The following is a 55,316-nucleotide window of genomic DNA, read 5'->3' on the forward strand; positions in this document are numbered from 1 at the left end:
TATAAGAGACAGGATGGGCGACGAGGAAGCCAACGGGAGAAAGTCAAACAAGAACTCTCGAAACAAATACCGCACCTTGAAGGCTTGAGGAGCCTGTTGAAACTGTTGGCGCTCCTTCTTGGTCATCCGGCGAAGGTTGGCCTGGTAAAACGGGCAATCGTTGTTCTTGCACTTATAGATGTGGTATTCTTTGCGTTCCTTGATCTTTTCCAGCGTCTTTTTGCAGTGCGGGCAGCGAAAGACCGCTTGCTTGGTGAACCGATTTCGGTGGTTGAACCGGCACTGGCACACTTTGCATTGGTATTGCCCTTTTCCGCCGTTATTGGCGTACAGGTAAGAAGAGGGAGCCTGGCAGCGAGGGCAGGTCAACGAATCCGGAACACGGTGTTTCGCATTCGCGCGGCGCTGGATGGGCCGTAAAGGACGTCCGTGCTGGGCTTCATAGTCTGCCAACAGCTTCCGGTAATCAAGGGTTTCCGGCACATCGATGATCGGAAGGTCATCGACCTGAAGTTTCCGGTACGGCTTTTGGATGGGTTCGTCCAAGTCCTCGAGATTCAAGGATTTTCCCACGATCACACCCATCAAATACACAATGATTTGATATTGGGTCTTGATTATTTCGAGCAAATAGGCTAATAATTGAGGTAACAAAGCTTGTCACTCCTTTGTTTTGGCTGTTGGGTGTCGTTACCTCAATGATGGCCGAAAACAACGGGGGTGGCAAGCTTTTTTTCTTCCAACCGTTGAAACTCAAGGGAAAACCGTGAGTGTGGAGGATAAACTTTTGACAATACCTTAAAATAAAGGGGAGAGGAATTATGAAATTGTATACGCGGACTGGAGACAAAGGAAAAACAAGCTTAATCGGCGGGCGCGTCGATAAAGATCATTTGCGCGTCGAGGCGTATGGGACGATCGATGAGGCGAACTCGTTCATCGGCTGGGCGCTGGCTCTGCTCGCTGACGATGAACGGTTTCACGATCTTTGCGCCGAATTGCAAAAAATTCAGCATGAACTGTTTGACTGCGGCGGCGACTTGGCCATCGTCAACGGCAAGCTGCCGTATAAAGCGACCGAGGAGATGGTCGCCTTTTTGGAGCAGCGCATTGACGCCTATGTCCAAGAGGCGCCGCCGCTTGAAAAGTTTATTTTGCCGGGAGGGTCGAAGGCGGCTGCCGCGCTTCATCTGGCGCGCACGGTGATAAGAAGGGCGGAGCGCTGCATCGTTTCGTTGCAAAAAGCGGAGCCGATCAACGACGTTGTTCTGAAATATATGAACCGCCTGTCCGACTATTTGTTCGCTGCCGCCCGGGTTGTGAACGCCCGCTTAGGGGTGAAGGATATCGAATATGAGCGGAGCGCCATTGTGTTCCGCGACAAGGAGGAGAAGCAATGAGCCGCCGCCTCGCTTGGATGGCTATTTGTTTGGCGCTTTCGGTCGCCGGGTCGTTCATCAAGCTGCCGACGTTTGTCGGCAGCATCGCGTTAGACAGCGCTCCGGCGCTCGTTGCCGCCGCCATCCTTGGTCCGCGCGCCGGAGCGGCGGTTGCAGGGCTGGGGCACCTTATTTCGGCGGTGGTCGGCGGGTGGCCGCTCGGCCCGTTCCATTGGCTTGTCGCATTGGAAATGGCCGGGCTCGGCGCGCTGTTCGCTGTACTGCATCAGCGGGGATGGAAAATAGGCAGCGCCGCCGCCTTTTTCATCGGCAATGCGTTGTTAGCCCCGCTGCCGCTAGTGGGTTCGTTCGGCTGGCCGTTTGTGCTTGCCGTCATTCCGCCGCTTTCCGCCGCCGCTTTGGTCAACGTGTTGATCGCGCTGGCCGTTGCCCCGGCGGCTGCCCGTTTGATGGCGAAGGCGGGGGCGCCGCATGCGTGATGTGCTCTTCCTTCCATTGACCGAAGGCAGAGAGCTCGCCATTGCCGTCGACGGCTCGGCGGCGGTCGGGGACAAGCCGGGTGATACGGTGCATGCTCCGGCGGAGACGGTCGCATATTTTGCCGCCCGCGTCGCCTTGATGGAATTGCTGAGTGTCGGGGCGGAAGCAAACGCCGTCGTCTTGCAAAACTTTATGGGGGATGACCGATGGGAAGCGCTTTGCCGCGGCATTGAACGAGTCTGCCATGAACTTTCTCTTCGCCTTCCGGTCACCGGCAGCACGGAATCGAATTTTTCCACCGTCCAGTCGGCGCTTGGCGTGATGGCGGTCGGAACGGTGGCGGCCGAACGGAAGCGGATCGGCGTCACGCCGGAGGGAGCGAAGTTTGCCGTCATCGGCCGCCCGCTCGTCGGCCCGGCCGTGCTGGCGCATCCTCAATGGGTCGCGCCGCTTTCGCTGTTTGTTGAGCTTCTCGCCTCTCCGTCTGTTTATGAGCTCGTCCCGATCGGTTCCAAAGGCATTTACTACGAATGGATGCAACTGTCGGCCGCCAACGGCCGCCAAGGGCGGGCTTGCGCCTGCCCGCTGCCGCTCTTTGCCTCTGGTGGTCCGGCGACGTCGTTTTTGATCAGCTATGACCGGGCGGCAGAGGGCGAATTGCGGAAGCGAGCCGGCCGCCTCTTTTTTCCGCTCTTTGCCGAGCGATAGCCGGTTCGCTCGGCCGTCTTCCTTTTTCGTCCAAAAAAATGGTTCCCTTTTTGCATGAGACCCGTTATCATGAAGATAATGGAATGGTTCGGCTTTGGTCCATGGAAACGAATAGGGGGAGAGACACGATGGACCCCGTTTTTGAACAGTTGTACGAACAATATCACGATGATTTTTTTATATTACATGGTGCGAAATCGAGAGCATGCCGAAGATTTAGTGCAAGAAGTGTATGTGAAAGTGCTGCGTTCGTACAAACGGTTTAAAGGGCAATGTAGTGAAAAGACGTGGCTGCTGTCCATTGCGCGCCATGTGGCGATCGATTTTTTTCGCAAGCAAAAACGACGCCAGTGGGTGAAGGCATCGGAGTGGAGCGAGGAGCAGCTCGGCGCTGACGAGCCGATGCCGGAGGAAATCGCGATTCAAAACGAGGAAATTCAACTCATGTACCGCTGCTTGGCGCGCTGCACGGTCGACCAACAGCTTGTGCTCGTCCTCCGATTCATCCAGTCGCTGTCGATTGCTGAAACGGCAGCCGCGCTCGGCTGGACGGAAAGCAAAGTGAAAACAACGCAGCACCGCGCGCTGAAGGCGCTGAAACAACATATGGAGGAAGAGGCCGAACGGGAGGAGTGGCGGCATGAAAAAATTTCCCTGGAATGAGCGATGCATCGAACATAGCCTTGAGCAGCTGCCCATGGTGAAAGACCGGCGCACAAAAGAAGATGTTTACGAACGGCTTCAGCGCACCCAGCGCAAGATGCGCTGGAGACGGCGTTGGCTTTCGGCGGCATCGATGGCCCTCTTTCTTGCGGTTGTTGCTGTCGGAATGAATGCGGCCGCTCCGGAGCGCGCGGAACAGCAGCAGCGATCCTCTACCGTCAAAACGCTAGGAGCCGAGAGCGCTCCCCCCCAAGTTGAGACGATAATGGCCGCTGATGCGACGCCGGCGCAGGAAGATGCCGGCGTCATGGTGGTCGGCTTGCCTGATGCGGCAAACGGCCGGGTGGTGCCAGTGGCGGTTCCGCTCAGCGGCCGATTGGCCCCCGAAGAGCGGTTCACGGCAGCGCTGCGCGTGCTTGGGCGCTCTCCGCTGCGGGCGGCGTCCGCTTGGTTTGATGGAGTGGTCATTCAGCCGGCCGCCGGGGGGACGGGGGAATGGATGGTGCACGTCCCGGCTCAGCACCGCGTGTTTTCGGCCAGCCGCAAAGAGCAGAAGCTGTTTGTCGACGCCCTCGTCGAAACAGCGCGGCAAATGGGGGAGCGGCGCCTCCGCTTTTTCACCGGAGAGAAGGAAGGGCTTGAGTTGCCGGCGCTCGGAATGGTAAAAGCGACAAAAATCAAGGAGCGGCAGCGAATGTATGATAAAAACAGCGCTTCGTTCGGCTATACAGTGCTCGTTCCGGCGCCGGGCAGCGCTCGCACGTTTTCGAAGGCGCTGAAGCAGATGAAAACATCGACGATCCGCGGGCTCGAGCCGGCCATTCCGCCGGGAGTAAACGTGGAGCTGGCTGATATGGATGCGCGGCATGCGATGGTCCGGATTCAGCTGACCGCTCAGCCACATGAAGAGGACGCGGCGCGCATGGCGGAGGCTGTGCTGCTGACAGCGAAAGAGTTTGGCTTCCGTGAGGTGACGTTTGCGGCTGACGGGTTGTCGAACTTGGGCCCGTATCCGGTTGGAATGCGAATCCGCGTGCCGGCCGGGCCGAACGCTCTGTTGATGGCGGCCGGCTGGTAGCCGCCGCCGTTTGCGTCGTTTTGTTACGATCTTCACTTTGTTGTTCTATCGGAGATGATATTGGCATAAGACATATATGGCGCAAAGAAGGCAAGGAGGGGTGGCAGATGGATGATCTCATGACACGGCTCTTGGCGGTCGCCGGCGTCGCGGTATGCGTCGGGCTGTTGTTTCTCGTCGGCGCGAACGGATGATTGGGTGATGATTCGCCAAACGGTTGTCCTTTCTTGCGGTGATGCGTTATAATGAAAAAAACAGCAGGAGGGGAGAAACACTGTGCTGACTGATTATCACAACCATTTGGAGCGGGGGACGCTGACGCTCGATTATTTGCGCCAGTTCACCGATGAAGCCGCGAAAAAAGGCATTCAGCATTTTGGCATTTCCGAGCATGCGTATCATTTTTACCAAACGAAAAACATTTTGTCCAACCCGTGGGTGGAGGCGCGCCGGTGCTACGATATGGCCGACTATGTCCGCTTGTTCCACGAAGCGTGGGATGCCGGAATCGACGTGAAAATGTCGATTGAAATGGATTACACTCCCGGCAAACATGAGGAAATGGCTGCGTTTATCCGCTCGTACGAGTTTGACTATGTCATCGGTTCGATCCATTGGGTCGGCGATTTCGGCATCGACTTAGTCGAGTTCCGCCGTGAATGGGAACGGCGCGATTTGTATGATACATATCGCAAATACTTTGACCAAGTCGTAACGCTCGCCGAGTCGAACTTATTTGATATTATCGGCCATTTGGATTTGGTGAAAATTTTTAAATACGTTCCGGAAGATGAAGAGTTTTTGCTTGAGCAATACGACCGGGCGACGACAGCGCTCGCCAATTCGAAGACGTGCGTCGAGATCAGCACGGCCGGGCTGCGCAAGCCGGTCGGCGAGCTGTATCCCGATCCGCGGCTGCTGCAAATGTGCTATGACAAAGGCATTCCGATCGTGTTGTCCTCGGACGCGCACGTGCCGGGCGATGTCGGCGCCGACTTTGACAAGGCGGTTGAACTCGCCCGCAGCGTCGGCTATACCGAACTCATGACGTTCTCGAAAGGCGAGCGGAAAGCGGTGCCGCTCGGTTAAGCAGCTCACATTTCGCACCTTGAATAAAAATTCGAAATAAGCCCGATTTGACCGAATAAAAATTAGTTATTTTACAATTTTTGTATAAAAATTATTTTGATACGAATATCCGGGGTGTTTTTTTGTATATTATGCAAAGGTTGCGAAATATGAGAAGCAGAATGGACGGCGGAAACAGGCCGCCATGCACAGAAGGCAGCCATGGGCGCCTGTTGCAAGGCGCTGCGCCGCCAACGATGAAAAAAAGCAGGCTTCCCGTTTGGGAACCCTGCTTTTTTTGTTTTCGTTACGCTTCGAGCCGTTTGACGGTTTCAATATCGTCAATTTGCGCCAGCGCTTTTAATACCGCGTCATCGACTGGTTTGTCGAGCGATAGGATCATCATGGCTTTTCCGCCCGCTTCTTGGCGGCCGACTTGCATTGTGGCGATGTTGACGTTATGCGCCCCGAGCACGTTCCCGACTTTCCCGATCATCCCCGGGCGGTCGTGGTGCTGAATGTAAAGGAGATGGCCTTCCGGCGCGAAATCGATCGTGACGCCGTCAAAATGGACGATGCGGTCGCCGTAGTTCGGCACATGCGTTCCTTTGATCGTAAACGTTTTGTTCTCGCCATGGACAGTGAGCGAAATGCAGTTTGCATAGCCGTGCGTCTCATCAGAGAATTTTTCGCCGTATGTGATGCCGCGCTCTTTGGCGACCATGGCGGCGTTTACCTCATTGACGGTGGAAGCGACGCGCGGCCGCAGGAAGCCGGCAAGCAAGCTGCGAGTGATGTACGTCGTTTCCAAATCGGCGACCGTGCCGGCGTAGGTGACCGACAGCTCTTGAACCGGAATGTTCATAAACTGCGAAGCAATTAAACCGAGCTTTCGGCCTAAATGATAGAATGCTTGAATTTTCTCATAGACGTCTTTCGACAGCGCCGGCAGGTTGATCGATGATGTGACCGGTTGCCCTTCAAAAAAGTGGAGCAGCTCTTCAGCGACTTGGGTGGCGACGTTCAGTTGCGCTTCAACCGTCGACGCCCCTAAATGCGGCGTAACGATGACATTATCAAACGCCAGCAGCGGGTGGTCGCCCGGGGGCTCCTGTTCAAAGACGTCGAGAGCGACACCGGCGACATGGCCGCTTTCCAAAAACGGAATGAGCGCCTGCTCATCAATAATGCCGCCGCGAGCACAGTTGATTAAGTATACCCCTTTTTTCGTCTTTGCCAAATTTTCCGTGCCAAGCAAGCCTCTTGTTTCTTTCGTCAGCGGTGTATGAACGGTGATGATGTCGGCGACTGCCAGCACCTCATCAAGTGAATGGATGGAGACGCCGAGCTTCTCCGCCCGCTCTTTCGTCAAAAACGGGTCGTAGACGTGCACGGTCATGCCGAACGCCCGTGCCCGCTTTGCTACTTCTGATCCGATGCGGCCGAAGCCGATGATGCCCAATTTCTTGCCGAACAGCTCGTTGCCGACAAACGCCGAGCGGTTCCATTCCCGCGATTTGACAGAAATGTGCGCTTGCGGGATGCGGCGGACGAGCGCAGCCATCATGGCAAACGTATGCTCTGCGGCGGAAATCGTATTGCCGTTCGGCGCGTTAATGACGACAATGCCGCGTTTCGTCGCGGCGTCGACGTCAATGTTGTCGACGCCGACCCCGGCGCGGCCGACAATTTTCAGCTTCGGCATTTTCGCCAACAATTCTTCCGTCACTTTCGTTGCGCTGCGCACAAGCAAGGCGTCAAACGTGTGCAATTCGTCCTCCGCTTCGCTCACGTTTTTTTGAACGATGTCGATGTGCGCCGATGTGCGGAGCGGCGCCAAGCCTTCTTCGCTAATGGCATCGGAAACGAGTACGCGAACCACAGCAGGTGCCCCTTTCTGTTTCGAAGATGTTAAATTTCTAATAATTTAACATAGCAAAGCGCTTTCTGTCAATGGAAAGCGAAGAAGTCATACCAATGACAACGCTTTCTGTTTTGGGGAATGTTCGTGTTTCCAAAAGAAAACCGCCCATATCCAAAGATATAGGCGGGATTGTTCGGAAATAGCTGAGGTTCGCATTGGATGTACAACGTTTTAGGCGATTATTTTTTGTTTTGTTCGTTGTAGCGGGCGATGCACTCATCGATCAGTTTTGCCGCAGCTTCCGGCCCTTCCCATGTGCCGATTTCCGTCCGCTTGCCTTGCAAGTCTTTGTACCGTTCAAAGAAGTGGGCGATTTCTTTCAGCTTGTGCTGCGGCAGGTCTTCAATCGAGCGGACTTCATCAAAGCGCGGGTCTTCGACTGGCACGCCGATGAGCTTCGCGTCCTCCTCACCGCTGTCGACCATGTTCAAAAAGCCGATGACGCGCGTATCGATGACGCAGCCCGGGAATGTCGGATTCGTTGTGATGACCAAAATGTCGAGCGGGTCGCCATCGAGCGCCAGCGTATTTTGCAAGTAGCCGTACTCAGCCGGGTAAAACATCGGGGAGTACAAGACGCGGTCGAGTTTGAAAACGCCCCGCTCTTTGTCGAACTCGTATTTGTTTTGGCTGCCGGTTGGAATTTCGATAAACGCTTCGACAATTTTATTTTCGAATGCCACAACCCGTTCCTCCTTTTTTGGTTGTTATGTACGCATGAAAACTCGCCCGCCGGCGCCCAGGGCGGGCAAGACAATCTTATTGTAGCATGTTCCCTTGCGGCGCGCCACTTGTCAAATGGCATTTTTTCACGCTTTCGTCAAAAAACCCTCTTGCCGATTCGGCAAGAGGGGAGATTTCAGTCGAATTTATTTGGATCGCCGTTAAACGGCTCGTCAGCGACTTTGATCGACTCGGTCGGGCAGCCTTCAAACGCATCCATCATATCGTCGATTAAAATGTCCGGCACTTCGACAATCCCTTGGTTGTCGTCAAGCGTGACGTAGGCAATGCCGTCCTCGTCATAATCGTAAATATCCGGAGCTGCCGCGCCGCATGCTCCGCAGGCAATACATGTTTCTTTATCGACAATCGTATACTTTGGCATAAAAATCGAACCTCCCCAATTTTTTGGAAACGGACGGGTCATCTCCGTGTTGCCTGCTCGGAAATGAACTTTTCACTTTTATAATAAGACCGTTCGTCCCGCTTTTCAACTAAAAAATTGCTCTCCTGTATTTTTACACATATGTCCCTTGTTTATTTTTGTTCCAAAATCGTTTTTTCATTGCAAACGGCTTGTGCGATTTTTGTTACAATAGAGGTGGGGAGGAATCAAAGATGCGGCACGGTTACGCCTCGTTTTTGCTTGCCCACTGCTTGCGCCGCCTAAACGGTGAACGGACGCTGGCAGCGGTGTACCATTTGTTGTCTGGAAAAAAATCAGCCCAGACGCTGCAAGACTGCAAATGGTTTCAACTTGCGCCGTTTTTCGGCACATGGAAAGACGTGACGATGGACCGATTGGAGGAGGCGGCCCTCGTGCTCGTTCGGAAGCAGCGGGCCGCGCCCGTCCATGACCGGACATATATATTGACGGAAAAAGGGCGGCATTGGCTCGATGAACAGGCGGCATCGTTCCCCCGCTATGTGAACGGCTGGCGCTACCATGAGGTCGAGCCGCTTTTTTGGCAGCGGCTGTCGCTCATTGGGCAGACGCTGTCCAACCTCTCCCATGGACAGCGTTTTATCCCCATTTGCCGCGACGAGCGGACGCTGTTATGGGTGAAGCAGTATTTGCTGGGCAAGGGATCGCGCCAAACGTTGGCGCGGGCGCTTTATGACGAGCTCATCCGGCTGCTTGCGGCTGTTTCTGAAGAAGCGGCGACGGTGTTTGCGCTCCGGCTGACAAGCGCCCGCCGCATCGGCTGGACGGCGGAGCAAATTGCCGCTTGGCTGCAAAAGGATGTGCTGTATGTGCAGTTTCAGTTTCGCAACGCGCTTCATTATATGATGGCTGAAGCCGAAGCCGGGCGCGCCCCGGTGATGGCCGAGCTGATGGCCGGGCTGGCGCCGGTGCAGCTGACACAATCGGCGCAAAAAACGTACGAATGGCTGCAAAAAGGAAAGACGATCGACGAAATCGCCGCCCTTCGGCGCTTGAAAAAAAGTACAATCGAGGATCATGTCGTCGAGTTGGCCGCCAATGTGCCCGATTTTTCGATCGACCCGTTTGTCGCCGCTGAAAGGGCAGCGGCGATCCAGGCCGCGGCGCGGGCGCTCGGGACGCACAAGCTGAAGCGTATTCGCGAGGCGCTTGGCGGAATAGCGAGTTATTTTGAAATTCGGCTCGTGTTGGCAAAGGAAGTGGGACGTTGGATGAATTAACGAAAACATTGCTTGAGCGGTTCGGGCACGCGTCGTTTCGGCCCGGACAGCGCGATGTGATCGAAGACGTGCTCAGCGGGCGCGATGTGCTGGCGATGCTGCCGACTGGAAGCGGCAAATCGCTTTGCTATCAGCTGCCGGCGTATTTCCTCCCGGGGAGCGTGCTCATTGTCTCGCCGCTCGTCTCCTTAATGGAAGATCAAGTCGAGCAGTTGCGCCGGCGCGGTGAAAAGCGCGTTGTCGCGTTCCATAGTTTGCTCGATGCGGAAGAAAAATGGCAAGCCCTCGCCTCGCTTCCAGATTTTCGCTTTATTTATGCCTCACCGGAAATGCTGCAATCTGAAACGTTTTTGGCGGCGCTCCGGCGCGCTCGTGTTTCGTTGTTTGTCGTCGATGAGGCGCATTGCATTTCACAGTGGGGTTATGATTTTCGCCCGGACTTTTTGAAGCTCGGAGCGGTCCGCCATGCGCTCGGTTCGCCGCCGTGTCTGGCGCTGACGGCGACGGCTACGCCGGAAGTGCAGGAGGACATCATCCGCACGCTCGGGATGGAGCGGACGCGCCGCCATATTTATTCCGTCGACCGCCCGAACATCGCCTTGGCGGTGGAACATTGCTTATCGGTTGAGGACAAAGCTGCGCGCTTGGCCGAATGCGCGAAACGGCTCCGAGGACCGGGGATCGTGTACTTTTCAAGCCGGCAGTGGGCTGAAGAAATGGCGCGCCGGCTGGCGCAAAACGGGGCGGGTCGGGTCGCCTATTACCACGCCGGCATGGATGGGGAACAACGGCTGCTTGTGCAGCAGCAGTTTTTATATGACGAGCTCGACATCGTTTGTTGCACAAGCGCGTTCGGCATGGGGGTGGACAAAGGAAACGTCCGTTTTGTGCTTCACTTTCATATGCCGGCCCAGCTTGAGGCGTATGTGCAGGAAATCGGGCGCGCCGGGCGTGATGGGGCGCCAAGCCTTGCGGTATTGTTTTACGCGGACGGCGACCGGGCGATCGCCCAGGCGGTCGCCGAAGCGGAGCTTCCCGACTCGACTGCGCTCCGCGAGTGGTGCCGGCGGCTGCCGGAAGACGCCATCGGCGGTGGATGGCGCGCTATGGTTGATGCCGGCGGATTTACGGACATACAAAAACGGCTGTTGGCGTACTTTTTAGAATGGGGACAAACAGCGGCGCCCGAACAGCTGACGGCCGCGGCGAAGGAGCGGCTGTATGAACGGATGGCCGCTGCCATCGAGGCGCGGCGGCGTTGGAAGCGCAAAAAATTGCGCGAAATGGAGGAATGGGTGCACGCCTCTTCATGCCGGCGCGCGGCGATTGTCCGCGCGTTCGGGGAGGAGCTATCGGACAAACCGGATGCTTGCTGCGACAACTGCGGCCTGGAGACGGACCGTTTCATGGCGGACGGGCGCCGTCCCGAGCCGGCGCCCGTCCGGCCTTGGCGCGAGGAGCTATGGCATATGTTTTTTGGCGGGAGGCGGCGCGATGAGGCGGCAAAGTGAACAAATCAAACAGATGACAGACCGCGAAGTGCTCATCCATCTTTATATCACGCAAGGGTTGCTGCTGCTTTTGGCCGGCGGCAGCTCGCTGTTTTTATTTGCTCGGGAGGAGTGGCGTCGGCTTTGGCAGTTTGAGCTGCGCGATGTGCTCGTGTACGGAGCCGGCGGGGCGGCGTTCGTGCTCGCTGCCGAGTTTTTGGCGATGCGCTATTTGCCGGACGATTGGCATGATGACGGCGGCGTCAATGAAAAAATATTCCGCGGCCGCTCGATTCCGCATCTCTTTTTTTTATGTGCGCTCATTGCGGTGACGGAAGAATGGCTGTTTCGCGGCATTGTGCAGACGCATTGGGGGCTATGGGCGGCAAGCGCCATTTTTGCCGTGCTGCACGTCCGGTATTTGGAAAAATGGTTTTTGTTTATGGTCGTCGTGCTGCTCAGTCTCTTTCTCGGCGTCCTTTACGAGCAGACTGACAGCTTATGGGCCGCCATCACCGCTCACTTTTTGATCGATTTTGTGCTTGCCTTACATGTTCGGTTCAAACGGGGGGCAGAGGAAGAAAGGGAGTGAAGCGATGGAAGAGGCATCGGGTCGCCTGGCGCGGAAAAAACGCCCGGCGTCAAGCGCGGGGGCGCCGCCATCGCGCCTAAAACGGCGGCGGCAAAAAGAGGAGCAAAAACGAAAATACATTCCCATCCGTTTGCTCGCGTTTTTGTTTTTAACGCTGCCGGCTGCGGTGACGGCTGTTTACTATGCCCAGTCAAAGCCTGGAACGATCACAGTCGTCCGCCATGAAGAAAGCGGCAGCCGGGAGACGGTGCGCATTATTCAAGAAGATGGCGCGAAGGCGGAACAAACATCAGAGCCGAAGCGCGCCGCGGGTGACGGGGCAAAAAGCGAATCCGACGCGCAGACCATCACCCATGTGGTGGCGGCGAACGAAACGCTCTATAGCATTGCGATGAAATATTACGGAACGCCTGCCGCCATGGAGATCATCAAAAAAGAAAACGGCTTGTCAACGAGCCGGCTCGAGCCGGGGCAAACGCTGCGCATTCCGTTCCCCGCTCAGACGGAATAAGCGGTTGCGCCCGCCGGCCGAAAAAATGGCCGCGCGCGTTCCCCTTTGTTCTAATCTGTCTGTTGCCCGCATATGATGGACAATAGAATACGGACAAGGGGAGAGCGCCATGACCCGGTTTCCGGATGAATTTTCCCTCGATGAAGTGACAAAAGAAATGTTGCTTGCCGTCATTGAAAAAAAGAAAAAATGGGAGCGGCTTGAAAAGCGGTCGACGCTTTTGCAGGCGGCCGCGTTGGCCGGCTTGGCCGCGTTCCTTCTTTATATCATTGCCAACGCTGCAGCGATCACGGCGTGGAGTGAACGATTCGCCTGGTTTTTTGCCGCCCCGGCCCACCTTTTCATCTTGCTCCTGTTATGTACGGTGTATTGGCTGGCTGTTTATTATTATAAAGGAAAAAGTGAAAAGGCGGAAAACGACTTTCATGCCCTCCGTTGCGAAATTATCCAGAAAAGCATCGATTTATGGAAAAATGAAGAACAATGGAATGGGCGTCACCGGCTGTTTGAATGGCTGAAGCGGGAGTACGACATCAACCTATATTATGAAAACGGCTGAATGGGAGCCCATCCAGCTGTGCTTTGTTTAGAATATTTTTTTCTGGTTGCGCTCTTCTTTCAAAATTTCCACTGCTTCGCGGAATCGCTGCGCATGAATGATTTCCCGCTCGCGCAAAAAGCGGAGCCCATCGTTTAAATCCGGATCGTCGCTCATGTTGATGATCCATTGGTAGGTGGCGCGCGCTTTCTCTTCAGCGGCGATGTCTTCGTACAAGTCGGTGATGGGGTCGCCTTTTGCTTGAATATACGTCGCCGTAAACGGGTTGCCGGCGGCGTTATGGTAAAAGAGGGCGCGCTCATGATCGACGTAATGAGGCTCAAGGCCGGCTTCTTTCAGCTGCTCCGGCGTCGCGTCTTTCGTCAGTTTGTACACCATTGTCGCGATCATTTCCAAATGAGCGAGTTCTTCGGTGCCGATGTCGTTAAGCAGCCCGATCACTTTCGGGGGCAGCGTATAACGCTGGTTTAGGTAACGGAGCGCCGCCGCCAGCTCTCCGTCCGCCCCGCCGTACTGTTCGATTAAATACTTCGCCAATCGCGGGTTGCACGTGCTGACGCGAACCGGGTATTGCAGTTTTTTTTCATAAATCCACATGATCCGTTCCTCCTTGCGTTCGTGATGAATCAGCTACACTTGCCAAGGCCAAGGCGCGTCGTCCCAGTTCCACGGGTAGTTCGAATAGCTATGGCCGAACTGCTCAAGCGGGCCATAGGCGGCTTCAAACTGTTTTTTCAGCTGCTTCCGCTTTTGCGCGAGCTGGTTAAACTGTTGAATGGCTTGATAATCGTTCGGGTGGGTGTCCAAATAAAGCGTCAGCTCGACGAGGGCAAAATCGACGGCTTGCAGCTCCTCAAGCTGCTCGTAATACTCCTTGGGCATTTGTTTCATGAACCATCACCTTTTCCCTTCGTAAGGGCTGTAGTAAGGATCGTAAAACACTTGCCAGAGCGTTCCTTTCATCAACGCCTCGCGCAGCGGAAACTGCGGCAAATTCGGCGGTTGGAAGCCGACATACAAGTTGGGCGCGGTGACGTACGTTTTGACGCGGATCGGCGGGCACGGGTCAAACGGGCTGATGTACGGCTCATATTGTTTGCGCGTCGTAAACATAAAACCCCCCCCTTTTTTGGCAAAGTTCAGTCTATATGTATGATGGAGCCATGTCGTTCATGCCTGTTTGCCATGACGAATAATGAGGATCGGGCTAAGGAGGAAACCATGGGCCGTCTATCGATGACCGCCATGGCCGCTGTTTTGTGCACGTATTTGTTTTTTCGCTGGCTGCCGCCGCTCGAGCCGTTCTCGCTGGAGCGGTTTTTGACCGATTTGCTGTTTGCCCCGCTGCGGACATGGCTTGCGCTCGTTTGCTTTTGGTTCGGGACGGCTGCCAACGGGGCGCTCATCCGCGCGGCAGTCGGCGGGACGGTGCGCCTGTTGTCCGGCCGGCGGTTTCGTGTCGGGGAATGGGTGGCTAGTTTGGCGGCGCTCGGCCATTTTTATTGGGCGTTTCGGTTTCATTGGCCGCTGGCGGCGCTTTTTTTCGTTTTTTCCTTTTTTTATGGTATGATGACGATGAGAGACCGCCGATTGACCAAAGATGATCGGCTTTAGCAGGAGGGAGGGCTCAAATGGCAGGGCAGCACGGCGGTGTTAACGAGTAACGGCTACGGGACGACCGGGGTGCCGCTTCGCCTCGGAGCGCCGGCAGAGACTCATCTCATCACGATTGTGCCCGGAAAACCGACACCCGAGAAAAAATGCTTGTCTAAAACCGGGAAAACGATGTAAACTCATTAATAACAATAAACACAATAAACGAACCAATTGCCGATTGCGTCATACAATAACGGTAAGAGATGGCTCTGTAGGTAAGGAGGGGTGTCGATGCGTCTTGAGCGCTTGACCCACAACAAAATTAAAATTTTCTTGACGTTTGACGATTTGCTGGACCGCGGGTTGACGAAAGACGATTTGTGGAAGGACACGTTTAAAGTCCATCAGCTGTTCCGCGATATGATCGAGGAAGCGAGCGAAGAGCTCGGCTTTGAGGTGAACGGATCGATCGCGGTCGAAGTCTACTCTTTACCGGCACAGGGCATGGTCGTTATCGTCACGAATGAAGGCGACTACGACGACATGGAAGAAGAATTCGCCGACGATTACATTGAGATGCAGGTAACGCTCGATGAGAGCGATGACATATTTTACGAATTCCAAGCGTTCGAAGATGTCATCCAGCTCGCTCATCGCCTGCATGCGGTCGGCTGCCTCGACGGCACGCTTTATTCGTACCAAGGCCGCTTTTACTTGCACGTTGCCGAGGAACCGCCGATTCCGCTCGACAACTTTGTCGCCTTGCTGGCCGAGTTTGGCAACCCGGCCACGATAACGATACACCGTGTGCAAGAATATGGAAAACAGTTGATCGAACGGCGCGCCATTGCGCAGCTCGTTCACTATTTTCGGGCCAACTAGGGCGCAGCCAAGACTCCTTTATATGGACAAGGAGTCTATTTTTTCGCGCGAAAGGCTTCCATAAAGCGGTTCGCGCGTTTCATCATTTTTCCTTTGCAGATGCCGACAGAAGGTGTATACTATGACATGGAAGGCGACAAACTATTATAGCGAGCTTATAGGAGGTTTACGTATGGCAGCCGATAAGCATACGGAAGATAAGGGGCAACAATACGACGTGCTGGCGTCGACACAAATTGTTATACATAGAGCGTTGGAAAAGCTTGGCTATCCGGAAGAGGTGTATGAGCTCTTGAAAGAGCCGATCCGCGTGCTGACCGTTCGCATTCCGGTGCGCATGGATGACGGATCGGTGAAAATTTTTACCGGCTACCGGGCGCAGCATAACGATGCCGTCGGCCCGACGAAAGGCGGGGTGCGCTTCCATCCAGACGTCACCGAGCGCGAAGTGAAAGCGCTGTCGATTTGGATGAGCTTAAAGTGCGGCATCGTCGACTTGCCGTATGGCGGCGGCAAAGGCGGGATCGTCTGCGACCCACGCACGATGTCGTTCCGCGAACTGGAGCGTTTAAGCCGCGGCTACGTGCGCGCTATCAGCCAAATCGTAGGGCCGACAAAAGACATTCCGGCGCCGGATGTGTTTACAAACTCGCAAATTATGGCGTGGATGATGGATGAGTACAGCCGCATCCGCGAGTTCGATTCGCCGGGCTTCATCACCGGGAAACCGCTTGTCCTCGGCGGTTCGCATGGCCGGGAAACGGCGACGGCCAAAGGAGTGACGATTTGCATTCGTGAAGCGGCGAAAAAACGCGGCCTGTCGCTCGAAGGCGCGCGCGTCGTCGTCCAAGGGTTCGGCAACGCCGGCAGCTATTTGGCCAAATTTTTGCACGACGCCGGAGCGAAAGTCGTCGGCATTTCTGATGTGTACGGCGCGCTGTACGATCCGAACGGCCTTGACATCGACTATCTGCTCGAACGGCGCGACAGCTTTGGCACGGTGACGAAGCTGTTTAAAAATACGACTTCGAACAAAGAGCTTCTTGAGCTCGATTGCGATATTTTAGTGCCGGCGGCCATCGAAAACCAAATTACGGCTGAAAACGCCCCGCGCATTAAGGCGAGCATCGTCGTCGAGGCGGCGAACGGGCCGACGACGCTCGAGGCGACGGAAATTTTGACGCAACGTGGCATTTTGCTCGTCCCGGACGTGCTGGCGAGCGCCGGCGGCGTGACGGTGTCGTACTTCGAATGGGTGCAAAACAACCAAGGGTACTATTGGACGGAAGAAGAAGTGGAACAGCGGCTTGAAAAAGTGATGGTCAAAGCGTTCAATAACGTGTATGAAATGGCGCAGACGCGCCGCGTCGACATGCGACTTGCCGCTTACATGGTCGGCGTTCGCAAAATGGCGGAAGCGTGCCGATTCCGCGGCTGGGTGTGAGGCGAGCAAGCAAGTGATGTTTGCAAGCTTTCGCGAAATCCCCTATCATAAGATAGGGGATTTTTTGCTTCGTGCGAGGTGACAAAAACATGAGGAAAGAAACAATCATCATCGTCGGCGGCGGACCGTGCGGGCTGGCGGCGGCGATTGCCTTGCAAGACGCCGGGTTTTCGCCGCTTGTAATCGAAAAAGGGAACATCGTCCATTCGATTTACCGTTTTCCGACGCATCAGACGTTTTTCAGTACGAGCGACCGGCTCGAGATCGGCGGGGTGCCGTTTATTACAGAAAACCGGAAGCCGACGCGAAATCAAGCGCTCGCTTATTACCGGGAAGTCGTGGTTCGCAAGCAAGTGCGCGTCAATGCTTTTGAAGAAGTGAAAACCGTCAAGCCGCAGGCAGATGGAGCATTTCTGATTGAAACGACAAAAGGGACGTACCGCGCGCAGTACGTCGTCATCGCCACCGGCTATTACGGCCATCCGAACTATATGAACGTGCCGGGGGAAGAGTTGCCGAAAGTGATGCATTACTTTAAAGAAGCGCATCCGTACTTCAACACGGACTGTGTTGTCATCGGCGGCAAAAACTCGAGCGTCGATGCGGCGATGGAGCTCGTCAAAGCCGGGGCGCGCGTGACGGTTCTCTACCGGGGCGGGGAATATTCCAAAAGCATTAAGCCGTGGATTTTGCCGGAATTTGACGCCCTTGTGAAAAAAGGCGTCATTCGCATGGAATTTCATGCCCATGTGAAAGAGATCACGGAAGATGCGGTCATTTACGAAGTGAACGGGGAGACGAAAACGATCAAAAATGATTTCGTGTTCGCTATGACCGGCTACCATCCGGACCATCGCTTTTTAATGAACATCGGCGTCGGCGTCGATCCGGACAGCGGCCGGCCGCACTACGACCCGGAAACGATGGAAACGAACGTCCCAGGGGTGTTTATCGCCGGGGTGATTGCGGCCGGCAATAATGCGAACGAAATTTTTATTGAAAACGGCCGTTTCCATGGGGACGCTATCGCCGCCTGCATCGCCCGGCGCGAGCGGGAAGCGGCGGCCCGAAAGCCGCTATACTTGCATCCGCACGGCGGAAACGGGCGCTGTGATGGAAAACGGGAAAGTGAGGGTGACGAATGTGGCTGAACGGAAAGTTGTGCTGCTGACGACTGGCGGCACGATTGCCAGCAAACGAAATGAGCGCTCCGGCCGCCTAAAGGCCGGGGCATTGAGCGGCGAAGAGCTCGCTTCGCTCTGCCATTTGCCAAAGGAAATTGAAGTGGTGGTTGAGAGCGTGTTTCAGCTCCCGAGCATGCATTTGACGTTTTCGCATTGGCTTGAATTGAAAAGGCGGATTGAGGCGCATTTCGCCGATTCGTCTGTGGATGGCATCGTCGTCACCCACGGGACGGACGCGCTCGAGGAAACAGCGTATTTTCTTGATTTGACCATTGACGATCCGCGGACGATCGTCGTCACCGGCTCGCAGCGGGCTCCGTTTGATTTAGGGAGCGATGTGTATATCAACATCCGCCATGCCATTTATGCCGCGTGCGCTGAAACGCTGCGCGGGGCGGGGACGGTTGTCGTATTCAACGAGCGCATTTTTGCTGCGAAATATGTGAAAAAGGAGCATGCTTCCAACATTCAAGGGTTCAACGCATTCGGGTTCGGCTATTTGGGCATTATCGACAACGATGAAGTGCACGTGTACCAAAAGCCGATCCGGCGCGAGCATTTCCGGCTCGTGCATCCGCTTCCGCCTGTCGACATTGTGAAATGTTACGTGGAGGCGGACGGCAAGTTTATTAAAGCGGCCCGGGAAAGCGGCGTCGCCGGAATCGTGCTTGAAGGAGTCGGCCGCGGGCAAGTGGCGCCGAACATGGTGGATGAAATCGTCAAGGCCGTCAACGACGGGATTAAGGTCGTGGTGACGACGAGCGCTGAGGAGGGGGCGGTGTATACAACGTACGATTACGTGGGAAGCGCCTATGATTTGCATAAAAAAGGGGTCATTCTCGGCAGCGACTATGACGCGAAAAAAGCGCGCATCAAGCTCGCCGTCGCTCTCGCCGCCGGTGCCGCCGTTGACGGCTTGTTCGCCTATTAGGTCGGCGGGCCGCTTGGCAATTTCGTCTTTTTCATCGCTCTGTTTCGTGGTACGATAGAGATAAACCGACAAAGAAACGGGGATCGGCATGTTTTCGTTGATTTCTGCCGGCGTCGCCCCCGGGGTGGCGCTGCTTAGCTATTTTTATTTAAAGGACGAGTATGAGGCCGAGCCGCTCTCCTTTGTGCTGCGCATGTTTTTTTTCGGCGCCTTGCTCGTTTTTCCGATTATGTTTATTGAGTATGTGCTCGCTGCCGAAGGGATCGTCTCCTCGCCGGCTGCCGAGGCGTTTTTCTCGGCGGCGCTGCTTGAGGAGTTCGTCAAATGGTTTGTCGTCTATTTTTTTGTCTACGACCATGACGAATTTGATGAGCCGTATGACGGCATTGTGTACAGCGCCAGCGTTTCGCTCGGATTTGCGACGCTCGAAAACATTTTGTATTTGCTCGCCAACGGAGTGGACACGGCAATCGCCCGGGCGCTCTTGCCGGTCTCAAGCCATGCCCTGTTTGCCGTCATTATGGGGTTTTATTTTGGCAAAGCCAAATTTGCCGGCCGAAAGCGCCGCTATTATTTATGGGCGTCGTTTTTGCTGCCGTTTTTCCTTCACGGCGTTTACGACTGGATTCTGCTCGCCCAAAAGCAGTGGGGGTATTACATGGGGCCGTTCATGCTCATCTTATGGTGGGTGGCGTTGCGCAAAGTGAAACAAGCGAAAGAATCCGTCCGCGTTGAGAAGATGCCATCCGTGAAAAGCCAGGCGTAACATGCTTGGCTTTTTTTGTTTTTTCTGCATAAAAAGGAGAAGTTGAAGAAAAATAGGGGTAAAAACGGCGATGGTTGACGGGAGGTTTGCATATGACAAGGAAATTGGTCATGCTCATGTTGATCGGCCTGATGACATGGATGCATCCGGCCGGCCATGCGGCTGCTTTTTCCCCGCAGGTGATTCAGCGTGGCGCGGTTGGCGACGATGTCATTGAATTGCAGGCGCGGCTGCAGTATCTCGGCTTTTACAACGGAAAGATTGACGGCGTGTTCGGCTGGCGCACGTATTGGGCGCTGCGCAACTTTCAATACGAATACGGGCTGCCGGTCGATGGTCTGGCCGGCGCCGAGACGAAACGAAAGCTCGTGAACGCATCGAAATATTACGAGTCGTTTGTGAAAGAGCAAATCCGTCAAGGAAACGAGTTCACCCATTACGGCGGCATTCCGCTCAGCCAGCAGGTGAAAAAGCGCGGCGGAGGCGGCAGGCGAACGGTGAAAACGACAGCATCCAATGTGCCGAAAGGGTTTTCGCAAAATGACATTCGACTCATGGCGAATGCTGTCTACGGCGAGGCGCGCGGTGAGCCGTACATCGGGCAAGTAGCCGTCGCGGCCGTCATTTTGAATCGGATCGAACACCCGTCGTTTCCGGACACGGTTGCCGGGGTGATCTTTCAGCCTGGGGCGTTCACCGCAGTGGCCGACGGACAAATTTGGCTGACGCCGAACGAAACGGCGAAAAAAGCGGTGCTCGATGCCATCAACGGCTGGGACCCGACCGACGGGGCCATTTACTACTTTAATCCGGCGACGGCGACAAGCGCTTGGATTTGGAGCCGGCCGCAAATCAAGCGAATTGGAAACCATATTTTTTGCAAATAAAAGGAGGGAGACGAGATGGTGCGAAACTTACTGATTGCAGCGCTTGTCGTCGCTGTCGTCGGCACTGGTTACTGGGGCTACCGCGAGCATCAAGAGAAAAATGCGATCTTGATTCATACGGAGAACAACTATCAGCGCGCCTTTCACGATCTGGCCTATCAAATTGACTTGCTTCACGATAAACTGGGCGCCACGCTGGCGATGAACTCGCATGCGTCATTGTCGCCGGCGCTCGCTGAAATATGGAAAATTGCCTCGGAAGCCCATTCCGATGTCGGCCAGCTGCCGCTGTCGCTTTTGCCGTTTAACAAAACGCAAGAATTTTTGTCGCAAATCGGTGAATTCACCTACCGGACCGCAGTGCGTGATTTGCAAGAGGAGCCGTTGACAAAAGAAGAGTATAAGACGCTGCAAGGGCTGTATAAAAGTGCCGGGGCGATCCGCCAAGAGCTGCGCAATGTGCAGCATTTAGTCTTGGAAAACAATTTGCGCTGGATGGACGTCGAACTGGCGCTGGCAACGAACGATCAAAAAGAAGACAACATCATCATTGACGGCTTCAAAGCGGTTGAAAAAAATGTTGATACGTTCTCAAGTTCGTCCGAGTTTGGTCCGTCATTCATCGGCCTGGCCAACGAGGAAAAAGGATTCGTCCGCGCGAAGGGCCGCCCGGTTTCCAAAGATGAAGCAAAGCGGATCGCACGCGATTTTCTCGGCTTGAAAGGAACGGAGAAGATCAAGGTGACGAAAAGCGGCAAAGGGGCCGACGAACGCTTTTACAGTTTGACGATTCACGATCCGAAAACAAAAGGCGATATTTACATGGATATAACGAAAAACGGCGGCTATCCAATTTGGGTGTTAAACAGCCGGCCGGTTGGCAAACCGACGATCAGCCTGCATGAGGCGGCCAACCGCGGAATGGCGTTTTTGAAGCGGCACAAATTCACCGGGTTTGAGCTGTATGACAGCACACAGTACGATAACGTCGCCGTGCTCACGTTTGTGAAAAGCGAAAACGGCGTCCGCATCTACCCGGAAGCGATCCAAATGAAAGTGGCGCTTGACAACGGCCATGTCGTCGGCTTTACGGCGCGCGACTATTTGTCGTCGTCCATCCCGCGCCCGCTGCCGAAACCGGCGATCACTGCCGAAGAAGTGAAGAAAAAGTTGAATCCGCATCTAAAGGTAATGGAACAGCGCCAGGCGGTCATTATGAACGACTTGCAAAAGCCAGTGCTTTGCTACGAGTTTTTAGGGACGCTCGGTGATGATACGTATCAGCTGTTTATGAACGCGTCAACCGGCATAGAGGAAAAAGTGGAAAAGCTTGAAAGCGTCGAACCGAATTACGAATGAAAACAGAGGGAGGCCTGAGACCATGGCTTCCTTTTTGTTTCCGTCCGCCTCAAGCGCCCACTCTGTGGTATAATGATCGTACAAAAACGGCATCCAGCTGAAAAGGGGAAGCGGAAACATGATGATCAAAATTGGGGATCCGATTCGGCTTGAGCCGCTTGATGGCTCGGCACGCCAATACCGAAGCAAAGTGCTTGCCGTCGATGGCGGGGCGATCCATATTGGCTACCCCGTTGACGAGCAGACGGGAAAAACAGTGTATTTGTTAAACGGGATGCAGTTTAAGGCAAGTTTTGTCAGCCAAGAAGGAGCGTTATACATGTTTGACACCGAGGTAAAAGGGAAAGTGCATGATCCGTTGCCAATGGTGGTCTTGGATTACCAAGGCGACGAATATGTCATCCGCATTCAGCGCCGCCGCTATGTGCGGGTGAGAGCGAATGTTGACGCTGCCGTCCACCCGCTTGGTGGAGGCGAGTTTGCCCCGTTTGTGACGATGACAGCCGATATTAGCGCAGGCGGGGCCGCTCTTTACATTCCGATGACGCACGCGCCGCTTCTGCGCCCCGGCATGTCAGTCGAGCTTTGGCTCGTGCTGACGATGCGCTCCGGCGACTGTCATTATGTGCGCACGAAGGCGACGGTCGTCCGCATGGCTGTCGACGAGCACAGCGGGGCGAGAATGGCGGTCGAGTTTGCCGGCCTCGCCTCGCAAGATCGCGTCCAGCTCATCCGCCACAGCTTCGAACGGCAGCTTGAAGAGAAGGGAATAAATAAGGCGACGGCGTGGAATACTGCTAGAAAAAACGGAAGGCGGGGTTGTTCGTCATGAAGCGGATCGAAGAGCTGTTATGGAAGCTTGTCGCGATTCAGGCGATTTGTCTGCTCATCGCCCAATGGCTTGTTCTGTACACGCCGGCGGCGCTTTATATCGGCAAAGTATATGAGTATGAGGGAGTCGCCAAGCCGACAAAAACAGAAACGATCGAAACGGCCGTCGACCGCTGACGGCGGATATGGTACAATGAACATGAGAATATGCAGGAGTTTCCTGCATTTTTCTTTGTGCCCTGATCAAATGATTTAGACAAAGCAGGAGGAACTATGAAACAACGGATTAACATCGCCATTGACGGACCTGCGGCAGCCGGAAAAAGCACGGTTGCCAAACTGATCGCCCGACGCCTCTCCTACGTGTATATTGATACGGGCGCGATGTATCGCGCGCTGACGTACCGGGCGCTCCAATGCGGCGTCGATGTCCATGATGAGCAAGCGCTCTTGTCGCTCCTTCGCCATACGCATATTGAACTGCAGCCTTCGCCGCAAGGGCAGCTCGTGTTTGTCAACGGCGAAGACGTCACGGACATCATTCGCGGCGAGGCGGTGACGAATGCGGTGTCGTTCGTCGCCCAGCATCCGCTGGTGCGCGAGGAGATGGTCGCCCGCCAGCGCGCCATGGCCAAAGGCGGCGGCGTCGTCATGGATGGGCGCGACATCGGAACGAACGTGCTGCCGAATGCCGAGGTGAAAATTTTCTTAAAAGCTTCGGTTGAGGAGCGGGCGCGGCGCCGGCATGAGGAAAACATCGCCCGCGGCTTTCCGTCCGACTTTGAAACGTTGAAAGAAGAGATCGCCCGCCGCGACCGCCTTGACTCGGAACGGGAAACGGCGCCGCTGCGCAAGGCGCCGGATGCCGTGGAAATCGACACGACGTCGTTGTCGGTCGAAGAAGTGGCGGCGCGCATTATGGAAGTTGTCAATGAAAGGATTGGATGACGGTGGATTTTTATTCCTTCGCCAAAGGAATCGTCAAAGGAGTGCTCACCCCTTTGTACCGTATTCAAACGATCGGGGTTGACCGCTTTCCAAAAGAAGGCGCGGTGCTTCTTTGCGCCAACCATATCAGCAACCTAGATCCGCCGGTCGTCGGCATTACGGCGCCGCGGCCGATTCGGTTTATGGCGAAAGAAGAATTGTTTCGCGTTCCGGTGGTGAAAACGCTCGTCAAAAACTTGCACGCGTTTCCCGTAAAGCGCGGCATGAACGACCGCCAGGCGTTGCGCATAGGGCTTGAGGTGCTGAAACAAGGCGAAGTGCTCGGCATTTTTCCCGAGGGGACGCGCAGCAAAGATGGCCGGCTGAAAAAGGCGCTGCCCGGCGTCGGCTTTTTCGCTTTGCGCACCGATGCGGCTGTCGTTCCATGTGCGATCATTGGCCCGTACCGGCCGTTTGTGCCGCTCAAAGTCGTGTACGGGGCGCCGATTGATATGGCGCCGCTGCGCGCGCGGAAGGCGAGCCCGGAGGAGGCGGCCGACTACATTATGGATCATATCCGCCAACTGCTTGAACAACATCAGTAAGCATTATAGTACATGTTGATTGAGAAAATATGGTATACTAATTAGAAAAGCGTCCTTATTTTGCCGACAGCCGGCCGCGGCCTCGGCGCGAGTCGCGCTTTTGGCAGGATCGCCAGTCGATGAAGGAGGGGTTTTTACGATGACAGAAGAAATGAATGTGCAAGTGAATGTGTATGGAGTGGGCGATATCGTCCGCGGCAAAGTGGTGAAGCTTGAGGACAAGCAAGTGCTTGTCGAAGTCGAAAACAGCAAGCAAAATGGCATCATCCCAATCAGCGAGCTGTCGAATTTGCATATCGAGAAGCCGAGCGATGCCGTTGCTGTTGGGGATGAAGTGACGGCGAAAGTCAAAAAAGTGGAAGAAGGCAAAGACGGGGAAGAAGGGCTGCTCATTTTATCGAAAAAGGCAGTCGATGCCGAGCGGGCGTGGGAAGAGCTTGAGCGCAAGTTCGCAAACGGCGAGGCGTTCGAAACGGTCATCAAAGACATCGTCAAAGGCGGGCTTGTCGCCGATGTCGGCGTGCGCGGCTTCATTCCGGCGTCGCTTGTTGAACCGCACTATGTTGAAGATTTTTCCGATTACAAAGGAAAAACGCTCGCCGTCAAAGTGGTGGAGCTTGACCGCGAGAAAAACCGCGTCATTTTGTCACACCGCGCTGTTGTTGAGGAAGAGCAAGAGCGGCAGCAGAAAGAGCTGCTTTCCCGCATTGAGCCGGGCCAAGTGCTCGAGGGCGTCGTCCGCCGCATTGCCGATTTCGGCGTCTTTGTCGATGTCGGCGGGTTTGATGGGCTCGTACATATTTCCCAGCTTTCCCATACGCGTGTCGCCCATCCGTCCGAGGTGGTGAAAGAAGGCGATGCGGTGAAAGTGAAAGTGCTGGCCGTCGACCCGGAGAACGGGCGTCTGTCATTGTCCATCAAAGAGGCGCTTCCGGGTCCGTGGGAAGGCATCAGCGAAAAAGTGAAGCCGGGCGATGTCGTCACCGGGACTGTGAAGCGGCTTGCTTCATTTGGCGCGTTTGTGGAGATTTTCCCGGGCGTCGAAGGATTGGTCCACGTATCGCAAATTGCCAACCGCCGCATCGGTTCGCCGCATGAAGTGCTGAAAGAAGGCGATGAAGTGAAAGCGAAAGTGCTCGATGTCAACGAGGCCGAGCACCGCATTTCCTTAAGCATCCGCGCGCTGCTTGAGGAAGAAACGGCCGCTCCGGCGGAAGATTACAGCCAGTATACGAAAACGGCGGAATCGCGCGGCTTCCAGCTCGGCGAAGTGATCGGCGAGCAGTTGAAAAAATTGAAATAACCTAAGTGTAAAAAAAGGGTGTCCGAGAAAGGCCGGAACACCCTTTTCTTATTATGATCGCGTATAGCGAGGTTTTCCACAGGCGGCGCGTTGTTACTGCCCGTTCCGTTCGCGCGCTTCTTCCGGCGTATCAAGCCGGGCTGCGCCTTTGTAGGCGAATGACTGGTCGCGGTCGGACTCGACGCGCCGCGATTGTTTCAGCTTTTTCTCCTGACGGTCTTTTCCCATACACCCCGCTCCTTTCTTGATGAATATCATTTTTACTATGACCAGGCGTTCTTTTTTCTATGCATGAATGAACGGCCATAAAAGATGACATAATGGACATAATAAGGGGTGGAAAAGATGGAAGGGACTTATTTTTATCTCTTTTTTTGGTTCATATGGATTGTCGCCACCTTTTTGATGAAAAAGACGGGCGAACGGACGAGGCTGGCGGCGTTCGCTCTTGTGATGATCAGTTCCGCGTCGTTGACGGTGGAAATCGGTGTTGTCCGCGCCACGTTGGCGTTTTTCGTTCTTTTTTTATGTTCATGTTATGCGGCCATCGAGCGGCGGCCATGCCGCCTTCCGTTTCTGGCGCTGTCGGCGTCCGGCTTGGCGTTTGCCTATGCCGCCTTCCGCCTGCTTGCCTTGTTTGATCCGGTTTGGATTTGGCTTGACGGCCAGTGGATGCTCGCTTGGTGGCTCGTTATCGTCAGCAGTTTGTTTCATCGCCGCTTTGCCGCCCGCCTTCTTTGTCTGGCGTTTGGCGGCTGCCAAGGGGAAGCGGTATACGCCATGGCCATTCACCGCATGGCGCCCGACTATGTGCTCGGTTCGTTCTCGTTTTTCGACGCGGCGGCGATCAGCGCGTCGTGTTTGCTTATTTGGGAAATGATCCGCTTCCTGTCGCTTCAGCTCGAGGAAAAACGGCCTGTAAGGAGGGCGAGACAGTCGTGAACGAATATACGTTTCCCATTTTATACGGTGTCGCTGTCGGAGTGCTGACCCGCCTTTATTTGTTGCGCACCGATTACCGGCAGTATCCGACATACTTGCACGGGCGGACGATCCATATCGCATTGGGGGTGATCGCTGCCGGTCTAGGGACGGTCGCCGTGCCGGCGATCATGGAAAAGGAGTTTGCCGCCATCACGTTTTTGGCGTTGGCCGCCTCACAGTTTCGCGATGTGCGCAACATGGAGCGCAACACGTTGAACGAGCTTGACCAGTATGAATTAGTGCCGCGCGGAAAAACATACATTGAAGGCATTGCGATTGTGTTTGAAGGGCGGAACTATTTGGTCATTTTCGTTTCGTTTTTATCGACTCTTTTTTATTTAGTGTGGAACGTTTGGGCGGCGCTCGCGGCCAGCGCCATCGGCATGATGGTGGCGCGGCGATTTATGAGCGGGAGCCGGTTGAAAGATATCGCCGATGTGAAATATGTCAAACCCCATTTTGAGGGGGCAGGGCTGTATGTGGACAACATTTACATTATGAATATCGGCTTGCCGGCGCGGAGGGAAGAAATTTTGCGCTACGGGATGGGGTTTATTTTGACGCCGAAAAACTTCAACGCCCGAACAACGATCGCCAACCTTGGGCAGCGGCAGGCAATTTTGCACGATGTGTCGACGGCGCTCGGCATTTACCGCGACTCCGGGACGCCGGCGCTCGTGCCGCTCGCCAAACGTGATTTAAACGACGGGCGCGTCGGCATTTTCATTTTGCCGCAAGTGGAGGATATCGAGAAGGCGAAAGCGGTCATTGAGAATGTTCCGGTGTTGGAGAGCGCGATCCGCATGCCGGGCGAGCGGCGTTGGAAACGGAGAGGGGGCAGCGGTGATGACGCATGAAAAAATGATTTTGGCGGTCATTACGATCAACGGTGAAGCCGTCGCTGGGGGTGCGCCGATCTTTGTTTGCCGCACGAAGGAGGAGATGGAGCGAATCGCCGCCAATTTGGAGGCGATTTTGGACGGCATCGCCCATGAGCTCAGCGACGGGCTGCTTGTGATCGTCAAGCATTAGGCGGTTGTTGGGTGTTTCACTTTTTGATAAAATAAAGCAGTTGCAGCACGTTTTGGTTCATCGCCCAGCGCCTTCCCCGCTTTTCAAGCCGGGTGGGCGGCAAAGGCGCGGATCGCCCAAGCGTGCTTGGCAGGGATGGATGTCTGGTCTGGAAAAAGGCGCCTCTTCAAGAGCAAACGAAATAAAAATGAGGATCAAAAGGGTGGTAGCATGGCAAATCCAGTTGTAGCGATTGTCGGCCGTCCGAATGTGGGGAAATCAACGATTTTCAACCGCATTGTCGGAGAGCGCATTTCCATTGTGGAAGACGTGCCTGGGGTGACGCGCGACCGCATTTACAGCAGAGCCGAATGGCTGAACCATACATTTTACTTAATCGACACCGGCGGCATCGACATCGGCGATGAGCCGCTGCTTGTGCAAATTCGCCAACAGGCGGAAATCGCCATCGATGAGGCGGATGTTATCATCTTTATGACGAACGGCCGCGACGGTGTGACTGCGGCTGATGAAGAGGTGGCCAAGCTGCTCCGCCGGTCGAACAAGCCCGTCGTGCTAGCCGTGAACAAAATCGACAATCCGGAAATGCGTGATTTGATTTACGACTTTTACGCGCTTGGATTCGGGGAGCCGTATCCGATTTCCGGGGCGCACGGGACGGGGCTTGGCGATTTGCTTGACGCCGTCGTCCGCCATTTTCCAAAAAGGGCCGCCGAAGAGTATGAAGAGGACGTGATTAAGTTTTGCCTCATCGGCCGTCCGAATGTAGGCAAATCGTCGCTTGTCAACGCCATCTTAGGGGAAGAGCGGGTCATTGTCAGCGACATTGCCGGGACGACAAGGGATGCGGTGGACACGTCGTTTGTGCGTGAAGGGCAGGAATATGTTATTATTGATACGGCAGGAATGCGCAAACGCGGAAAAATTTACGAAAGCACGGAAAAATACAGCGTGCTGCGCGCGTTGCGGGCCATTGAACGGTCGGATGTCGTTCTTGTCGTGCTAAACGCCGAAGAAGGCATTCTCGAGCAAGATAAAAAAATCGCTGGCTATGCGCATGAAGCCGGGCGCGGGGTGATTCTCGTCGTCAACAAATGGGACGCCATCGAAAAGGATGACAAAACGATGGCTGAATTTGAGCGGAAGATTCGCGACCACTTCCCATTTTTGGACTATGCCCCGATTTTATTTGTGTCGGCGAAGACGAAACAGCGGCTCCATAAGCTGCTGCCGCTCGTGCAGCTTGTCAGCGACAACCATGCGATGCGCGTTCAGACGAACGTGCTCAATGAAGTCATTATGGATGCGGTGGCGATGAACCCGACGCCGACGCATAACGGCAAGCGCTTGAAAATTTATTATATGACGCAAGTCGCCGTCAAGCCGCCGACGTTCGTCGCCTTTGTCAACGATCCGGAATTGATGCACTTTTCGTACGAACGATTTTTGGAAAACCGCATCCGCGATGCGTTTGGCTTCGAGGGTACACCGATCAAAATCATCGCCCGCCCGCGGAAATAAGAAAAGCGGAAGGCTGCGACAATCGGATAAAGGAAGTGGGAAACGATGGAGAACATCGCTGTATTGGGCGCAGGAAGCTGGGGGACGGCGCTGGCGCTCGTTCTGGCTGACAACGGGCACCGCGTTCGGCTTTGGGGGCAGCGGGCTGAACAGATCGAGGAAATCAACCAACGGCGGACGAATGAAAAATATTTGCCGGGCGTCCGCCTGCCGGAAGCGATCATCGGTTATCATGATCTTTGCGCTGCGCTCGACGGCGTGTCCGTAACGGTGCTCGCTGTGCCGACAAAGGCGATCCGCGGCGTGCTGCAAAAAGCGCGCGCGTGCCTGGCGGCGCCGGTCACCGTGGTCGCCGTCAGCAAAGGCATCGAGCCGGGGACGCACAAGCGCGTATCGGAAATTGTCGCTGAGGAAATGGGCGAATGGCTGGAAGACGTTGTCGTTCTTTCGGGGCCGAGCCATGCGGAAGAAGTGGTGCTCCGCCATCCGACGACGGTGGCGGTGTCATCGCCGAATATGGAAGCGGCGCAGCGCATTCAAGATCTATTTATGAACCATCACTATTTCCGCGTGTATACGAACCCGGATTTAGTCGGTGTCGAAGTCGGCGGGGCGCTGAAAAACATCATCGCCTTGGCCGCCGGCATCAGCGACGGGCTCGGCTACGGGGATAATGCGAAAGCAGCCCTCATCGCAAGAGGGTTGGCCGAGATTGCCCGGCTCGGCTGTGCGCTCGGCGCCAACCCGCTCACCTTTTCCGGGCTGGCCGGAGTCGGCGACTTGATTGTCACGTGCACAAGCACCCATTCCCGCAACTGGCGGGCCGGTTATATGCTTGGCCAAGGAAAAAAACTTGACGAGGTGCTCGAAAGCATGGGGATGGTTGTCGAAGGGGTGCGGACGACAAAAGCGGCGTACGAGCTGGCGGGAGAACTCGGCGTCAAAATGCCGATTACCGAGGCGCTCTATGAAGTCTTGTTCGAAGGGAAAGAGCCGAAAGAAGCAGTCGATTCGCTCATGGCGCGCGGAAAAAAGCAGGAAATGGACGATGTCATAAACATTTTTGCCGAGCCGTAACGCTGAAAATAGGCGGATGGCGGTACAAGTCGTCCCTGTTTTGCATACAATATGACGAACCATCATCGGCTTGAGCTTCCGGAAGGGTATAAGGTGATGCTGAAGTAAAGAAAGCCCCGCTTTACTTCAGCTTTTTTTATGGCGATGATATAATAGTTGTCGAAAAAAGGAGGAACACGTATGTCACCGGCTTTAGCGAAAATGTGGATCGCCATCGCCTCAATGGTGTTCATGTTTATTTCCGTCGGTTTCATTTATTTGAGCCGCTACAAGCTCAAGATTCGCTGGCTTCGCTTTTTGCTGGCGGTTATCGCTTACGTCCTGTTGATTCTCGCTGGCATCATCATTATTTTTGTCGTGTTCAGCGGACCGACGCAGCAATAGGCAAAGGATGGAGGAACTATGAAATGGATTGCTCGCTTTCTTTTAGCCTGTTTGTTTCTCGTGCCGCTTTCCGGCTGCTTGTATCCGCAAGAGCGGCTTAAGCAAAACCAAATTCCATACAAAGACCAAGTAGCGGCCGTCCAATCGGCGGTTGACGAATACCGGAAGGCGACCGGCGGATTGTTGCCGATCAAGACGCGCGACATGAAAACACCGATGTATTTAAAATATCCGGTTGACTTTCAAAAGCTCGTTCCCCGCTACATGCAGGAACCGCCGGGAAACGCCTATGAAAGCGGGGGTGTTTTCCAGTATATGATCATCGATGCGGAAACGAACCCGACGGTCAAGCTTCTTGACCTGCGTCTCGCTGAGCGCATCCGCGATTTGAAGCTGCGGCTTTCGATGTATACGGATCGGCACGGTTATCCGCCATTTCAAGATGTCGTCGCACCGGGCGTATTTACGCTCGATTACAAAAAGCTCGGCTATAAAGAGCCGCCTTATGTCGTCAGCCCGTTTTCCGGCAACAACTTGCCGTTTGTCATCGACGGGAATGGAGAAATTTACATTGACTACCGTTCTGATTTGTATGCGGCGTTGAAAAAATATCCGCACCACTACAAGCCGGGTGACGATATTCGCCCGATTTTGACCGACCATTCGCTGTTCGTGCCGGCGTACTCCCTTCCGTACACGATCGACGCCAAGACGAACGAGCCGATTTTTTTCACGAAATGAGTCATCATCCCTTCTCTGGAAAAATACATTCTAGAGAAGGGATTTTTATTTATGGCTTTTAGTCATAACCGAATCGGACAACATCATATGCATATAGTGTCCGACTATGCTAGCTCATTCCAATGTTTCTTATAACGACCGAAAGACTGGAGGGGAGTCATTTGGAAAAGGTCGATATTTTTAAAGATATCGCCGAGCGGACCGGCGGCGACATTTACTTAGGGGTCGTCGGTGCTGTCCGCACCGGGAAATCGACGTTTATTAAGCGGTTTATGGAGCTTGTCGTCATTCCGAACATTAAAAACGAAGCCGACAAGGCGCGCGCCCAGGACGAACTGCCGCAAAGCGCCGCGGGCAAAACGATCATGACGACGGAGCCAAAGTTCGTGCCCAACCAGGCGGTGACGGTGAAAGTCGACGAGGGGCTTGAAGTCAACATCCGTCTTGTCGACTGCGTCGGCTATGCTGTTTCCGGCGCGAAAGGGTACGAAGACGAAAACGGGCCGCGGATGATCCACACGCCTTGGTATGAAGAGCCGATCCCGTTCCAAGAGGCGGCGGAAATCGGGACAAGAAAAGTCATCCAAGAACATTCGACGATCGGGGTCGTCATCACAACGGACGGCACGATCGGGGAAATTCCGCGCCAAGCCTATGTAGAAGCGGAAGAACGGGTCATTAGCGAGCTCAAAGAAGTCGGCAAGCCGTTCATTATGATCGTCAACACCGTTCGGCCGCACCATCCGGAAACCGAGGCGCTTCGCCGCGAGCTCGCCGAAAAGTACGACATTCCGGTGCTCGCCATGAGTGTGGAAAGCATGCGCGAAGCCGACGTGTATAACGTGCTTCGTGAAGCATTATATGAATTCCCGGTGCTTGAAGTGAACGTCAACTTGCCGAGCTGGGTGATGGTGCTGCGCGAAGATCATTGGCTGCGCGAAAGCTATCAAGAAGCGGTGCGCGACACCGTCAAAGACATCAAACGGCTGCGCGACGTCGACCAGGTTGTGCAGCAGTTTGCCGAGTACGATTTCATCGAAAAAGCGGCGCTTGCCGGCATCGAAATGGGGCAAGGGATCGCCGAAATTGACTTGTATGCACCGGATGAGCTGTACGATCAAATTTTAAAAGAAATCGTCGGCGTCGAGATTCGCGGCAAAGACCATCTGCTTCAGCTCATGCAAGACTTCGCCCATGCGAAAGCGGAATATGACCAAATCGCCGACGCGCTGAAAATGGTCAAACAAACCGGCTACGGCATCGCTGCGCCCGCTTTGTCTGACATGAGTCTTGACGAACCGGAAATCATCCGCCAAGGGTCGCGCTTTGGCGTCCGCCTCAAGGCGGTGGCTCCGTCAATCCATATGATCAAAGTCGACGTCGAATCCGAATTTTCTCCCATTATTGGAACGGAAAAACAGAGCGAAGAGCTTGTCCGCTATTTGATGCAAGATTTTGAAGACGATCCGCTGTCGATTTGGAACTCCGACATTTTCGGCCGTTCGCTCAGCTCGATCGTCCGCGAAGGCATTCAGGCGAAACTCGCGCTCATGCCGGAAAACGCCCGCTACAAGCTGAAAGAAACGCTTGAACGCATCATCAACGAAGGCTCCGGCGGCCTCATCGCGATTATTTTATAGAAAAGCGGCGGCGAGCCGGAGCTAGACAATAAGAAAAGCGGAGGCGTCGAGATTTGCTCCCCCGGTCGGGGGCTTTTTTTTGTTTTTTTGAATCATGGATCTTTCACGGGGGAAAAATCGTTGAAACCCTTGAGAAATAAGGATTGGCACTTGATTATGCGCATGGCGTTATGGTAATCTTTTATCTGAAATCGTTGTTTTGGTGAAATATGCCTAAAATTGGCCGCTTTGGCGAAAAAAATGTTGAATTATCGCGATAAATTGGTTAAGATTAGGCATGTCACTGCATCTTGGCGGAATCAAGGCAGTTCCGCCTAAAAGCGGCGGGCGGCGCTGAACGGTCAAGGGGACGCTTCCATCGGCGGCACGGGCGCATGTTCTGTCAGTCTTTCTGAACGAAGGCAGAATCATTGGCTGCACCGGTGCGACGCCTTTCATGCGCCGGCCTTTTCGCCGCCGAAGCCGTCAACGTCTATGTATAGAAAAGCAGAAAAGTGTGCACAAATGGTAGTAAACAAGAACAGCTCCTTGGGAGGAGGTGAATGACATGAACAAGACGGAATTGATCAACGCGGTAGCCGAAACAAGCGGTCTTTCCAAAAAAGATGCAACAAAAGCCGTTGATGCGGTATTTGACTCGATTACAGAAGCGTTGCGAAAAGGCGATAAAGTGCAATTAATCGGCTTTGGGAACTTTGAAGTGCGCGAGCGCGCCGCCCGGAAAGGACGCAACCCGCAAACGGGCGAAGAAATGGAAATTCCGGCGAGCAAAGTTCCTGCATTCAAACCGGGTAAAGCGTTAAAAGATGCCGTAAAATAAGCCTACATAGCTGAGGCAGGAGCTAGGAGGAAAGGGCTGGTGTTGCACCGCCCTTCTTTTTTGTTTTTTTTTGCTCTCTATGTTAGAATCGGATTACATGCAGTTTTTCTAATGCAGGAGGATGTTGTTTGCATGCCGGAGATCAATTTTGCGCAAATTGAATATGCAGTCCGCTTGATTTTGGAAGCGATTGGGGAAGACCCAAACCGTGAGGGGCTTGTCGACACGCCGAAACGAGTGGCGAAAATGTACGCCGAGGTGTTCGCCGGACTGCACGAAGACCCCAAGGAGCATTTTCAAACCGTATTCAGCGAGGAACATGAGGAGCTTGTGCTCGTTAAAGATATTCCGTTTTACTCGATGTGCGAGCACCATTTAGTGCCGTTTTTCGGCGTTGCCCACGTCGCCTACATCCCACGGGAAGGAAAAGTAACCGGGCTAAGCAAGCTCGCCCGGGCGGTCGAAGCGGTGGCGCGCCGCCCGCAGCTACAGGAGCGCATTACGGCGACAGTCGCCGATTCGATCGTCGAAGCGCTCGAACCGCACGGGGTGATGGTCGTCGTCGAGGCGGAACATATGTGCATGACGATGCGCGGCGTGAAAAAGCCGGGGGCGAAAACGGTGACAACGGCAGTGCGCGGCGTGTTTGAAACGGATGTTGCCGCCCGTTCGGAAGTGCTTTCGCTCATTAAAGCATAAGGAGGGGGAAAGGATGTATACGAACAGCGACTTTGTTGTCATTAAAGCGCTTGAAGACGGAGTGAACGTCATTGGATTGACGCGCGGGGCGGATACACGGTTCCATCATTCGGAAAAGCTCGATAAAGGCGAAGTGTTGATCGCCCAGTTTACAGAGCACACGTCGGCGATTAAAGTGAGAGGCAAGGCGTATATTCAAACGCGCCATGGCGTCATTGAGTCGGAAGGGAAAAAGTAAGTTGGCAAATGTCTAGCAAACTAGAGCGTTTTCGACAAAATTATGTTATAATGAGTCCGTTATGGTGGTGCGGATATTTTCGGGGACAAGGGTGGTTCATGTGGATGACATCACGGTGAAATTGGCGTCATTGAAAGAACAAATTGAGCAGCTGCTCCATCACCCATATTTGCGCGAGCATTTGCCGGCGCCGGCGATCGATGAAGATCGCCTGCTGCTCTCGCTGTCAATGCTCGATGGCGCTTCAACGGCGCCGAGTGAGGCGGAGCGGTGCATCATCGCCATGATGCTCATGCAGATCGCCCTTGATACCCACGATGAGGTGACAGATGACGGCGGCGACTTGCGGGCGCGGCAGCTTGTCGTCCTGGCCGGCGACTTGTACAGCGGGCTGTACTATGAGTTGTTGGCGCGTTCGGGCGAAACGGCGCTCATCCGCTCGTTCGCCGAGGCGGTCCGCGATATTAACGAGCAAAAAGTGCGGCTTTACGAAAAAAAAGTAGAGCGGATCGAGTCGTTGTTTGCGGCGGTCGGCACGATCGAATCGGCGTTGCTTGTCAAGCTCGCCGACCGCATGGCGGCGCCGCAGTGGGGGCAGTTTGCCTATTCGTATTTGCTGATGCGGCGTCTGCTGCTCGAGCAGGAAGCGTTCATCCGCACGGGAGCTTCGGTGCTCTTTGAGCAAATGGCGCAAATCGCGTTCCCGCGCGCGAAAACGTTGACGAAAGAGCAAAAGCGGCATTTGCTCCGCTTTTGCCGCCGCTATATCGACGGCTGCCGGGAGGCGCTGTTTGCGGCGAAACTGCCGGTCAACGGCCTGCTGCAGCTCCGCGTGGCCGAGCTTTCCGGCGGGTTTCAAGCCATCGCCAAAAAGACGGTGGAAGAAGGGTAGAACGATGCATCAATCGAAAGAAGAGCGAGTCCATCGCGTATTTGAAAACATTTCTGCGCATTATGACCGGATGAACTCCGTCATCAGCTTCCGCCGCCACTTGAAGTGGCGCAAAGACGTGATGCGGCGGATGAATGTGCAAAAAGGCAAAAAAGCGCTCGATGTGTGCTGTGGGACGGCTGACTGGACGATCGCCTTGGCGGAGGCGGTCGGTCCGGAAGGGAAAGTGTACGGCCTTGATTTCAGCGAAAACATGCTGAAAGTCGGCGAACAGAAGGTAAAAGCGCGCGGGTTGCATAATGTGAAGCTCATTCACGGCAATGCGATGCAGCTGCCGTTTCCTGACAATTCGTTCGATTATGTGACGATCGGCTTCGGTTTGCGCAACGTCCCTGACTATATGACCGTGCTTAAGGAAATGCACCGGGTGACGAAGCCGGGCGGCATAACCGTCTGCCTGGAAACGTCGCAGCCGACGTTGTTCGGGTTTCGTCAGCTTTACTATTTTTACTTCCGGTTTATTATGCCGCTGTTTGGCAAGCTGCTGGCGAAAAGCTATGAGGAGTACTCGTGGCTGCAGGAATCGGCGCGCGAGTTTCCGGGGCGGGACGAGCTGGCCGAGATGTTCCGCGCCGCCGGTTTTGTCGATGTCGAGGTCAAACCGTACACGTTTGGCGTGGCGGCGATGCACTTGGGCTATAAACGGTGAGTTAAGGTGAACAACATGAAGTTAAAGGCGATGTATTCGTTTTTAAGCGATGATTTAGCGGCGGTCGAAGAGGAGCTTGAGCGGGCGGTTCAGTCGGAATACGGGCCGCTTGGGGAAGCGGCGCTCCATCTGTTGCAGGCGGGCGGAAAGCGGATCCGTCCCGTTTTTGTCTTGCTTGCCGCCCGCTTCGGCCAATATGACCTTGAGCGGATGAAGCATGTTGCCGTTGCGCTCGAGCTCATTCATATGGCTTCGCTCGTCCACGACGATGTGATCGACGACGCCGATTTGCGCCGCGGCCGGCCGACGATCAAGGCGAAATGGAGCAACCGGTTCGCCATGTACACAGGGGATTATTTGTTTGCCCGCTCGCTCGAACGGATGGCGGAGCTCGGCAACCCGCGCGCCCATCAAGTGTTGGCGAAAACGATCGTGGAAGTGTGCCGCGGGGAAATTGAGCAAATTAAAGACAAGTACCGGTTTGATCAGCCGCTGCGCACGTATTTGCGGCGCATCCGTCGGAAAACGGCGCTGCTCATCGCCGCGAGCTGCCAGCTTGGCGCCCTCGCTGCCGGCGCGCCGGAGCCGATTGTGAAGCGGCTGTACTGGTTCGGCCATTATGTCGGCATGTCGTTTCAAATTACCGACGACATTCTCGATTTCACTGGGACGGAGGAACAGCTCGGCAAACCGGCCGGAAGCGACTTGCTGCAAGGAAACGTCACCCTTCCTGTGCTGTATGCCTTGAGCGATGAGCGGGTGAAGGCGGCCATTGCAGCTGTCGGTCCGGAAACGGACGTTGCGGAAATGGCGGCGGTCATTTCCGCCATTAAGCGGACGGACGCCATTGAGCGGTCGTATGCGTTAAGCGACCGTTACCTTGACAAGGCGCTTCACCTTCTTGACGGACTGCCGATGAATGAGGCGCGCGGCCTGTTGCGCGACCTCGCCCTTTACATCGGGAAAAGGGATTATTAACGCTTTCAAGGACGTTGTTGCCAATGCCGCGAAACAATGATACTATGGTGGTTGGGAATCCGTTTCCTAGTACATACGACAGTAGGGGTGGAGAATGAATGGCAGAACGGACATTTTTAATGGTAAAGCCAGACGGGGTTCAGCGCAATTTGATCGGCGAAATTGTTTCGCGCTTTGAGAAAAAAGGCTTCCAGCTTGTTGGCGCGAAGCTGATGCAAGTGTCGCGCGAGCTGGCTGAGCAGCACTATGCCGAACATAAAGAGCGTCCGTTTTTCGGCGAGCTTGTCGACTTTATTACATCCGGGCCGGTGTTTGCGATGGTGTGGGAGGGCGAAAATGTAATCGCCGCCGCCCGGCAAATGATGGGGAAAACGAACCCGCAGGAAGCCGCACCGGGCACGATTCGCGGCGACTTCGGCTTGACGGTCGGCAAAAACGTCATTCACGGCTCCGATTCCCCGCAAAGCGCGGAACGCGAGATCAACCTGTTTTTCAAAGAAGAAGAGCTTCTCCACTATACAAAACTGATGAACGAATGGCTCTATTAACAAAAAGACCGGCCGCCCATCGGCCGGTTTTTGCCGTTTTTGTACATTGACAGGAGAGAGGAACAGGGGAAGATGGACGATTATGCGCAATTCATTGCCAAAGTGAAGCGAAAAACCGGCATTGACTTATCGCTATATAAGGAAGCCCAGATGAGGCGGCGTTTGGCGTCGTTGTACATGAAAAAAGGGCTAAAGAGCTTTGCCGAGCTGTTTGCAGCGATGGAAAAAGACTTGTCGCTCTGGCATGAATGTCTTGACCGGATGACGATCAACGTGTCCGAGTTTTATCGCAACGCCAAACGATGGGAGGTGCTTGAACGCGTCATTTTGCCGCGGCTGTTGACGAAACATCCGCGCCCGAACGTGTGGAGCGCCGCCTGCTCAACCGGCGAGGAGCCGTACACGCTCGCGATGGTGCTCGCAAAACGATTGCCGCTTCACCGCGTGTCGGTGTTGGCGACCGACATTGATGATAATGCGCTCGCCCGCGCGCGCCTCGGCTTGTACAGCGAACGGTCGCTTGTAGAGTTGCCCGAGGAAATGAGAAAAAAGTTTTTTACGAAAGAAGGCGAGTATTATAAAATAGACGAAAGGCTGAAACAAACGGTCAAGTTTCAAAAGCACAACTTGCTCGCGGATCCGTTTCCGCGCAACATGGATTTGATCGTTTGCCGCAACGTGCTCATTTATTTCACTGAAGAGGCGAAGCAGATGCTGTATCGGAAATTTCATGATGCGCTCCGGCCCGGGGGCGTGCTGTTTGTGGGGAGCACGGAGCAAATTTTTAACCCGTCCTTATACGGTTTTGAAGTCGAGGAGACGTTTTTTTATCGGAGAAAATAGCGGGTGCCGCGCTCTTTTTTTACAGAAACTATTTTCATTTTTCAAATTTATGATATATTTTTACATAAACGCGTTAAAGAGCTGAAGGGAGAGACAAACATGCGCTACTTGACAGCAGGGGAGTCGCACGGGCCGCAATTGACGGCGATTTTGGAAGGAGTGCCGGCTGGGCTTGAGCTGCGCGCCGAGCATATCAACAAGGAGCTGGCGCGCCGGCAAAAAGGGTATGGGCGCGGGCGGCGCATGCAAATCGAAAAGGACGTGGTGAATATCACCGCCGGCGTCCGGCACGGGAAAACGCTCGGCTCGCCGATTGCGCTGGTTGTGGAAAACCGTGATTTTAAACATTGGCAAACGATTATGGCCGTTGAACCGATCGATGATGAAACGGAGATCAAACGAAAAGTGACGCGTCCGCGCCCGGGTCATGCCGATTTAAACGGCGCCCTGAAATACGGACATCGCGATATGCGCAATGTGCTTGAACGCTCATCGGCAAGGGAAACGACGGTGCGCGTGGCGGCCGGAGCGGTGGCGAAGCGCATTTTGGAGGAAGTGGGCATCCGCGTCGCCGGGCATGTCATCGAAATCGGCGGGGTGCGCGCAAAGAAGCTTGATTACCGCTCCCTGGAGGAATTGCAAAATGTGACAGAAGAGTCGCCGGTGCGCTGTTTTGATCCGGAAGCGGGACAAAAAATGATGGAAGCGATCGATTTGGCAAAGAAAAACGGTGATTCGATCGGCGGCATCGTCGAAGTGATTGTCGAAGGCGTTCCCGCCGGGGTCGGCAGCTACGTTCATTACGACCGGAAGCTCGATGCGAAAATCGCGGCGGCGATCGTCAGCATTAACGCCTTTAAAGGCGTCGAATTCGGGATCGGGTTTGAAGCGGCGCGCCGCCCGGGAAGCGAAGTGCACGACGAAATCATTTGGAGCCCGGAACAAGGCTTTTCGCGCCGGACGAACCGCGCCGGCGGCTTTGAAGGCGGGGTGACGACGGGGATGCCGATCGTCGTGCGCGGTGTAATGAAGCCGATTCCGACGCTGTACAAACCGCTGCAAAGCGTCGACATCGACACGAAAGAACCGTTTGCGGCAAGCATCGAGCGGTCGGACAGCTGCGCTGTGCCGGCGGCGAGCGTCGTTGCCGAAGCGGTCGTCGCCTGGGAAGTGGCGGCGGCGATCGTCAGCCAGTTCGGGCAAGACCGGATCGATTTGATTAAAGAAAACATCGAGCGCGCCCGCCGCTATGCAAAGGAGTTTTAACGATGATCGAACGGACGATTGAAACGGCGACGAAGCAATACCCGCTCCTCTTAGGCGACGGAGCGGTCCGCGCGTTGCCGTGCCTGCTTCGGGCGCTCTCCTGCCCGCCGGGGACGAAGATGTTGATCATCACCGACGATGTGGTGGCGCCTCTTTATTTGGATGAAGTGCGCGCCACGCTTGCCGCTGCCGGTTATGATGTGTATGCCTACATCATTCCAAACGGCGAGGCGGCGAAGTCGTTTGACAACTATTACGCCTGCCAGACGGCGGCTCTTCAGTGCGGCCTTGACCGCCGCTCGCTCATTGTCGCGCTTGGCGGCGGCGTCGTTGGCGATTTGGCCGGATTTGTGGCCGCCACCTATATGCGCGGCATCCGCTACATTCAAATGCCGACGACGCTTTTGGCCCACGACAGCGCCGTCGGCGGCAAAGTCGCCATCAACCATCCGCTTGGCAAAAATATGATCGGCGCTTTCCACCAGCCGGAAGCGGTCGTCTATGATACCGCCTTTTTGCGCACGCTGCCTGAGCGCGAGCTCCGTTCAGGATTTGCCGAGGTGATCAAACATGCGCTCATCCGCGACCGCCGCTTTTACGACTGGCTGCGCGCAGAAATCAAGACGCTCGCCGACTTGCAGGGCGGCAAGCTCGCCTATTGCATTGAAAAGGGCATTGATATTAAGGCGTCCGTCGTGCGTGAAGATGAAAAAGAAACCGGGGTGCGCGCCCATTTGAATTTCGGCCATACGCTCGGCCATGCGCTCGAGAGCGAGCTCGGCTACGGCGTGCTGACCCATGGGGAGGCGGTGGCGGTCGGCATGCTGTTTGCCATCTTGGTCAGCGAGCGGCTTTACGGCCGGTCATTTGCCGAGCACCGCTTTGCCGAATGGTTCGCTGCGTACGGCTTTCCGGTTTCGCTCCCCGACGGGCTGGCGCCTCACCGGTTGCTCGAGAAAATGAAAGGCGACAAAAAGGCGTACGCTGGGACGGTGCGGATGGTTCTTTTGCGTGAAATCGGCGATGTGGAAGTCGTGGAACTCGAAGATGACAAGCTGCTCGCGTGGCTGTGCGAGTTTGCTGGACAGGGGGGAGAGTGATGATCCGCGGCATTCGCGGGGCGATTACAGTGGAGCGAAACGAGGCCGGAGAAATTATAGCGGCAACGGAAACGTTGCTGCGCGAAATGGTCCGCGCCAACGATGTTGCCGCCCATGACGTTTCGTTCGTGCTCATTTCCGTCACTGACGACATCACGGCTGCGTTTCCGGCTCAAGCTTTGCGCCGCCTTGACGGCTGGACGTACGTGCCTGTCATGTGCACGCGAGAAATTCCAGTGCCCGGTTCGCTGCCGCGCTGCATCCGCGTCATGATGACGGTGGAGACAGACAAACGGCAAGATGAGATTTGCCACGTCTATTTAAAGGATGCAGCCATGCTGCGGCCGGATTTGTCGTTGACAAAAAAAACAGAAATGTAATATAGTTAAAATAACTTCTTTGCCCGCCGCCGGCGGGCTGCCAGAAGCCGAGCAAGAGCTGAGAACGAGTGCAGGGTAGATGAGAATGAGCGAGTTTAGCTGAGGTGAGCATTGATTCCCTTTTGCTTGCATCTGCCCAAAGACAATGGTCTTTGGGCGTTTTCTTTCCCCATTTTCGCCTCATAAACTCTCATTCTCCGCCCGATGAATCAGAAAGGGAGGAGAAAGGGATGTCCATTGATCGGCTAGCCGCTTTTTTAGCGGATGCTCGCCAGTTTCGCACCATCCCGATCATGCGCAAATTTTTAGCCGATGTCATCGAACCGTTGCAAGTGTTTGCCAATTTGCGCGAGGAAGCGGTGTTTCTGCTTGAAAGCAAAGACGACGAATCGCCATGGGCGCGTTATTCGTTTATCGGCGTGGCCCCATTTTTGACGCTTGAGAGCGAGACAGGAGAAACGTTTTTGATCAAAGACGAGAACGGAAATGTCCAAATGACGGCGTCGACGTTGAAAGAAGCGTTTCAAGCGGTCGAGCGGGCGCTTTGCGTTAAGCCGCTCGCCGAAGCGGCGCCGTTTACGGGCGGCGCGGTCGGCTTTTTAGGCTATGATTTCATTTCCGCCATTGAAAAGGTGCCGCGCCATCGTGCCCCCGACCTAGCCATGAAAGCCGGGCATTTTGTGTTTTGCGAGTCGCTGTTCGCTTTTGATCACGAAAAACGCGAGCTGTCTCTCATTCATTATATCCGGTTGAAGGGTCATGAAACGATGCAGGAGAAAATCGCGATATACCGAGCCGCCGAAGAACGCATCGCCGCGCTGGCAGCGAAAGCGTCGCGCCCTCGGGCCGAACAGCCGCTGCTGCCGGCCGAAGACGAGGCCGAGCGGGCCGCCTTGTTCTCGAAAGCGTCGTCCAATTACGAAAAAGAGCAATTTTTGCGTGACGTCGAGGCGGTGAAACAGTATATTGCGGCCGGCGATGTATTTCAGGCGGTGCTGTCGCAGCGGTTCTCCGTCCCGGTGCAAGCGGGTGGGTTCGCCATTTATCGCATCTTGCGCCACATCAACCCGTCGCCGTACATGTTTTATTTTCGGCTTGACGGCATTGAAATTGTCGGTAGTTCGCCGGAAAAGCTCATCCAAGTGCGCAACCGGCGCGCCGAGATCGACCCGATCGCCGGAACAAGGCGGCGCGGACGCTCGCCGGCGGAGGATGAAAAGCTCGCCGACGAGCTGTACCATGACCCGAAAGAGCGGGCGGAGCATTATATGCTCGTCGATTTGGCGCGCAATGACATCGGCCGGGTGGCGAAGTACGGAACGGTCGAGGTGCCGGTGTTGATGGAAATCGGCAAGTTCTCTCATGTGATGCATTTAATTTCCAAAGTCGTCGGCGTGCTTGACGACGACATCCACCCGATCGACGCGCTCTTGGCTGCTTTTCCGGCTGGAACGGTGAGCGGGGCGCCCAAAGTGCGGGCGATGCAAATCTTGCAGGAGCTCGAGCCGACCGCCCGAGGATTGTACGCTGGAGCGATCGCGTACATCGGCTTTGACGGCAGCATTGATTCGTGCATCGCCATCCGGACGGCGGTCATTAAAGACGGTTATGCGTACGTGCAGGCCGGCGCCGGCATTGTCGCCGACTCGGTTCCGGAGCTTGAATGGAAAGAGACGCGCAACAAGGCGAGCGCCCTCATTTACGCCATCGAACAAGCGGAACGATTATTTGCGAAAGGGGAACAGATCGTATGTTAAAGCGGTTGCTTTCCAAATGCGCGGAAGGGGAAACATTGACGGAAGCGGAAGCGTACGAAGCCATGAATGCCGTGATGTCCGGCGAGGCGACGGACAGCCAGATTGCGAGTTTGGTATCCATCTTGCGCGTGCGCGGCGAGACGGTCGATGAGATCGCCGGGTTTGTGCGGGCGATGCGCGATCGGATGACCACGATCGACGCCGGCGATGACGTCATCGACACGTGCGGGACGGGCGGCGACGGGGCGGCGACGTTCAACGTCTCGACAGCGGCGGCCATTGTCGTTTCGTCGCTCGGGGTCAAAGTCGCCAAGCACGGCAATCGCGCCGTTTCCTCGAAAAGCGGAAGCGCCGATGTGCTCGAGCGGCTCGGCATCGACATTCCCGCGTCGCCTGAGGCCGCCAAACAGGCGCTCGAAACAAAAGGATTGGCGTTTTTGTTCGCCCCCTTGTATCATGCGGCGATGAAATATGCTGCCGGCCCGCGGAAAGAGATCGGGTTTCGCACGATCTTCAATTTGATCGGCCCGCTGGCCAATCCGGCGCGTTGCAAGCGGCAAGTTATCGGCGTCTATTCGACCCGCTACGCCGAGAAGCTGGCGGAAACGATGCGCCGTCTCGGCTCTGAGCACGTGGTGTTTGTCACCGGCCGCGACGGGCTCGATGAGTGCAGCATCGCCGCTGAGACGGATGTTGTGGAACTGAAAGACGGTGACATTCGCCGTTTCGTCCTCACTCCGGAAAGCGTCGGCCTGCGGCGCGGCGGGCTCGCTGACGTGCAAGTGCGCAGTTCGGAGGAAAGCGCCGCACTGCTTGAAGCCGTCATGGACGGCACGGCGCCGGCGAGCGCGATCGATATCACCGCCCTCAACGCCGGCGTTGCGCTGTACGCAGCCGGCAAGGCGGAGACGATCGCCGCTGGGGTGGCGATGGCGAAAGACGCCATTTTGGTCAAAACGGCGTACGAGCAGCTGCAGCGCCTGCGCCGAAAGGAAGTGGTCCACGGTGCTTGAGCAAATTTTGGCAACCAAACGGGAAGAACTCGAAACATTGACCATGCCAGAACCGCTGCCGGAGCCGAAGCGCCGGCCGTTCGCCGCGGCGCTCCGGCGGCCGCGGCGGGCGCTCGGTTTGATCGCTGAAGTGAAAAAGGCGTCGCCGTCAAAAGGCCTCATTCGCGCCGATTTTGATCCGGCGGCCATCGCCAAAGCATACGAGCGCGCCGGAGCCGATGCGATCAGCGTGTTGACGGATGAACGTTACTTCCAGGGACACCGCAGCTATTTGCGCCTTGTGAAAGAAACGGTGGATATTCCGGTGCTGCGCAAAGATTTCATCATCGACCGCCGGCAAGTGGAAGAAAGCGCCCGGCTCGGGGCTGACGCGATTTTATTGATCGGCGAGGCGCTGGCGCCGGAAACGCTCGAGGCGCTTTACCGCGAGGCGTACGACATCGGGTTGGAATGCCTCGTCGAAGTGCACGCAAAAGAGACGCTCGAGCGGCTGCTTGACCGGTTCACTCCGGAAGTGATCGGCATTAACAACCGCGACTTGCATACGTTTGTGACGGCGCTTGAGGCGACAAAAGCGCTGGCGCCGCTTATTCCGCCGTCATGCGTTATCGTCAGCGAAAGCGGGATCAGCTCTTGGCGCGACGTCGAAACGGTCCGCTCGTACGGGGCGCAGGCGATGCTCGTCGGCGAGTCGCTCATGCGCCAGGCGGACGTCGAGCGGGCTGTCTACCGGCTGTTCGGGGAGGATGGCGGCCATGATCCGGCTTAAATATTGCGGCAACCGCTCCGCCGAAGATGTGCGGGCCGCCTTGGCAAGCGGGGCGGACTACCTCGGGTTTATTTTTGCGGACAGCAAGCGGCGCGTCTCGCCTGCTGAGGTGAAGCGCTGGCTGGCGTCAGCGCCGCTTGGCGGCAAACAGCTCGTCGGGGTGTTTGTCAATGCCGCGGCGGAGCAGATTGCCGCTGTCACTGCTGAATTGCCGCTTCATATCATCCAATGCCATGGCCGCGAGACGCCAACTGAGGTGGCTGCTGTGAAAGAAGTGACACGGCGCGCTGTTTGGAAGGCGATCCATCACGACGATGGAGCGCTTGAGGCGATGAAGCAGTACGCTGGGGTGGCTGATGGCTATGTTGTCGACAGCCGCGTCGCCGGCTTGTGGGGCGGGACCGGCGTCGCGTTCGACTGGGAGGCGGTGCCGCGCTATTTGGAAGAAGCGGCGCGCCAAGGCGTGCCCTGCTTCATCGCCGGCGGCGTCACACCGGACAATATTGAGCGACTGCTCCTCTACCGCCCGGATGGCATCGATATCAGCAGCGGCATTGAAACGGACGGGCGCAAAGATCCGAAAAAGATGAAACAGATTGAAGAAAAAATAACATATTGGGCTAAAGAAACAAAGGATGTTTTCGAAACCGCAGCGAACACATGCCCAGACAACGTTGGAGCATGTTTCACGTTTGGAAACAAGAAGGTGGGGATGAGTGATGGAACGCGTTCCGAATGAACATGGGCGGTTTGGCGATTTCGGCGGCAAGTTTGTCCCGGAGACGCTCATGCTTCCGCTTGAGGAAATCGAAGCCGAGCTTGACAAAGCGCTGGCGGACGAATCGTTCAAACAAGAATATATCCGCATTTTGCAGCACTACTCCGGGCGGCCGACTCCGCTCACGTTCGCGCCGAATTTGACACGGCAGCTTGGTGGCGCGAAAATGTATTTAAAGCGCGAAGATTTAAACCATACCGGCGCCCATAAAATCAACAATGCCATCGGCCAGGCGCTTTTGGCGAAACGGATGGGCAAGAAAAAGCTGATCGCGGAAACCGGCGCCGGCCAACATGGGGTGGCGGCCGCGACCGTGGCGGCCCATTTCGGGATGGACTGCATCGTCTTTATGGGAGAGGAAGACATCAAGCGGCAAGAGTTGAACGTATTTCGCATGAAGCTGCTTGGCGCGGAAGTGGCGCCGGTCTCAAGCGGCAACCGGACGTTGAAAGACGCGACAAACGAGGCGATTCGCTATTGGGTCGCCCATTGCGACGACCATTTTTACATGATCGGCTCGGTGGTCGGCCCGCACCCGTACCCGAAAATGGTGCGCGAGTTTCAACGCATCATTGGCGATGAGGCGAAAGAGCAGTTTCTCGCCTGCGAAGGGAAGCTGCCCGATGTCATCGTCGCCTGCGTTGGCGGCGGCAGCAACGCCATCGGCATGTTTTACCCGTTTTTGCAAGATGACGTCCGCCTTGTCGGGGTGGAAGCCGCCGGCAAAGGCATTGACACCCCTTACCATGCCGCGACGATCACGAAAGGGACGAAAGGGGTCATCCACGGGGCGATGACGTACTTGCTGCAGGATGAGTACGGGCAAATTGTCGAGCCGTACTCGATCTCAGCCGGCCTCGATTACCCCGGCGTCGGTCCGGAGCATGCCTATTTAGCGAGCATCGGCCGCGTCCGCTACGAAAGCGTGACCGACGAGGAAGCGGTCGCGGCGTTTCGGCTGCTGGCGCAAACAGAAGGCATCATTCCGGCGATTGAGTCGGCCCATGCGGTGGCGAAAGCCGTGGAGCTCGCCCAAGCGATGTCGCCGGATGAAACGGTGCTCATTTGCCTGTCCGGCCGCGGCGATAAAGACGTGCAAACGATGATGCGCCATCTTGGCGCGAAAGAAGGTGAAGATGTTGCTGCTATCCGTTAATCCGCCGCTGTTTATTCCCTTTATTGTCGCCGGCGACCCGTCGCCTGAGGTGACGGTGGATTTGGCCTTGGCGCTTGAGGAGGCCGGCGCCGATCTATTGGAGCTTGGCGTGCCGTACTCCGACCCGCTCGCCGACGGACCGACGATCCAGCGCGCCGCCGCCCGGGCGCTTGCCGGGAACATGACGTTGCCGAAAGCCATTCATCTCGTCGCCGAAATGCGAAAAAAGGGGGTAACCATTCCGATTATTCTCTTTACGTATTACAATCCTGTGTTACAATTAGGAGAAGAGTCCTTTTTTGCTTTAGCGCGGGAAAATGGCGCCAACGGCGTGCTCATTCCCGATTTGCCGTTTGAAGAAAGCGGTCCGCTCCGCGAACTGGGCGAGCGGTTTGGCCTTCCGCTCATTTCGCTCGTCGCGCCGACGTCAAAGCAGCGGATTGAGCGGATCGCTTCGGCAGCGCAAGGGTTTTTGTATTGCGTTTCCTCGCTTGGCGTCACCGGTGTGCGCGAAACGTTGCCGGAGTCGCTTGGCGATTTTGTCAGTGAAGTCAAGCGGCATAGCCGTGTGCCGGTCGCTGTCGGGTTCGGCATCTCCACGCCCGAACAAGTGGCGATGCTGAAAGAGGTGTGCGATGGCGTCGTCATCGGCAGCGCCCTTGTGCAAAAAGTGGAACAGTTGGGGGAACGGCTGCTGGCGCCGGAAGAAAAAGAAGCGGCCATCGCCGAGTTTGCCGCCTACGCCCGCTCGCTCGCCGCGCCGCTTCACGCGCCGTGTTCTTTGCGCTAAAAGTTCCGATGATGAAGGAGTTGGCAACGCGAATGCAAGTGAAAGAGCAGCTTCGGGGACTTCCCCCATACCAGCCGGGAAAATCGATTGAGGAAGTGAAGCGGGAATACGGCCTTTCTGATATTATTAAACTAGCTTCCAATGAAAATCCGTATGGGTCGTCGCCGGCGGCCAAAGCGGCCATCGCCGCCGAGCTTGACCGTCTTGCCGTTTATCCGGACGGCTACGCCCGCACGCTGCGCGAAAAGGTGGCAACGCATCTTGGCGTCAAGGAAACGCAGCTTTTGTTTGGCAACGGCTCGGATGAAGTTGTGCAAATTTTTTGCCGCGCCTTTTTGGAGCCGGGCACGAATACGGTGATGGCGGCGCCGACATTTCCGCAATATCGCCATAACGCGGTCATCGAGCGGGCGGAAGTGCGCGAAGTGCCGCTTGTCGACGGGCGCCATGACTTAGAGGCGATGCTGTCTGCCATCGATGAACGGACGCGCCTCGTTTGGATTTGCAACCCGAACAACCCGACCGGCACGTATGTGAACGAAACGGAATTGCGCGCCTTTTTGGACCGCGTGCCGCCGCATGTGCTTGTCGTGTTGGATGAAGCGTATTATGAATACGTCACGGCTCCCGATTATCCACAGACGGTGCCGCTTTTAAATGAATACAGCCAGCTCGTGGTGATGCGCACGTTTTCAAAGGCGTACGGGCTCGCCGCGCTCCGTATCGGCTACGGCATCGCCAGCGAAGCGCTCATCCGCGCCGTTGAACCGGCGCGCGAGCCGTTTAACACGTCAACCGTCGCTCAAGCGGCCGCGGCGGCTGCGCTTGATGACCAGGCGTTCCTCCGCGCCTGCGTCGAACGAAACCGCGCCGAACTCGAGCGGTATTACCGCTTTTGCGACGAGCACGGCCTCAAGTACTATCCGTCGCAAACAAATTTTGTATTTATCGATTTCGGCATTGATGGCAATGAGGTGTTTCAATATTTGCTCGAGCGGGGCGTGATCGTCCGCTCCGGCCGGGCCCTCGGTTTGCCGACCGGTGTGCGCGTCACGATTGGCACGAAAGAGCAAAACGACCGAGTGTTTGAAACGATTGCTAGCATGCTGCGGGAAAAACAGCTCGCCTGACCGGCTTCGCGGCCGCCCAGGCGGAACGATGAGCCCGTTGCTTTTCAGAAGCAGCGGGCGTATGTTTACATACAAAGAAGGTGAGACCATTGGAAGGAAACGTGTTTATCGTCGGCCTCGGCTTAATCGGCGGGTCGATCGCCTTAGCCATTAAAAAGGCGCATCCAGCAGCAGTCGTCATCGGCTACGATGTCAACGGCCATCAGCTTGGTTTGGCGCGTTCGCTTAAGGTGATTGACGAAACGGCTCGCACGCTTGAGGAGGGGTTTGCCGCCGCGGATTTGATTGTTCTTGCCACTCCGGTCATGCAGACCGAATCGATTTTAGCCGCCATGCCGATTGAGCAGCTGAAGCGCGGTGTGATCGTCACCGATGTTGGCAGCACGAAGCAGCGCATCGTCCAAGGCGCGCGCCGTCTGTTGGAGGCGGGCGTGGCGTTTATCGGCGGCCATCCGATGGCCGGATCGCATAAAAGCGGAGTGGCGGCCGCCCGCGCCCATTTGTTTGAAAACGCCTTTTACATTTTGACGCCGACGGATGATGTGCCGCTCGAACGGGTGGAAACGCTAAAACAATGGCTTTCCGGGACGAAGGCGCAGTTTGTCGTGTTAACGCCGGAAGAGCATGACCGCATCACCGGGGTGATCAGCCATTTTCCGCACTTGATTGCCGCCAGCCTCGTCCATCAGGCGCGCGAGTACGAAAGCAAAAACGCTCTTGTCAGCCGGCTTGCGGCCGGCGGCTTCCGCGATATTACGCGCATTGCATCGAGCAATCCGGAAATGTGGCGCGATATTCTCATTCATAATAAACGCGAGATGCTCGCGCTGTTTGACCGCTGGATGGCGGAGATGGAGCGGCTGCGCTCGTTTGTCGAGGAAGAAAACAGCATCGCCATTTACCATTACTTTCTCGAAGCCAAGCAGTTTCGCGATGGGCTGCCGGCGCGGACGAAAGGAGCGATCCCGTCGTTTTACGATTTGTATGTCGATGTGCCGGACTACCCGGGCGTCATTTCCGAGGTGACCGGCTATTTGGCGCAGGAAAACATCAGCATTACTAACATTCGCATTATTGAGACGCGCGAAGAAATTTACGGGGTGCTCCGCCTCAGCTTCCAAAGCGAAGACGACCGGGCGCGGGCGAAGGCGTGCCTCGCCAAGCATACGAACTATGCGACATATGAAGGATAGCAACGAAAAAACAATGGAGGGATGTTGCATGCAGCTGCCAACAAACGTGTCATCGCTCCGGGGGACGCTTGAAGTGCCCGGCGACAAATCGATTTCCCACCGCGCCGTCATGCTTGGGGCGCTCGCTTCCGGCCGGACGGTCATCGATCACTTTTTGCCCGGCGCCGATTGTTTAAGCACGATCGATTGTTTCCGCCGCCTTGGCGTCGACATCCGCCGGGACGGGACGCATGTTGTGGTTGAAGGAGCAGGGCCGGGCGGGCTGCGTGAGCCAAGTGCTGTGCTTGATGTCGGCAACTCTGGCACCACGGCGCGCCTGCTTTTAGGCATTTTGGCCGGACAGCCGTTTCACGCCTGTCTCATCGGCGACGAGTCGATCGCCAAGCGGCCGATGGCGCGAGTGACGAAGCCGCTTCGCGAAATGGGAGCGCACATTGACGGGCGCGATGGCGGGAATTATACGCCGCTTTCCATCCGCGGTGGTGCTCTCCGTCCGCTTCGCTACACCTCGCCGATCGCAAGCGCTCAAGTGAAATCGGCGATTTTGCTTGCCGGCTTGTTTGCCGACGGGGTGACGTCTGTGACCGAGCCGCACCGCTCGCGCGATCATACGGAGCGGATGGTTCGGCTGTTCGGCGGCGAGATGAAAGTGGAAGGCTTGACCGTCTCGGTCGCCGGTCCGCAGCGTTTGCGCGGAACGCACGTTTACGTTCCCGGCGACATTTCCTCGGCCGCCTTTTTCCTTGCCGCAGGGGCCATTGTGCCGAACAGCGAAATTACGCTGAAAAACGTCGGCCTAAATCCGACGCGGACCGGCATTATTGACGTGCTCATACAAATGGGCGCTGAGATTGCAATTGAACATGTCCGCCATGAGGACACAGAGCCGGTCGGCGACATCACGGTCCGCACGTCGGCGCTTGGCGCTGTCGAAATTGGCGGCGACTTGATTCCAAGGTTGATCGATGAAATCCCCATCATCGCCTTGCTCGCGACGCAAGCCGAGGGGACGACGGTCATTAAAGACGCCAGTGAATTGAAAGTAAAAGAGACGAACCGAATCGATACAGTTGTTACGGAGCTGAAAAAGTTCGGCGCCGATATTGAAGCGACCGATGACGGCATGATCATCCGCGGCAAAACGCCGCTCGCGGCCGATGGGATCGTCGTAGACAGCCATGGCGACCACCGGATCGGCATGATGCTCGCCATCGCCGCCTGCTGCGCCAAAGGCACGGTCCGTCTTGAGCGTCCGGAGGCGGTCGCTGTCTCGTACCCGGCGTTTTTCTCTGATTTGCGCTCTTTAGTAAACGGGTGAGAACGAACGTCCAAGGATGGAGCGAAAGCGGGAGTGAACCCGCCGGCTGTTGATGCCCCCGCCCCAAGCGGGCGGGCGGTCATATTTTGCATTGTCCGTTCATATGTTGTCAATAAGAGGAATAATTGGCGCCGCTTTTTGAAATCGGATACATTACCCAACAGCTGGTGCGGCGCGGTTGGCGAGCGGATCGGTTGCCGAAACGGCGATTGTCGATTATGATAAAACATGTTCCCGTTGTGCCGGTACATACCAATGCGGACAGCGAGGGCGGGAAGCGCCGCCCTGTCAGGCAACCTACTTGTCGTTGTAAGAGAGGTTTCGAAACCATGACACGTGTTGAACAAATCATTCGTCTAGTGGAAAACGGAAATGTTGACGAAGCGTTGGCGCTTGTGCCAAAAGTGAAAAAGTACGGCAGTGATGAGGAAAAATATACGCTGGCCGACTGTCTATACTCATGGGGGATGCTCGAGGAGGCAAAAGAGCTGCTCGAGGAACTGGCCAGCCGCTATCCGGACGACGGCGACGTCCGTCTGTTTTTGGCGGAAGTGTATACCGAGCTTGAAGCTGAAGACGAAGCGCTCGCCATTTTGATGGACATCAGCGAAGACGATCCGCAATTCGTCCGGGCGTGCCTGCTTGCGGCGGACCTGTATGAAATGCAAGGGCTGACCGAAGTCAGCGAACGGAAGCTAAAACAAGCGTACGAGAAAGCGCCGGATGAACCAGTCGTGCAATTCGCCTTAGCGGAGTTGTACTTTTCGCTCGGCGAGTACGCCAAAAGCGTGCCGCTTTATGAACAAGTGAGGAAAACGAACCGGGAGATCGCCGGCGTTTTGGTCGCTGAACGGCTCGCCGAGTCGCTTAGCCGCATCGGGGAGTTTGAGGCGGCGCTTCCGCACTATGAGGCGGCGCTTAACGAAAAAACGGACAGCCGGACGCTGTTCGCCTATGGGTTCACCGCCTTGCAGGCCGGCTATACGCAAACGGCCATTGACAAGCTTGGCGCCTTAAAAGAGCTTGATCCTGACTATGCTCCGCTTTACTTATATTTGGCCAAAGCGTATGAACAGGAAGGACAGCTTCAAAAAAGCTACGAAACGGTGCGGGAAGGCATCAGCATCGATGAATGGAACAAAGAGCTCCGCCTGTATGCCGGCAAGCTCGCGCTGAAACTGAACAAACCGGCCGAAGCGGAAGAGCAATTGCAAAAGGCGCTTGAAATCGACAATGGCTATGTCGAGGCGCTGACGGTGTTATCGGCGCTTTGGCTTCATGAGCAACGCTATGAGGACGTCGTGTCGCTCCTCGAGCGGGCGATGGCCGACGGCGAGTATGATCCGCAGTTTGAGTGGGATTTAGGGCGCGCCAAACACCGGTTGGAGCTGTATGATGATGCATTAAACCATTACGCCGAGGCATATAATTTCTTTAAGCATAACGTCGATTTTCTCGAAGAGTACGGATATTTTCTCATCGAAGAAGGAAATCGGGCCGCAGCGAGAGAAATATTTCAACAAATTGTTGCTCTCGACCCAAGCCATACGGAAGCGGCCGAGATGCTGCTTGAGCTCGAGGAGTAGGGGAGAAGCGGTGATCGAACCTCTTTCTTGGAAACCGATCGAGGGGGAAGCGCACAATGACGCACGTATCCGTCAATGAAAAAAAAGAATTCATCCGTTGGTTTTTAAGCCACTATCAGTTGAAACGGCGCGAATGCGTCTGGATTTTAAACTATTTGATGAGCCACGACCAATTGATGCAAAAGGTGCACTTTGTCGAGAACGCCCAATATTGCCCGCGTGGCATCGTGATGTCGACCCATTGCGTGGATGACGTGCCGTTTCGCTTCTACAAAGGGAATGTGATGACAACCGATGCAGAGAAATCGTTCCATGACATCCGTTTAAACCGCGACGAAGATATTTACATTCAACTGAATTTCCGCGCTTCTTTTCATTCGCCGCAATATGTCGCCGTGCTTGAGGAAAATCCGCACGCGCCCAAACAGGCGCAAGTGAGCGAAAACGACCAGCGCCTCGCCGAGCAGTTTTTGGAACGCTCCATTTACGAATTCCGGCGCGGGCGGCTCATGAAGCTGATTGACGAGGCGCTCGACCGCCATGATGAAGAGGCGTTCCGCCGCCTGACCGATGAATTAAACAAATTGTAAAAACCTTGCCGCCGGCAAGGTTTTTCTTTTGTCGAAAAATATGGTATGGTGATAAGGAACGAACTTTATGGCAAAGGGGAGTAACGATGAAATGGACAAGCGGGGACGTCGCCATCTACGAAAAAGAGCGCGACTACATTGATACGGCACTCATTCCGCTTTTGCCGGTGGCCATCGACCAAGGAGCGAGGCGGCTCGCCTCGGGCGGGGAGTTCGTCGGGCTTGTGGCCGCCGAGGCTGAGCGGCAGCTGAGAGGCCGTGTGTTTTTGCTGCCGGCGTTTGTGTATTTTGCCGATGAACCGCGGCCATCGCTGGCAGAGCGGCTGGCGGGCTGGACAAGCCGGCTTGGACAAGAGGGGATGAAGCATGTGTTTTACGTGACGTGTGACCCGGCGTGGCAAGAGGGCGAAGAAGCTGACCGCGTTTGGCTCGTTCCGGACGTTCCGCTCGAGAACATGGAGGAATCGTACAGGCACGAACTCGTCAAGGAGCAGGCGGCCGAGCTGATCCGCTTTTTCGTCAGCTGCTGGACAAAAAGGTAAGCTGGGCAAAGTCCGACGTTTTGCCGCCTGCGATATTGACCTTCTCCAGCAACTGAGCTATCATTAGAATGTCCTAGTTTTTCATATGTGTTATACATACAATCGTCCGGTGCGGACTTGATTTTGCATAGAGGGGGGAAGACGATGAACGACAACAAACATCGTGTAACGAGACGTCAGTTTTTAAACTACACGCTGACCGGCGTCGGCGGTTTTATGGCGGCAGGAATGCTGATGCCGATGCTCCGTTTTGCTTTCGATCCGGTCTTGAAGGATGAAGCAGGGACGGAGATGGTCGCGGTGGCGGACGTCAAAGAAATTACGACCGAACCGAAGCGCTTCGACTTTAAAGTGAAGGTGAAAGACGCTTGGTACGAGTCGGAAGAGCCGAAATCAGCTTGGGTGTACAAGGATGAAAAGGGGGACATTATCGCCCTGTCGCCGATTTGCAAACACCTTGGCTGTACGGTTGACTGGAACACGGATAAAGAGCATCCGAACCATTTTTTCTGTCCATGCCACTATGGTCTCTACACGAAAGACGGCACGAACGTTCCGGGGACGCCGCCGCAAGCGCCGCTTGACCGTTACGAGTACAAAGTGAAAGACGGCAAGCTGTATTTAGGCAAGGCGAAACCAAGAAAGGAGGCGTAATGCGTGTTAAACAAGCTGTATGACTGGGTTGATGAACGCTTAGATATTACGCCTTTATGGCGGGATATCGCCGATCACGAAGTTCCGGAGCACGTCAACCCGGCCCACCATTTTTCCGCCTTTGTCTATTGTTTCGGCGGGCTGACGTTTTTTGTCACGGTCATTCAAATTTTGTCGGGCATGTTTTTGACGATGTACTACGTCCCGGATATTAAAAACGCATGGGAATCGGTGTATTATTTGCAAAACGAAGTAGCGTTCGGCCAAATTGTGCGCGGCATGCACCACTGGGGGGCGAGCCTTGTCATCGTCATGATGTTCTTACATACGTTGCGCGTCTTTTTCCAAGGGGCGTATAAAAAGCCGCGCGAGATGAACTGGATCGTCGGCGTATTGATCTTTATGGTGATGATGGGTCTTGGCTTTACCGGTTACTTGTTGCCATGGGATATGAAAGCGCTGTTCGCGACGAAAGTCGGTTTGCAAATCGCGGAGGCGACGCCGCTTATCGGTCCGGCGATCAAAACGCTGTTGGCTGGAGATCCGGAAATTGTCGGCGCGCAAACGTTGACGCGCTTTTTTGCCATTCACGTCTTCTTCTTGCCGGCCGCT

At 55.4% G+C, this 55,316-nt stretch carries 62 protein-coding genes and 4 pseudogenes (1 of these 66 running past the window's edge); 58 read left to right on the forward strand and 8 right to left on the reverse strand.

Annotated features, from left to right (window positions below; all coding sequences use genetic code 11):
• Positions 1-654, reverse strand: a pseudogene (locus AP057_RS08830) (transposase); the annotation flags it as partial.
• A 167-nt stretch (positions 655-821) separates the two neighbouring features.
• Here AP057_RS08830 and AP057_RS08835 point away from each other — a divergent pair.
• The 6 genes and pseudogenes from AP057_RS08835 (at position 822) to AP057_RS08860 (ending at position 5,418) form a co-directional block, all read left to right on the forward strand.
• A complete protein-coding gene (locus AP057_RS08835) occupies positions 822-1,400 on the forward strand; it encodes a cob(I)yrinic acid a,c-diamide adenosyltransferase (protein WP_055358562.1) in 579 nt (192 codons plus the stop codon).
• A complete protein-coding gene (locus tag AP057_RS08840; protein ID WP_055358563.1) occupies positions 1,397-1,879 on the forward strand; it encodes an ECF transporter S component in 483 nt (160 codons plus the stop codon). The genes AP057_RS08835 and AP057_RS08840 overlap by 4 nt, the downstream gene beginning before the upstream one ends.
• A complete protein-coding gene (locus tag AP057_RS08845) occupies positions 1,872-2,588 on the forward strand; it encodes an AIR synthase related protein (RefSeq protein WP_055358564.1) in 717 nt (238 codons plus the stop codon). The genes AP057_RS08840 and AP057_RS08845 overlap by 8 nt, the downstream gene beginning before the upstream one ends.
• A 128-nt stretch (positions 2,589-2,716) precedes the next feature.
• Positions 2,717-3,251 (forward strand): annotated as a pseudogene (gene sigX, locus AP057_RS08850) (RNA polymerase sigma factor SigX).
• Complete coding sequence (locus AP057_RS08855; RefSeq protein ID WP_049626756.1) at positions 3,229-4,329, forward strand: hypothetical protein; 1,101 nt, start codon at positions 3,229-3,231, stop codon at positions 4,327-4,329. Before sigX ends, AP057_RS08855 begins: the two are co-directional and overlap by 23 nt.
• 276 nt (positions 4,330-4,605) lie before the next feature.
• Positions 4,606-5,418: a histidinol-phosphatase gene (locus AP057_RS08860; protein WP_055358565.1), complete on the forward strand. Its 813-nt coding sequence runs from the start codon at positions 4,606-4,608 to the stop codon at positions 5,416-5,418.
• A 286-nt stretch (positions 5,419-5,704) separates the two neighbouring features.
• Here AP057_RS08860 and serA read toward each other — a convergent pair whose 3' ends face one another.
• The 3 genes from serA to AP057_RS08875 form a co-directional block, all read right to left on the reverse strand.
• Entirely contained in the window at positions 5,705-7,279 is a 1,575-nt protein-coding gene (gene serA, locus AP057_RS08865) for a phosphoglycerate dehydrogenase (RefSeq protein ID WP_047818613.1), read from the reverse strand.
• A 221-nt stretch (positions 7,280-7,500) separates the two neighbouring features.
• The gene (locus AP057_RS08870; RefSeq protein ID WP_020754674.1) at positions 7,501-8,004 is read right to left on the reverse strand and encodes an inorganic diphosphatase; all 504 of its coding nucleotides are present in this window, start codon (positions 8,002-8,004) and stop codon (positions 7,501-7,503) included.
• Between the two features lie 176 nt (positions 8,005-8,180).
• Complete coding sequence (locus AP057_RS08875) at positions 8,181-8,429, reverse strand: ferredoxin (protein ID WP_049626684.1); 249 nt, start codon at positions 8,427-8,429, stop codon at positions 8,181-8,183.
• 233 nt (positions 8,430-8,662) lie between these two features.
• Between AP057_RS08875 and AP057_RS08880 the strand changes: the two genes are divergently transcribed.
• The 5 genes from AP057_RS08880 (at position 8,663) to AP057_RS08900 (ending at position 12,861) form a co-directional block, all read left to right on the forward strand.
• A complete protein-coding gene (locus AP057_RS08880; RefSeq protein ID WP_055358566.1) occupies positions 8,663-9,709 on the forward strand; it encodes a helix-turn-helix domain-containing protein in 1,047 nt (348 codons plus the stop codon).
• Positions 9,697-11,220: an ATP-dependent DNA helicase RecQ gene (locus AP057_RS08885; protein WP_055358567.1), complete on the forward strand. Its 1,524-nt coding sequence runs from the start codon at positions 9,697-9,699 to the stop codon at positions 11,218-11,220. Before AP057_RS08880 ends, AP057_RS08885 begins: the two co-directional genes overlap by 13 nt.
• Positions 11,204-11,791 carry a CPBP family intramembrane glutamic endopeptidase gene (locus tag AP057_RS08890; RefSeq protein WP_033013974.1) on the forward strand — a complete coding sequence of 196 codons (588 nt, stop codon included), beginning with the start codon at positions 11,204-11,206 and terminating at the stop codon, positions 11,789-11,791. The genes AP057_RS08885 and AP057_RS08890 overlap by 17 nt, the downstream gene beginning before the upstream one ends.
• 4 nt (positions 11,792-11,795) lie before the next feature.
• The gene (locus AP057_RS08895) at positions 11,796-12,302 is read left to right on the forward strand and encodes a LysM peptidoglycan-binding domain-containing protein (RefSeq protein ID WP_033013975.1); all 507 of its coding nucleotides are present in this window, start codon (positions 11,796-11,798) and stop codon (positions 12,300-12,302) included.
• A 109-nt stretch (positions 12,303-12,411) separates the two neighbouring features.
• Positions 12,412-12,861, forward strand: coding sequence for a YpbF family protein (locus AP057_RS08900; RefSeq protein WP_055358568.1), 450 nt, complete (start codon positions 12,412-12,414; stop codon positions 12,859-12,861).
• A gap of 27 nt (positions 12,862-12,888) precedes the next feature.
• Here AP057_RS08900 and AP057_RS08905 read toward each other — a convergent pair whose 3' ends face one another.
• From AP057_RS08905 to AP057_RS08915, 3 genes are read right to left on the reverse strand one after another with little or no spacing between them, the layout of a single operon-like run.
• Positions 12,889-13,458, reverse strand: coding sequence for a manganese catalase family protein (locus AP057_RS08905; RefSeq protein WP_033010523.1), 570 nt, complete (start codon positions 13,456-13,458; stop codon positions 12,889-12,891).
• Between the two features lie 33 nt (positions 13,459-13,491).
• Complete coding sequence (locus AP057_RS08910; RefSeq protein ID WP_031408620.1) at positions 13,492-13,752, reverse strand: spore coat protein CotJB; 261 nt, start codon at positions 13,750-13,752, stop codon at positions 13,492-13,494.
• Positions 13,753-13,758: 6 nt separating this feature from the next.
• Positions 13,759-13,974, reverse strand: coding sequence for a spore coat associated protein CotJA (locus tag AP057_RS08915; RefSeq protein ID WP_121649939.1), 216 nt, complete (start codon positions 13,972-13,974; stop codon positions 13,759-13,761).
• A 108-nt stretch (positions 13,975-14,082) separates the two neighbouring features.
• Between AP057_RS08915 and AP057_RS08920 the strand changes: the two genes are divergently transcribed.
• From AP057_RS08920 to rpsA, 14 genes and pseudogenes are all read left to right on the forward strand, one after another.
• Positions 14,083-14,475, forward strand: a complete 393-nt coding sequence (locus AP057_RS08920) for a hypothetical protein (protein WP_044730990.1) — start codon at positions 14,083-14,085, stop codon at positions 14,473-14,475.
• Between the two features lie 36 nt (positions 14,476-14,511).
• Positions 14,512-14,652: a hypothetical protein gene (locus tag AP057_RS16305; protein WP_369813960.1), complete on the forward strand. Its 141-nt coding sequence runs from the start codon at positions 14,512-14,514 to the stop codon at positions 14,650-14,652.
• Positions 14,653-14,748: 96 nt separating this feature from the next.
• Positions 14,749-15,339: a genetic competence negative regulator gene (locus AP057_RS08925; RefSeq protein WP_033013981.1), complete on the forward strand. Its 591-nt coding sequence runs from the start codon at positions 14,749-14,751 to the stop codon at positions 15,337-15,339.
• Between the two features lie 172 nt (positions 15,340-15,511).
• Complete coding sequence (locus tag AP057_RS08930) at positions 15,512-16,783, forward strand: Glu/Leu/Phe/Val dehydrogenase (RefSeq protein WP_055358569.1); 1,272 nt, start codon at positions 15,512-15,514, stop codon at positions 16,781-16,783.
• Between the two features lie 89 nt (positions 16,784-16,872).
• Positions 16,873-17,856, forward strand: a pseudogene (locus AP057_RS08935) (YpdA family putative bacillithiol disulfide reductase); the annotation flags it as partial.
• Between the two features lie 70 nt (positions 17,857-17,926).
• Complete coding sequence (locus AP057_RS08940; RefSeq protein WP_055358599.1) at positions 17,927-18,898, forward strand: asparaginase; 972 nt, start codon at positions 17,927-17,929, stop codon at positions 18,896-18,898.
• Between the two features lie 88 nt (positions 18,899-18,986).
• On the forward strand, positions 18,987-19,664 hold the full coding sequence (prsW, locus tag AP057_RS08945; RefSeq protein WP_044744941.1) for a glutamic-type intramembrane protease PrsW: 678 nt from the start codon (positions 18,987-18,989) through the stop codon (positions 19,662-19,664).
• A gap of 92 nt (positions 19,665-19,756) precedes the next feature.
• Positions 19,757-20,551, forward strand: a complete 795-nt coding sequence (sleB, locus tag AP057_RS08950) for a spore cortex-lytic enzyme (protein ID WP_055358570.1) — start codon at positions 19,757-19,759, stop codon at positions 20,549-20,551.
• Between the two features lie 15 nt (positions 20,552-20,566).
• Complete coding sequence (gene ypeB / locus AP057_RS08955) at positions 20,567-21,910, forward strand: germination protein YpeB (RefSeq protein WP_055358571.1); 1,344 nt, start codon at positions 20,567-20,569, stop codon at positions 21,908-21,910.
• A 121-nt stretch (positions 21,911-22,031) separates the two neighbouring features.
• Positions 22,032-22,742 carry a flagellar brake protein gene (locus tag AP057_RS08960; RefSeq protein ID WP_055358600.1) on the forward strand — a complete coding sequence of 237 codons (711 nt, stop codon included), beginning with the start codon at positions 22,032-22,034 and terminating at the stop codon, positions 22,740-22,742.
• Complete coding sequence (locus tag AP057_RS08965; protein WP_033010533.1) at positions 22,739-22,918, forward strand: YpfB family protein; 180 nt, start codon at positions 22,739-22,741, stop codon at positions 22,916-22,918. The genes AP057_RS08960 and AP057_RS08965 overlap by 4 nt, the downstream gene beginning before the upstream one ends.
• A 96-nt stretch (positions 22,919-23,014) precedes the next feature.
• Positions 23,015-23,689, forward strand: coding sequence for a (d)CMP kinase (gene cmk, locus AP057_RS08970; RefSeq protein WP_033010534.1), 675 nt, complete (start codon positions 23,015-23,017; stop codon positions 23,687-23,689).
• Complete coding sequence (locus AP057_RS08975) at positions 23,686-24,273, forward strand: 1-acyl-sn-glycerol-3-phosphate acyltransferase (protein WP_033010535.1); 588 nt, start codon at positions 23,686-23,688, stop codon at positions 24,271-24,273. The genes cmk and AP057_RS08975 overlap by 4 nt, the downstream gene beginning before the upstream one ends.
• Before the next feature lie 139 nt (positions 24,274-24,412).
• Complete coding sequence (gene rpsA / locus AP057_RS08980; RefSeq protein ID WP_033013987.1) at positions 24,413-25,576, forward strand: 30S ribosomal protein S1; 1,164 nt, start codon at positions 24,413-24,415, stop codon at positions 25,574-25,576.
• A gap of 93 nt (positions 25,577-25,669) precedes the next feature.
• Here rpsA and AP057_RS16310 read toward each other — a convergent pair whose 3' ends face one another.
• Entirely contained in the window at positions 25,670-25,804 is a 135-nt protein-coding gene (locus tag AP057_RS16310; RefSeq protein WP_064502497.1) for a YpzI family protein, read from the reverse strand.
• 117 nt (positions 25,805-25,921) lie between these two features.
• On the opposite strand from AP057_RS16310, the gene AP057_RS08985 reads away from it, so the two are divergent.
• The 33 genes and pseudogenes from AP057_RS08985 to qcrB form a co-directional block, all read left to right on the forward strand.
• Positions 25,922-26,518, forward strand: a complete 597-nt coding sequence (locus AP057_RS08985; protein ID WP_033013988.1) for a hypothetical protein — start codon at positions 25,922-25,924, stop codon at positions 26,516-26,518.
• Positions 26,515-27,417: a YIEGIA family protein gene (locus AP057_RS08990; protein WP_033013989.1), complete on the forward strand. Its 903-nt coding sequence runs from the start codon at positions 26,515-26,517 to the stop codon at positions 27,415-27,417. Before AP057_RS08985 ends, AP057_RS08990 begins: the two co-directional genes overlap by 4 nt.
• Positions 27,407-27,592 carry a hypothetical protein gene (locus tag AP057_RS08995; RefSeq protein WP_033010543.1) on the forward strand — a complete coding sequence of 62 codons (186 nt, stop codon included), beginning with the start codon at positions 27,407-27,409 and terminating at the stop codon, positions 27,590-27,592. Before AP057_RS08990 ends, AP057_RS08995 begins: the two co-directional genes overlap by 11 nt.
• A 210-nt stretch (positions 27,593-27,802) precedes the next feature.
• Positions 27,803-29,113 carry a ribosome biogenesis GTPase Der gene (gene der / locus AP057_RS09000; RefSeq protein WP_049624815.1) on the forward strand — a complete coding sequence of 437 codons (1,311 nt, stop codon included), beginning with the start codon at positions 27,803-27,805 and terminating at the stop codon, positions 29,111-29,113.
• Positions 29,114-29,158: 45 nt separating this feature from the next.
• Positions 29,159-30,190 carry an NAD(P)H-dependent glycerol-3-phosphate dehydrogenase gene (locus AP057_RS09005; RefSeq protein ID WP_033013991.1) on the forward strand — a complete coding sequence of 344 codons (1,032 nt, stop codon included), beginning with the start codon at positions 29,159-29,161 and terminating at the stop codon, positions 30,188-30,190.
• 180 nt (positions 30,191-30,370) lie between these two features.
• Entirely contained in the window at positions 30,371-30,574 is a 204-nt protein-coding gene (locus AP057_RS09010; protein ID WP_049624816.1) for a DUF2768 domain-containing protein, read from the forward strand.
• A gap of 18 nt (positions 30,575-30,592) precedes the next feature.
• The gene (locus AP057_RS09015) at positions 30,593-31,315 is read left to right on the forward strand and encodes a hypothetical protein (protein WP_033013993.1); all 723 of its coding nucleotides are present in this window, start codon (positions 30,593-30,595) and stop codon (positions 31,313-31,315) included.
• A 161-nt stretch (positions 31,316-31,476) separates the two neighbouring features.
• Positions 31,477-32,955: a stage IV sporulation protein A gene (spoIVA, locus tag AP057_RS09020; protein ID WP_055358572.1), complete on the forward strand. Its 1,479-nt coding sequence runs from the start codon at positions 31,477-31,479 to the stop codon at positions 32,953-32,955.
• 547 nt (positions 32,956-33,502) lie between these two features.
• Entirely contained in the window at positions 33,503-33,775 is a 273-nt protein-coding gene (locus AP057_RS09025) for an HU family DNA-binding protein (RefSeq protein ID WP_008879623.1), read from the forward strand.
• Positions 33,776-33,907: 132 nt separating this feature from the next.
• Positions 33,908-34,474: a GTP cyclohydrolase I FolE gene (folE, locus tag AP057_RS09030; RefSeq protein WP_033013996.1), complete on the forward strand. Its 567-nt coding sequence runs from the start codon at positions 33,908-33,910 to the stop codon at positions 34,472-34,474.
• A gap of 13 nt (positions 34,475-34,487) precedes the next feature.
• Positions 34,488-34,712, forward strand: a complete 225-nt coding sequence (gene mtrB, locus AP057_RS09035) for a trp RNA-binding attenuation protein MtrB (RefSeq protein WP_033013997.1) — start codon at positions 34,488-34,490, stop codon at positions 34,710-34,712.
• 61 nt (positions 34,713-34,773) lie between these two features.
• Positions 34,774-35,604: a heptaprenyl diphosphate synthase component 1 gene (locus AP057_RS09040; RefSeq protein ID WP_049624818.1), complete on the forward strand. Its 831-nt coding sequence runs from the start codon at positions 34,774-34,776 to the stop codon at positions 35,602-35,604.
• A 4-nt stretch (positions 35,605-35,608) separates the two neighbouring features.
• Positions 35,609-36,313, forward strand: coding sequence for a demethylmenaquinone methyltransferase (gene menG / locus AP057_RS09045; RefSeq protein ID WP_033013998.1), 705 nt, complete (start codon positions 35,609-35,611; stop codon positions 36,311-36,313).
• Between the two features lie 15 nt (positions 36,314-36,328).
• The gene (hepT, locus tag AP057_RS09050) at positions 36,329-37,291 is read left to right on the forward strand and encodes a heptaprenyl diphosphate synthase component II (RefSeq protein ID WP_033009740.1); all 963 of its coding nucleotides are present in this window, start codon (positions 36,329-36,331) and stop codon (positions 37,289-37,291) included.
• Positions 37,292-37,389: 98 nt separating this feature from the next.
• Positions 37,390-37,839, forward strand: coding sequence for a nucleoside-diphosphate kinase (gene ndk / locus AP057_RS09055; RefSeq protein ID WP_044744929.1), 450 nt, complete (start codon positions 37,390-37,392; stop codon positions 37,837-37,839).
• Positions 37,840-37,911: 72 nt separating this feature from the next.
• On the forward strand, positions 37,912-38,682 hold the full coding sequence (locus AP057_RS09060; protein WP_055358573.1) for a protein-glutamate O-methyltransferase CheR: 771 nt from the start codon (positions 37,912-37,914) through the stop codon (positions 38,680-38,682).
• A 99-nt stretch (positions 38,683-38,781) separates the two neighbouring features.
• A complete protein-coding gene (aroC, locus tag AP057_RS09065) occupies positions 38,782-39,948 on the forward strand; it encodes a chorismate synthase (protein ID WP_047819336.1) in 1,167 nt (388 codons plus the stop codon).
• Between the two features lie 2 nt (positions 39,949-39,950).
• Positions 39,951-41,048, forward strand: coding sequence for a 3-dehydroquinate synthase (aroB, locus tag AP057_RS09070; protein WP_055358574.1), 1,098 nt, complete (start codon positions 39,951-39,953; stop codon positions 41,046-41,048).
• On the forward strand, positions 41,048-41,428 hold the full coding sequence (gene aroH / locus AP057_RS09075; protein ID WP_033010070.1) for a chorismate mutase: 381 nt from the start codon (positions 41,048-41,050) through the stop codon (positions 41,426-41,428). Before aroB ends, aroH begins: the two co-directional genes overlap by 1 nt.
• Positions 41,429-41,658: 230 nt before the next feature.
• Positions 41,659-43,185, forward strand: coding sequence for an anthranilate synthase component I (gene trpE, locus AP057_RS09080; protein ID WP_033014003.1), 1,527 nt, complete (start codon positions 41,659-41,661; stop codon positions 43,183-43,185).
• On the forward strand, positions 43,179-44,198 hold the full coding sequence (gene trpD, locus AP057_RS09085; protein ID WP_049624821.1) for an anthranilate phosphoribosyltransferase: 1,020 nt from the start codon (positions 43,179-43,181) through the stop codon (positions 44,196-44,198). The genes trpE and trpD overlap by 7 nt, the downstream gene beginning before the upstream one ends.
• On the forward strand, positions 44,191-44,967 hold the full coding sequence (trpC, locus tag AP057_RS09090; protein WP_053532478.1) for an indole-3-glycerol phosphate synthase TrpC: 777 nt from the start codon (positions 44,191-44,193) through the stop codon (positions 44,965-44,967). Before trpD ends, trpC begins: the two co-directional genes overlap by 8 nt.
• Positions 44,954-45,577 (forward strand): annotated as a pseudogene (locus AP057_RS09095) (phosphoribosylanthranilate isomerase); the annotation flags it as partial. The gene trpC and the pseudogene AP057_RS09095, both read left to right, overlap by 14 nt.
• 109 nt (positions 45,578-45,686) lie before the next feature.
• Positions 45,687-46,901: a tryptophan synthase subunit beta gene (gene trpB, locus AP057_RS09100; RefSeq protein WP_055358575.1), complete on the forward strand. Its 1,215-nt coding sequence runs from the start codon at positions 45,687-45,689 to the stop codon at positions 46,899-46,901.
• On the forward strand, positions 46,882-47,691 hold the full coding sequence (trpA, locus tag AP057_RS09105) for a tryptophan synthase subunit alpha (RefSeq protein WP_171698129.1): 810 nt from the start codon (positions 46,882-46,884) through the stop codon (positions 47,689-47,691). Before trpB ends, trpA begins: the two co-directional genes overlap by 20 nt.
• A 32-nt stretch (positions 47,692-47,723) precedes the next feature.
• Entirely contained in the window at positions 47,724-48,821 is a 1,098-nt protein-coding gene (hisC, locus tag AP057_RS09110) for a histidinol-phosphate transaminase (protein WP_033014006.1), read from the forward strand.
• 89 nt (positions 48,822-48,910) lie between these two features.
• Positions 48,911-50,014, forward strand: a complete 1,104-nt coding sequence (locus AP057_RS09115) for a prephenate dehydrogenase (RefSeq protein WP_055358576.1) — start codon at positions 48,911-48,913, stop codon at positions 50,012-50,014.
• Between the two features lie 28 nt (positions 50,015-50,042).
• Positions 50,043-51,332, forward strand: coding sequence for a 3-phosphoshikimate 1-carboxyvinyltransferase (aroA, locus tag AP057_RS09120; RefSeq protein WP_055358577.1), 1,290 nt, complete (start codon positions 50,043-50,045; stop codon positions 51,330-51,332).
• 329 nt (positions 51,333-51,661) lie between these two features.
• Complete coding sequence (locus AP057_RS09125) at positions 51,662-52,918, forward strand: tetratricopeptide repeat protein (protein WP_055358578.1); 1,257 nt, start codon at positions 51,662-51,664, stop codon at positions 52,916-52,918.
• 56 nt (positions 52,919-52,974) lie between these two features.
• Positions 52,975-53,508 carry a ReoY family proteolytic degradation factor gene (locus AP057_RS09130; RefSeq protein WP_033014010.1) on the forward strand — a complete coding sequence of 178 codons (534 nt, stop codon included), beginning with the start codon at positions 52,975-52,977 and terminating at the stop codon, positions 53,506-53,508.
• 86 nt (positions 53,509-53,594) lie between these two features.
• The gene (locus tag AP057_RS09135; protein ID WP_055358579.1) at positions 53,595-54,050 is read left to right on the forward strand and encodes a YpiF family protein; all 456 of its coding nucleotides are present in this window, start codon (positions 53,595-53,597) and stop codon (positions 54,048-54,050) included.
• Positions 54,051-54,194: 144 nt separating this feature from the next.
• Entirely contained in the window at positions 54,195-54,704 is a 510-nt protein-coding gene (locus AP057_RS09140; protein ID WP_055358580.1) for a ubiquinol-cytochrome c reductase iron-sulfur subunit, read from the forward strand.
• Between the two features lie 3 nt (positions 54,705-54,707).
• Positions 54,708-55,316 carry the 5' portion of a menaquinol-cytochrome c reductase cytochrome b subunit gene (qcrB, locus tag AP057_RS09145; RefSeq protein ID WP_011231676.1) on the forward strand. Its footprint extends 66 nt past the window's final position, so 609 of the gene's 675 nt are visible here — the first part of the coding sequence; its start codon is at positions 54,708-54,710; the stop codon falls past the right edge of the window.

Source organism: Geobacillus sp. Sah69 (assembly GCF_001414205.1).
GTDB classification, from domain to species: Bacteria; Bacillota; Bacilli; order Bacillales; family Anoxybacillaceae; genus Geobacillus; species Geobacillus stearothermophilus.

Excerpts from the sequence above, each read along its gene's own strand:
- AP057_RS08835 (WP_055358562.1), top strand. The coding sequence starts at position 822 with ATGAAATTGTATACGCGGACTGGAGACAAAGGAAAAACAAGCTTAATC.
- AP057_RS08840 (WP_055358563.1), top strand. The coding sequence starts at position 1,397 with ATGAGCCGCCGCCTCGCTTGGATGGCTATTTGTTTGGCGCTTTCGGTC.
- AP057_RS08845 (WP_055358564.1), top strand. The coding sequence starts at position 1,872 with ATGCGTGATGTGCTCTTCCTTCCATTGACCGAAGGCAGAGAGCTCGCC.
- AP057_RS08855 (WP_049626756.1), top strand. The coding sequence starts at position 3,229 with ATGAAAAAATTTCCCTGGAATGAGCGATGCATCGAACATAGCCTTGAG.
- AP057_RS08875 (WP_049626684.1), bottom strand. The coding sequence starts at position 8,429 with ATGCCAAAGTATACGATTGTCGATAAAGAAACATGTATTGCCTGCGGA.
- AP057_RS08880 (WP_055358566.1), top strand. The coding sequence starts at position 8,663 with ATGCGGCACGGTTACGCCTCGTTTTTGCTTGCCCACTGCTTGCGCCGC.
- AP057_RS08890 (WP_033013974.1), top strand. The coding sequence starts at position 11,204 with ATGAGGCGGCAAAGTGAACAAATCAAACAGATGACAGACCGCGAAGTG.
- AP057_RS08895 (WP_033013975.1), top strand. The coding sequence starts at position 11,796 with ATGGAAGAGGCATCGGGTCGCCTGGCGCGGAAAAAACGCCCGGCGTCA.
- AP057_RS08900 (WP_055358568.1), top strand. The coding sequence starts at position 12,412 with ATGACCCGGTTTCCGGATGAATTTTCCCTCGATGAAGTGACAAAAGAA.
- AP057_RS08905 (WP_033010523.1), bottom strand. The coding sequence starts at position 13,458 with ATGTGGATTTATGAAAAAAAACTGCAATACCCGGTTCGCGTCAGCACG.
- AP057_RS08910 (WP_031408620.1), bottom strand. The coding sequence starts at position 13,752 with ATGAAACAAATGCCCAAGGAGTATTACGAGCAGCTTGAGGAGCTGCAA.
- AP057_RS08915 (WP_121649939.1), bottom strand. The coding sequence starts at position 13,974 with ATGTTTACGACGCGCAAACAATATGAGCCGTACATCAGCCCGTTTGAC.
- AP057_RS08920 (WP_044730990.1), top strand. The coding sequence starts at position 14,083 with ATGGGCCGTCTATCGATGACCGCCATGGCCGCTGTTTTGTGCACGTAT.
- AP057_RS08925 (WP_033013981.1), top strand. The coding sequence starts at position 14,749 with ATGCGTCTTGAGCGCTTGACCCACAACAAAATTAAAATTTTCTTGACG.
- AP057_RS08930 (WP_055358569.1), top strand. The coding sequence starts at position 15,512 with ATGGCAGCCGATAAGCATACGGAAGATAAGGGGCAACAATACGACGTG.
- prsW (WP_044744941.1), top strand. The coding sequence starts at position 18,987 with ATGTTTTCGTTGATTTCTGCCGGCGTCGCCCCCGGGGTGGCGCTGCTT.
- sleB (WP_055358570.1), top strand. The coding sequence starts at position 19,757 with ATGACAAGGAAATTGGTCATGCTCATGTTGATCGGCCTGATGACATGG.
- ypeB (WP_055358571.1), top strand. The coding sequence starts at position 20,567 with ATGGTGCGAAACTTACTGATTGCAGCGCTTGTCGTCGCTGTCGTCGGC.
- AP057_RS08960 (WP_055358600.1), top strand. The coding sequence starts at position 22,032 with ATGATCAAAATTGGGGATCCGATTCGGCTTGAGCCGCTTGATGGCTCG.
- AP057_RS08965 (WP_033010533.1), top strand. The coding sequence starts at position 22,739 with ATGAAGCGGATCGAAGAGCTGTTATGGAAGCTTGTCGCGATTCAGGCG.
- cmk (WP_033010534.1), top strand. The coding sequence starts at position 23,015 with ATGAAACAACGGATTAACATCGCCATTGACGGACCTGCGGCAGCCGGA.
- AP057_RS08975 (WP_033010535.1), top strand. The coding sequence starts at position 23,686 with ATGACGGTGGATTTTTATTCCTTCGCCAAAGGAATCGTCAAAGGAGTG.
- rpsA (WP_033013987.1), top strand. The coding sequence starts at position 24,413 with ATGACAGAAGAAATGAATGTGCAAGTGAATGTGTATGGAGTGGGCGAT.
- AP057_RS16310 (WP_064502497.1), bottom strand. The coding sequence starts at position 25,804 with ATGGGAAAAGACCGTCAGGAGAAAAAGCTGAAACAATCGCGGCGCGTC.
- AP057_RS08985 (WP_033013988.1), top strand. The coding sequence starts at position 25,922 with ATGGAAGGGACTTATTTTTATCTCTTTTTTTGGTTCATATGGATTGTC.
- AP057_RS08995 (WP_033010543.1), top strand. The coding sequence starts at position 27,407 with ATGACGCATGAAAAAATGATTTTGGCGGTCATTACGATCAACGGTGAA.
- der (WP_049624815.1), top strand. The coding sequence starts at position 27,803 with ATGGCAAATCCAGTTGTAGCGATTGTCGGCCGTCCGAATGTGGGGAAA.
- AP057_RS09005 (WP_033013991.1), top strand. The coding sequence starts at position 29,159 with ATGGAGAACATCGCTGTATTGGGCGCAGGAAGCTGGGGGACGGCGCTG.
- AP057_RS09010 (WP_049624816.1), top strand. The coding sequence starts at position 30,371 with ATGTCACCGGCTTTAGCGAAAATGTGGATCGCCATCGCCTCAATGGTG.
- AP057_RS09015 (WP_033013993.1), top strand. The coding sequence starts at position 30,593 with ATGAAATGGATTGCTCGCTTTCTTTTAGCCTGTTTGTTTCTCGTGCCG.
- AP057_RS09025 (WP_008879623.1), top strand. The coding sequence starts at position 33,503 with ATGAACAAGACGGAATTGATCAACGCGGTAGCCGAAACAAGCGGTCTT.
- folE (WP_033013996.1), top strand. The coding sequence starts at position 33,908 with ATGCCGGAGATCAATTTTGCGCAAATTGAATATGCAGTCCGCTTGATT.
- mtrB (WP_033013997.1), top strand. The coding sequence starts at position 34,488 with ATGTATACGAACAGCGACTTTGTTGTCATTAAAGCGCTTGAAGACGGA.
- AP057_RS09040 (WP_049624818.1), top strand. The coding sequence starts at position 34,774 with ATGGTGGTGCGGATATTTTCGGGGACAAGGGTGGTTCATGTGGATGAC.
- menG (WP_033013998.1), top strand. The coding sequence starts at position 35,609 with ATGCATCAATCGAAAGAAGAGCGAGTCCATCGCGTATTTGAAAACATT.
- hepT (WP_033009740.1), top strand. The coding sequence starts at position 36,329 with ATGAAGTTAAAGGCGATGTATTCGTTTTTAAGCGATGATTTAGCGGCG.
- ndk (WP_044744929.1), top strand. The coding sequence starts at position 37,390 with ATGGCAGAACGGACATTTTTAATGGTAAAGCCAGACGGGGTTCAGCGC.
- AP057_RS09060 (WP_055358573.1), top strand. The coding sequence starts at position 37,912 with ATGGACGATTATGCGCAATTCATTGCCAAAGTGAAGCGAAAAACCGGC.
- aroC (WP_047819336.1), top strand. The coding sequence starts at position 38,782 with ATGCGCTACTTGACAGCAGGGGAGTCGCACGGGCCGCAATTGACGGCG.
- aroB (WP_055358574.1), top strand. The coding sequence starts at position 39,951 with ATGATCGAACGGACGATTGAAACGGCGACGAAGCAATACCCGCTCCTC.
- aroH (WP_033010070.1), top strand. The coding sequence starts at position 41,048 with ATGATCCGCGGCATTCGCGGGGCGATTACAGTGGAGCGAAACGAGGCC.
- trpE (WP_033014003.1), top strand. The coding sequence starts at position 41,659 with ATGTCCATTGATCGGCTAGCCGCTTTTTTAGCGGATGCTCGCCAGTTT.
- trpD (WP_049624821.1), top strand. The coding sequence starts at position 43,179 with ATGTTAAAGCGGTTGCTTTCCAAATGCGCGGAAGGGGAAACATTGACG.
- trpB (WP_055358575.1), top strand. The coding sequence starts at position 45,687 with ATGGAACGCGTTCCGAATGAACATGGGCGGTTTGGCGATTTCGGCGGC.
- trpA (WP_171698129.1), top strand. The coding sequence starts at position 46,882 with ATGTTGCTGCTATCCGTTAATCCGCCGCTGTTTATTCCCTTTATTGTC.
- hisC (WP_033014006.1), top strand. The coding sequence starts at position 47,724 with ATGCAAGTGAAAGAGCAGCTTCGGGGACTTCCCCCATACCAGCCGGGA.
- aroA (WP_055358577.1), top strand. The coding sequence starts at position 50,043 with ATGCAGCTGCCAACAAACGTGTCATCGCTCCGGGGGACGCTTGAAGTG.
- AP057_RS09125 (WP_055358578.1), top strand. The coding sequence starts at position 51,662 with ATGACACGTGTTGAACAAATCATTCGTCTAGTGGAAAACGGAAATGTT.
- AP057_RS09130 (WP_033014010.1), top strand. The coding sequence starts at position 52,975 with ATGACGCACGTATCCGTCAATGAAAAAAAAGAATTCATCCGTTGGTTT.
- AP057_RS09135 (WP_055358579.1), top strand. The coding sequence starts at position 53,595 with ATGAAATGGACAAGCGGGGACGTCGCCATCTACGAAAAAGAGCGCGAC.
- AP057_RS09140 (WP_055358580.1), top strand. The coding sequence starts at position 54,195 with ATGAACGACAACAAACATCGTGTAACGAGACGTCAGTTTTTAAACTAC.